The organism is Mesorhizobium oxytropidicola (genome assembly GCF_056174625.1).
Window position 1 is genome coordinate 4,588,240 of the sequence record NZ_CM149692.1, and the last position, 55,244, is coordinate 4,643,483.

Annotated in this window: 62 protein-coding genes, 1 tRNA gene and 1 pseudogene (1 of these 64 running past the window's edge); 37 read left to right on the forward strand and 27 right to left on the reverse strand. The window is 60.0% G+C overall.

The annotated features are described in order from the left end of the window. Positions 1-9: the final stretch of a BMP family ABC transporter substrate-binding protein gene (locus AC0V8S_RS22895; protein ID WP_475433521.1), read on the forward strand. 1,059 nt of this gene lie to the left of the window's left edge; the window shows 9 of its 1,068 coding nt (coding positions 1,060-1,068); its start codon lies beyond the left edge, outside the window; it ends in the stop codon at positions 7-9. Positions 10-88: 79 nt separating this feature from the next. Here AC0V8S_RS22895 and rimO read toward each other — a convergent pair. The 6 genes and pseudogenes from rimO to AC0V8S_RS22925 form a co-directional block, all read right to left on the reverse strand. Beyond that, positions 89-1,401, reverse strand: a pseudogene (rimO, locus tag AC0V8S_RS22900) (30S ribosomal protein S12 methylthiotransferase RimO). Between the two features lie 165 nt (positions 1,402-1,566). Continuing rightward, the gene (locus tag AC0V8S_RS22905) at positions 1,567-2,253 is read right to left on the reverse strand and encodes a TerC family protein (protein WP_183459171.1); all 687 of its coding nucleotides are present in this window, start codon (positions 2,251-2,253) and stop codon (positions 1,567-1,569) included. 185 nt (positions 2,254-2,438) lie between these two features. After that, the gene (locus AC0V8S_RS22910; RefSeq protein ID WP_475433523.1) at positions 2,439-2,846 is read right to left on the reverse strand and encodes a DUF930 domain-containing protein; all 408 of its coding nucleotides are present in this window, start codon (positions 2,844-2,846) and stop codon (positions 2,439-2,441) included. Positions 2,847-2,902: 56 nt separating this feature from the next. Continuing rightward, positions 2,903-3,601, reverse strand: coding sequence for a DUF2161 domain-containing phosphodiesterase (locus tag AC0V8S_RS22915; RefSeq protein WP_475433524.1), 699 nt, complete (start codon positions 3,599-3,601; stop codon positions 2,903-2,905). 67 nt (positions 3,602-3,668) lie between these two features. After that, positions 3,669-4,475: an alpha/beta fold hydrolase gene (locus AC0V8S_RS22920; protein WP_475438680.1), complete on the reverse strand. Its 807-nt coding sequence runs from the start codon at positions 4,473-4,475 to the stop codon at positions 3,669-3,671. A gap of 137 nt (positions 4,476-4,612) precedes the next feature. After that, positions 4,613-5,410, reverse strand: coding sequence for a sterol desaturase family protein (locus AC0V8S_RS22925; RefSeq protein ID WP_475433526.1), 798 nt, complete (start codon positions 5,408-5,410; stop codon positions 4,613-4,615). Positions 5,411-5,747: 337 nt separating this feature from the next. Between AC0V8S_RS22925 and AC0V8S_RS22930 the strand changes: the two genes are divergently transcribed. The 9 genes from AC0V8S_RS22930 to AC0V8S_RS22970 all read left to right on the forward strand — a co-directional run bounded on the left by AC0V8S_RS22930 (position 5,748) and on the right by AC0V8S_RS22970 (position 14,286). Then, the gene (locus AC0V8S_RS22930; protein ID WP_095200239.1) at positions 5,748-5,981 is read left to right on the forward strand and encodes a hypothetical protein; all 234 of its coding nucleotides are present in this window, start codon (positions 5,748-5,750) and stop codon (positions 5,979-5,981) included. A gap of 438 nt (positions 5,982-6,419) precedes the next feature. Continuing rightward, positions 6,420-7,550, forward strand: coding sequence for a DegT/DnrJ/EryC1/StrS family aminotransferase (locus AC0V8S_RS22935; RefSeq protein ID WP_475433528.1), 1,131 nt, complete (start codon positions 6,420-6,422; stop codon positions 7,548-7,550). A 213-nt stretch (positions 7,551-7,763) separates the two neighbouring features. Continuing rightward, positions 7,764-8,549, forward strand: a complete 786-nt coding sequence (locus tag AC0V8S_RS22940) for a sulfotransferase family 2 domain-containing protein (protein ID WP_183459158.1) — start codon at positions 7,764-7,766, stop codon at positions 8,547-8,549. Beyond that, on the forward strand, positions 8,546-10,579 hold the full coding sequence (locus AC0V8S_RS22945; RefSeq protein WP_475433530.1) for a glycosyltransferase family protein: 2,034 nt from the start codon (positions 8,546-8,548) through the stop codon (positions 10,577-10,579). The genes AC0V8S_RS22940 and AC0V8S_RS22945 overlap by 4 nt, the downstream gene beginning before the upstream one ends. A gap of 71 nt (positions 10,580-10,650) precedes the next feature. Then, positions 10,651-10,854 (forward strand): hypothetical protein, encoded by a 204-nt coding sequence (locus AC0V8S_RS22950; protein ID WP_475433532.1) that lies wholly within the window; start codon positions 10,651-10,653, stop codon positions 10,852-10,854. A 301-nt stretch (positions 10,855-11,155) separates the two neighbouring features. Further along, positions 11,156-12,469, forward strand: coding sequence for a glycosyltransferase (locus tag AC0V8S_RS22955; RefSeq protein WP_183459156.1), 1,314 nt, complete (start codon positions 11,156-11,158; stop codon positions 12,467-12,469). Positions 12,470-12,534: 65 nt separating this feature from the next. Next, entirely contained in the window at positions 12,535-12,732 is a 198-nt protein-coding gene (locus AC0V8S_RS22960; protein ID WP_244662013.1) for a hypothetical protein, read from the forward strand. Next, positions 12,669-13,082, forward strand: a complete 414-nt coding sequence (locus AC0V8S_RS22965) for a DapH/DapD/GlmU-related protein (protein ID WP_244661667.1) — start codon at positions 12,669-12,671, stop codon at positions 13,080-13,082. The genes AC0V8S_RS22960 and AC0V8S_RS22965 overlap by 64 nt, the downstream gene beginning before the upstream one ends. Before the next feature lie 46 nt (positions 13,083-13,128). Beyond that, the gene (locus AC0V8S_RS22970; RefSeq protein WP_475433535.1) at positions 13,129-14,286 is read left to right on the forward strand and encodes an acyltransferase family protein; all 1,158 of its coding nucleotides are present in this window, start codon (positions 13,129-13,131) and stop codon (positions 14,284-14,286) included. Between the two features lie 157 nt (positions 14,287-14,443). On the opposite strand, the gene AC0V8S_RS22975 is transcribed toward AC0V8S_RS22970, so the two are convergent. Continuing rightward, positions 14,444-14,959, reverse strand: a complete 516-nt coding sequence (locus AC0V8S_RS22975) for a glycosyltransferase family 25 protein (RefSeq protein WP_475433537.1) — start codon at positions 14,957-14,959, stop codon at positions 14,444-14,446. A 372-nt stretch (positions 14,960-15,331) separates the two neighbouring features. Here AC0V8S_RS22975 and AC0V8S_RS22980 point away from each other — a divergent pair, with 372 nt between their 5' ends. Together AC0V8S_RS22980 and AC0V8S_RS22985 are read left to right on the forward strand one after the other, a co-directional pair. After that, positions 15,332-15,520: a hypothetical protein gene (locus AC0V8S_RS22980; protein ID WP_475433539.1), complete on the forward strand. Its 189-nt coding sequence runs from the start codon at positions 15,332-15,334 to the stop codon at positions 15,518-15,520. A gap of 192 nt (positions 15,521-15,712) precedes the next feature. Beyond that, a complete protein-coding gene (locus tag AC0V8S_RS22985) occupies positions 15,713-16,945 on the forward strand; it encodes a tyrosine-type recombinase/integrase (protein WP_475433541.1) in 1,233 nt (410 codons plus the stop codon). 14 nt (positions 16,946-16,959) lie between these two features. On the opposite strand, the gene AC0V8S_RS22990 is transcribed toward AC0V8S_RS22985, so the two are convergent. Then, entirely contained in the window at positions 16,960-17,721 is a 762-nt protein-coding gene (locus tag AC0V8S_RS22990) for a zinc-finger domain-containing protein (protein WP_183459146.1), read from the reverse strand. 104 nt (positions 17,722-17,825) lie between these two features. Between AC0V8S_RS22990 and AC0V8S_RS22995 the strand changes: the two genes are divergently transcribed. The 14 genes from AC0V8S_RS22995 (at position 17,826) to AC0V8S_RS23060 (ending at position 29,081) form a co-directional block, all read left to right on the forward strand. After that, complete coding sequence (locus AC0V8S_RS22995) at positions 17,826-18,020, forward strand: helix-turn-helix transcriptional regulator (protein WP_183459145.1); 195 nt, start codon at positions 17,826-17,828, stop codon at positions 18,018-18,020. Between the two features lie 142 nt (positions 18,021-18,162). Continuing rightward, a complete protein-coding gene (locus AC0V8S_RS23000; RefSeq protein ID WP_183459143.1) occupies positions 18,163-18,681 on the forward strand; it encodes a hypothetical protein in 519 nt (172 codons plus the stop codon). Then, on the forward strand, positions 18,678-19,844 hold the full coding sequence (locus AC0V8S_RS23005) for a hypothetical protein (RefSeq protein ID WP_475433544.1): 1,167 nt from the start codon (positions 18,678-18,680) through the stop codon (positions 19,842-19,844). The genes AC0V8S_RS23000 and AC0V8S_RS23005 overlap by 4 nt, the downstream gene beginning before the upstream one ends. Then, on the forward strand, positions 19,844-21,145 hold the full coding sequence (locus AC0V8S_RS23010; protein WP_475438681.1) for an AAA family ATPase: 1,302 nt from the start codon (positions 19,844-19,846) through the stop codon (positions 21,143-21,145). Before AC0V8S_RS23005 ends, AC0V8S_RS23010 begins: the two co-directional genes overlap by 1 nt. A 363-nt stretch (positions 21,146-21,508) precedes the next feature. Next, positions 21,509-21,799: a hypothetical protein gene (locus tag AC0V8S_RS23015; protein WP_183459137.1), complete on the forward strand. Its 291-nt coding sequence runs from the start codon at positions 21,509-21,511 to the stop codon at positions 21,797-21,799. A 2-nt stretch (positions 21,800-21,801) separates the two neighbouring features. Continuing rightward, on the forward strand, positions 21,802-22,440 hold the full coding sequence (locus tag AC0V8S_RS23020; RefSeq protein ID WP_183459135.1) for a helix-turn-helix domain-containing protein: 639 nt from the start codon (positions 21,802-21,804) through the stop codon (positions 22,438-22,440). A 200-nt stretch (positions 22,441-22,640) separates the two neighbouring features. Beyond that, complete coding sequence (locus AC0V8S_RS23025; RefSeq protein WP_475433546.1) at positions 22,641-22,832, forward strand: hypothetical protein; 192 nt, start codon at positions 22,641-22,643, stop codon at positions 22,830-22,832. After that, complete coding sequence (locus tag AC0V8S_RS23030) at positions 22,833-24,149, forward strand: hypothetical protein (RefSeq protein ID WP_475433548.1); 1,317 nt, start codon at positions 22,833-22,835, stop codon at positions 24,147-24,149. Positions 24,150-24,786: 637 nt separating this feature from the next. Next, on the forward strand, positions 24,787-25,803 hold the full coding sequence (locus AC0V8S_RS23035) for a hypothetical protein (protein WP_183459125.1): 1,017 nt from the start codon (positions 24,787-24,789) through the stop codon (positions 25,801-25,803). A gap of 170 nt (positions 25,804-25,973) precedes the next feature. Further along, on the forward strand, positions 25,974-26,255 hold the full coding sequence (locus AC0V8S_RS23040) for a hypothetical protein (protein WP_183459124.1): 282 nt from the start codon (positions 25,974-25,976) through the stop codon (positions 26,253-26,255). Between the two features lie 308 nt (positions 26,256-26,563). Beyond that, a complete protein-coding gene (locus AC0V8S_RS23045; protein ID WP_475438682.1) occupies positions 26,564-26,737 on the forward strand; it encodes a hypothetical protein in 174 nt (57 codons plus the stop codon). Between the two features lie 77 nt (positions 26,738-26,814). Beyond that, positions 26,815-26,985 (forward strand): hypothetical protein, encoded by a 171-nt coding sequence (locus tag AC0V8S_RS23050; RefSeq protein WP_183459121.1) that lies wholly within the window; start codon positions 26,815-26,817, stop codon positions 26,983-26,985. 610 nt (positions 26,986-27,595) lie between these two features. Continuing rightward, complete coding sequence (locus AC0V8S_RS23055) at positions 27,596-28,453, forward strand: ATP-dependent DNA ligase (RefSeq protein WP_183459119.1); 858 nt, start codon at positions 27,596-27,598, stop codon at positions 28,451-28,453. Between the two features lie 406 nt (positions 28,454-28,859). Continuing rightward, positions 28,860-29,081: a hypothetical protein gene (locus tag AC0V8S_RS23060; protein WP_183459115.1), complete on the forward strand. Its 222-nt coding sequence runs from the start codon at positions 28,860-28,862 to the stop codon at positions 29,079-29,081. 153 nt (positions 29,082-29,234) lie between these two features. On the opposite strand, the gene AC0V8S_RS23065 is transcribed toward AC0V8S_RS23060, so the two are convergent. The 3 genes from AC0V8S_RS23065 to AC0V8S_RS23075 form a co-directional block, all read right to left on the reverse strand. Beyond that, positions 29,235-29,402: a hypothetical protein gene (locus AC0V8S_RS23065; RefSeq protein ID WP_183459113.1), complete on the reverse strand. Its 168-nt coding sequence runs from the start codon at positions 29,400-29,402 to the stop codon at positions 29,235-29,237. An 897-nt stretch (positions 29,403-30,299) separates the two neighbouring features. Continuing rightward, entirely contained in the window at positions 30,300-30,725 is a 426-nt protein-coding gene (locus AC0V8S_RS23070) for a Ros/MucR family transcriptional regulator (RefSeq protein WP_183459111.1), read from the reverse strand. A gap of 692 nt (positions 30,726-31,417) precedes the next feature. Then, on the reverse strand, positions 31,418-31,633 hold the full coding sequence (locus AC0V8S_RS23075; RefSeq protein WP_183459110.1) for a hypothetical protein: 216 nt from the start codon (positions 31,631-31,633) through the stop codon (positions 31,418-31,420). 635 nt (positions 31,634-32,268) lie between these two features. Between AC0V8S_RS23075 and AC0V8S_RS23080 the strand changes: the two genes are divergently transcribed. Then, complete coding sequence (locus AC0V8S_RS23080; protein ID WP_475433551.1) at positions 32,269-33,009, forward strand: hypothetical protein; 741 nt, start codon at positions 32,269-32,271, stop codon at positions 33,007-33,009. Positions 33,010-33,043: 34 nt separating this feature from the next. Here the strand turns inward: AC0V8S_RS23080 and AC0V8S_RS23085 are convergent. The 6 genes from AC0V8S_RS23085 to AC0V8S_RS23110 form a co-directional block, all read right to left on the reverse strand. Continuing rightward, positions 33,044-33,133: transfer RNA gene (locus tag AC0V8S_RS23085), tRNA-Ser, on the reverse strand. A 687-nt stretch (positions 33,134-33,820) separates the two neighbouring features. After that, positions 33,821-34,012, reverse strand: a complete 192-nt coding sequence (locus tag AC0V8S_RS23090; protein ID WP_183459104.1) for a hypothetical protein — start codon at positions 34,010-34,012, stop codon at positions 33,821-33,823. 1,282 nt (positions 34,013-35,294) lie between these two features. Next, positions 35,295-35,462 carry a hypothetical protein gene (locus AC0V8S_RS23095; RefSeq protein ID WP_475433553.1) on the reverse strand — a complete coding sequence of 56 codons (168 nt, stop codon included), beginning with the start codon at positions 35,460-35,462 and terminating at the stop codon, positions 35,295-35,297. Further along, positions 35,459-35,719, reverse strand: a complete 261-nt coding sequence (locus tag AC0V8S_RS23100; RefSeq protein ID WP_475433555.1) for a hypothetical protein — start codon at positions 35,717-35,719, stop codon at positions 35,459-35,461. Before AC0V8S_RS23100 ends, AC0V8S_RS23095 begins: the two co-directional genes overlap by 4 nt. Before the next feature lie 110 nt (positions 35,720-35,829). Next, complete coding sequence (locus AC0V8S_RS23105; RefSeq protein ID WP_475433557.1) at positions 35,830-36,051, reverse strand: hypothetical protein; 222 nt, start codon at positions 36,049-36,051, stop codon at positions 35,830-35,832. Then, the gene (locus AC0V8S_RS23110; protein ID WP_475433558.1) at positions 36,048-36,341 is read right to left on the reverse strand and encodes a helix-turn-helix domain-containing protein; all 294 of its coding nucleotides are present in this window, start codon (positions 36,339-36,341) and stop codon (positions 36,048-36,050) included. The genes AC0V8S_RS23105 and AC0V8S_RS23110 overlap by 4 nt, the downstream gene beginning before the upstream one ends. Positions 36,342-36,613: 272 nt before the next feature. On the opposite strand from AC0V8S_RS23110, the gene AC0V8S_RS23115 reads away from it, so the two are divergent. From AC0V8S_RS23115 to AC0V8S_RS23145, 7 genes are all read left to right on the forward strand, one after another. Next, positions 36,614-37,837: a septal ring lytic transglycosylase RlpA family protein gene (locus AC0V8S_RS23115; RefSeq protein ID WP_475433560.1), complete on the forward strand. Its 1,224-nt coding sequence runs from the start codon at positions 36,614-36,616 to the stop codon at positions 37,835-37,837. An 83-nt stretch (positions 37,838-37,920) separates the two neighbouring features. Beyond that, positions 37,921-39,087, forward strand: a complete 1,167-nt coding sequence (locus tag AC0V8S_RS23120) for a D-alanyl-D-alanine carboxypeptidase family protein (protein ID WP_475433562.1) — start codon at positions 37,921-37,923, stop codon at positions 39,085-39,087. Between the two features lie 76 nt (positions 39,088-39,163). Then, positions 39,164-39,838 carry a dTMP kinase gene (gene tmk / locus AC0V8S_RS23125; protein ID WP_475433563.1) on the forward strand — a complete coding sequence of 225 codons (675 nt, stop codon included), beginning with the start codon at positions 39,164-39,166 and terminating at the stop codon, positions 39,836-39,838. Next, positions 39,835-40,890 (forward strand): DNA polymerase III subunit delta', encoded by a 1,056-nt coding sequence (locus AC0V8S_RS23130; RefSeq protein WP_475433565.1) that lies wholly within the window; start codon positions 39,835-39,837, stop codon positions 40,888-40,890. Before tmk ends, AC0V8S_RS23130 begins: the two co-directional genes overlap by 4 nt. Positions 40,891-40,974: 84 nt before the next feature. Continuing rightward, entirely contained in the window at positions 40,975-42,528 is a 1,554-nt protein-coding gene (gene metG / locus AC0V8S_RS23135; RefSeq protein ID WP_183459096.1) for a methionine--tRNA ligase, read from the forward strand. Then, entirely contained in the window at positions 42,528-43,322 is a 795-nt protein-coding gene (locus tag AC0V8S_RS23140) for a TatD family hydrolase (RefSeq protein WP_183459094.1), read from the forward strand. Before metG ends, AC0V8S_RS23140 begins: the two co-directional genes overlap by 1 nt. 3 nt (positions 43,323-43,325) lie before the next feature. Then, a complete protein-coding gene (locus tag AC0V8S_RS23145) occupies positions 43,326-44,144 on the forward strand; it encodes an MBL fold metallo-hydrolase (protein ID WP_475433567.1) in 819 nt (272 codons plus the stop codon). Between the two features lie 13 nt (positions 44,145-44,157). On the opposite strand, the gene AC0V8S_RS23150 is transcribed toward AC0V8S_RS23145, so the two are convergent. From AC0V8S_RS23150 to AC0V8S_RS23160, 3 genes are all read right to left on the reverse strand, one after another. Further along, a complete protein-coding gene (locus AC0V8S_RS23150) occupies positions 44,158-44,919 on the reverse strand; it encodes a GNAT family N-acetyltransferase (RefSeq protein ID WP_475433569.1) in 762 nt (253 codons plus the stop codon). A gap of 97 nt (positions 44,920-45,016) precedes the next feature. Next, positions 45,017-45,529 (reverse strand): nucleoside triphosphatase NudI, encoded by a 513-nt coding sequence (gene nudI / locus AC0V8S_RS23155; RefSeq protein ID WP_475433571.1) that lies wholly within the window; start codon positions 45,527-45,529, stop codon positions 45,017-45,019. A gap of 46 nt (positions 45,530-45,575) precedes the next feature. Further along, positions 45,576-46,139 carry a lysozyme inhibitor LprI family protein gene (locus AC0V8S_RS23160; RefSeq protein ID WP_475433572.1) on the reverse strand — a complete coding sequence of 188 codons (564 nt, stop codon included), beginning with the start codon at positions 46,137-46,139 and terminating at the stop codon, positions 45,576-45,578. A 192-nt stretch (positions 46,140-46,331) separates the two neighbouring features. On the opposite strand from AC0V8S_RS23160, the gene AC0V8S_RS23165 reads away from it, so the two are divergent. Next, positions 46,332-47,243 (forward strand): agmatinase, encoded by a 912-nt coding sequence (locus tag AC0V8S_RS23165; protein WP_475433574.1) that lies wholly within the window; start codon positions 46,332-46,334, stop codon positions 47,241-47,243. A 96-nt stretch (positions 47,244-47,339) separates the two neighbouring features. Here the strand turns inward: AC0V8S_RS23165 and AC0V8S_RS23170 are convergent, their stop codons facing one another. The 5 genes from AC0V8S_RS23170 to AC0V8S_RS23190 form a co-directional block, all read right to left on the reverse strand. Further along, complete coding sequence (locus AC0V8S_RS23170) at positions 47,340-48,224, reverse strand: aldose 1-epimerase family protein (RefSeq protein ID WP_475438683.1); 885 nt, start codon at positions 48,222-48,224, stop codon at positions 47,340-47,342. Positions 48,225-48,394: 170 nt separating this feature from the next. Then, entirely contained in the window at positions 48,395-49,111 is a 717-nt protein-coding gene (locus AC0V8S_RS23175; protein WP_183459084.1) for a Bax inhibitor-1/YccA family protein, read from the reverse strand. A gap of 23 nt (positions 49,112-49,134) precedes the next feature. Continuing rightward, positions 49,135-49,908, reverse strand: a complete 774-nt coding sequence (locus AC0V8S_RS23180; RefSeq protein ID WP_183459082.1) for an anti-sigma factor family protein — start codon at positions 49,906-49,908, stop codon at positions 49,135-49,137. Then, positions 49,905-50,456: a sigma-70 family RNA polymerase sigma factor gene (locus tag AC0V8S_RS23185; protein ID WP_183459080.1), complete on the reverse strand. Its 552-nt coding sequence runs from the start codon at positions 50,454-50,456 to the stop codon at positions 49,905-49,907. The genes AC0V8S_RS23180 and AC0V8S_RS23185 overlap by 4 nt, the downstream gene beginning before the upstream one ends. 87 nt (positions 50,457-50,543) lie before the next feature. Beyond that, complete coding sequence (locus AC0V8S_RS23190; protein WP_475433576.1) at positions 50,544-51,137, reverse strand: histidine phosphatase family protein; 594 nt, start codon at positions 51,135-51,137, stop codon at positions 50,544-50,546. 181 nt (positions 51,138-51,318) lie between these two features. On the opposite strand from AC0V8S_RS23190, the gene AC0V8S_RS23195 reads away from it, so the two are divergent. Both AC0V8S_RS23195 and mazG read left to right on the forward strand, forming a co-directional pair. Next, a complete protein-coding gene (locus AC0V8S_RS23195) occupies positions 51,319-52,503 on the forward strand; it encodes an amino acid aminotransferase (RefSeq protein WP_475433578.1) in 1,185 nt (394 codons plus the stop codon). A gap of 80 nt (positions 52,504-52,583) precedes the next feature. Beyond that, on the forward strand, positions 52,584-53,408 hold the full coding sequence (mazG, locus tag AC0V8S_RS23200) for a nucleoside triphosphate pyrophosphohydrolase (RefSeq protein WP_475433580.1): 825 nt from the start codon (positions 52,584-52,586) through the stop codon (positions 53,406-53,408). 62 nt (positions 53,409-53,470) lie between these two features. Here mazG and hflX read toward each other — a convergent pair whose 3' ends face one another. Together hflX and hfq are read right to left on the reverse strand one after the other, a co-directional pair. Next, complete coding sequence (hflX, locus tag AC0V8S_RS23205) at positions 53,471-54,862, reverse strand: GTPase HflX (protein WP_183459072.1); 1,392 nt, start codon at positions 54,860-54,862, stop codon at positions 53,471-53,473. Then, on the reverse strand, positions 54,863-55,108 hold the full coding sequence (gene hfq, locus AC0V8S_RS23210; protein WP_006202172.1) for an RNA chaperone Hfq: 246 nt from the start codon (positions 55,106-55,108) through the stop codon (positions 54,863-54,865). Positions 55,109-55,244: the final 136 nt, after the last annotated feature.

Genomic DNA, 55,244 nt, shown 5'->3' on the forward strand with positions numbered 1-55,244 from the left:
CCGCAGTAAGCGGCGCACCACATCTCGAATAGGAAAGGGCGCCTCGCGGCGCCCTTTTCATTTGTCTGGAGAAAAGCTGACTGAAGGCTCAGACAGCCGAACCGTAGAGGTCATAGGCGTCGGCACGGTCGATCTTGACGGTGACGATGTCGCCTTGGCGCAGCGGACGGCGCGACTGGATGTGGACCGAGCCGTCGATCTCCGGCGCGTCGTATTTGGTGCGGCCCTTCGCCGATGTGCCATGCGCTTCATCGATCAGCACCGGCAGGCGCTTGCCGACCTTCTTGGCCAGCTGCGTCGCCGAAATCTTCTGCTGGCGCTGCATGAAGCGGTGCCAGCGTGCTTCCTTGACCTCCTGCGGAACCTGCTCGAGGCCGAGGTCGTTGGAACGGGCGCCCTTGACCGGTTCGTATTTGAAGCAGCCGGCGCGATCGATCTTGGCCTCGTCCAGCCAGTCGAGCAGTATCTCGAAATCCTCATCCGTCTCGCCGGGGAAGCCGACGATGAAGGTCGAGCGGATGGCGAGATCGGGGCACACATCACGCCAGCCGCGGATGCGCTCCAGTGTCTTTCGCCATGCGCCGGCCGGCGCATGTTTTTCAGCACTTGCGGGGAGGCGTGCTGGAACGGGATGTCGAGATAGGGAAGGATCTTGCCGTCGGCCATCAGCGGGATGACGTCGGCAACATGCGGGTAGGGGTAGACATAATGCATGCGCACCCAGATGCCGAGCTTGCCCAGTTCCTCGGACAGATCGAGGAACTTCGCGCGCACTTCACGGTCACCGAACATGGACGTCTGGTATTTGATGTCTATGCCGTAGGCGCTGGTGTCCTGCGAGATGACGAGCAGTTCCTTGACGCCGGCCTTGGCCAGTTTTTCGGCTTCGCGCAGCACATCGGCTGCCGGGCGCGAAACGAGATCGCCACGCAGCGCGGGAATGATGCAGAAGGTGCAGCGGTTGTTGCAGCCTTCCGAAATCTTGAGATAGGCATAGTGGCGCGGCGTCAGCTTGACGCCTTGCGGCGGCAGCAGGTCGATATAGGGATCGTGCGAAGGCGGCGCTGCCTCATGCACGGCCGCCATCACGCTCTCATAGGCCTGCGGCCCGGTGATCGCCAGCACATTGGGGTGCTTCTCGCGGATCACATCCGGCTCGGCGCCGAGGCAGCCGGTGACGATGACCCTGCCGTTTTCCGAAAGCGCGGAACCGATTGCGTTGAGCGACTCGTCGCGGGCAGAATCCAGGAAACCGCAGGTGTTGACGACGACGAGATCGGCGCCGTCATGCTTGCGGGCGATCTCATAGCCTTCGGCGCGCAGGCGCGTGATGATGCGCTCGGAATCCACGAGCGCCTTCGGACATCCAAGGCTGACGAAACTGACGCGAGGGGCGGACATGGGCAAGTTTCCAATGGGGGTACGGGCCGAAACGCTGGTCCGGCCTCAAATCGCTGTAAATGTCGGTCTGTGGCGCGTGGCAGGAGCCAATACGCGCGGCGCAATAGCATGGGTTGCGCAATCAGGCAAACCGGCCGACAGGCTGGTCCGCGCCATTGGGGTGGCTCAGTGGCCTCCCGATCCGAACCAGGGCGCCAGGAAAGCGAAGTGGTCGGGGAATTGCTGCACGGCCCCGTCAAGCAGCATCTTGACCGCGACATAGAGAATGATCGCCAGGCCGATATAGGCAATCCAGCGGTATTTGTGCAGCAGGCGCGCGACGAACGACGCGGCAAAGCCCATCAGGGCGATCGACAGGGCCAATCCGATGATCAGCACTGTCGGATGGTTCATGGCCGCGCCGGCTACGGCAAGGACATTGTCGAGCGACATCGACACGTCGGCGATGACGATCTGCCAGGCGGCCTGCGAGAAGGTCTTGCCCGATCCCTTGCCGCCAATGGCGCCGTCCTTGTCGAAATCGCCATTCGACAACGCTTCGGTGGCGTCGCGCTCCTGCTCATGGGTGACACGCAATTCGCGCCACATCTTCCAGCACACCCACAGCAAAAGCAGGCCGCCGGCGATCAGCAGCATCGGGCCAATGGTCAGCAGCCATTGCGTGATCAGGGCGAAGAAAATGCGCAGCACGGTGGCCGCCGCGATGCCGACGAGAATGGCGCGCTTGCGCTGGGCGGCCGGCAGGCCGGCCGCGGCAAGGCCGATGACGATGGCATTGTCGCCCGCGAGCGCGAGGTCGATGGCGATGACCTGAAAAAGAGCCGATATGCCCGCGGCGGTAAATATTTCCATCGACCTGGAAGCCCTTCGCCGAGTGTTCGTTGTCGATTGTCCAGACGGGCCTAAAGGCATGGTCCGCTGGCGTCAAGACGCTGCGACAGACAACACTGGAAAACCACTTTCGTGGCAGGGGTTTTACAGGGGATTTTCAGCCGCCGCCGGAACGTGAGCCGAAGCGGACGAGCGCCTGCGAAAAACTAATCGTAGAGATTGTACTTCGCCCAGTCGGCTTCCGGAATTTCGTCGCCGATCCGGTAGCGCAGCTGCAGGACCTCCATATGGTCCGGCCCGGTCTGGCATTTGAACTTCAGCCGATACCACTGTCCCTTGCTGCGGAACGCCGCACCCGGGCTCCTGATCGCATCGGCGCTCATCTCGGGCGTCGCGAAGGCGTAGGCGACGACACGGTCGGCCTTGAACTTGCGGTCATCGTGAGTGATCCGGTCCAGAACCTCGGCATCGCACCGCTGCTCGAGGCGTGTTTGCGGATCGAGTTTCATCAGCCCGGCACGCAATGCGTTGTCCATTGCGCTGGCCGGGAAAGCCAGCGTCAGAGACGCAATGGCCATCATGCAGAGTGTCTTCATGGGCGGGACTAGCAGCATGTTTTGTCTGAAAAATCAACCAAGAGGGGCGCTTCATGCTCGGCAAGCCCCTGTATTCAGGGGGTCGACGCAATCAAAATCTCGTGTCGAGCCTCATCGCGCGCGGCTTGCGGCCAACGGACCAGCGAGGCGCGGCCGGCATCGGTGAGATCGTAAAGGCCGCGGTCGACGCGCGCGAACCAGCCATAGACATTGTGCTGCAGGATTTTCGGCGCGATCGGCGTCAAGGCCTTCAGGTCGCGCGGCCGTTTGGGTCCGTCGACAAGCGCGGCGGCGCAAATGAGGGCGCTCTGGCGGTAGGCGGTCATGATCGGATTGCGCGATCCTCCGCCGGCAACAGGATCGCCGCGGCGGCGCTGGTGCTCGTCGACAAGGCGGGAGCGCTTCCGCGCGTTCCTGCGCGGTTCCGGCGCGGCAGGACTGACAAGCACTTCGACCTTGTCACTGGCTGTCACGCCAAGCACGCCGAAGCCAAGCCGGCGGCAGAGATTGCGGAACCGGGCGTCGCTTTCGCGCCCCTTGCCCCGCGCCGACATGCGTGCCGCCAGCCAGACTTCGTCGCAAGCGGCCGCACGGTCGACGCCTTGCAGCACCAGTTCCAGATTGAACTGCAGCTTCAACTCGCAGATGACGACGACCGGCGGCTCGCCCTCGCGCAGCGCGACGATGTCGCAGCCGCCAATTTCCCCCTTCACGACGAAGTCGAGACTTTCGAGGAACCGCTTCACCGGCGCATAGAGTGAGGTCTCGTTCATGCCTCAAGGCTTAGCCGATTCGGCGCGAAAAGCCCTCCGGCTTGAGGAAGCGCGGCGCAGCGGATCCTTAAGAATGAATTTTTCCGAGGAAGGCCAGCAGCACGCTGTTGAACTGCCCAGGTCGCTGCAGCGGCGCGAAATGGCTGACGCCGGGCAGGGTGATCAATTCCGATCCCGGGACGCTGCGGGCGAGATAGTTCGCGTGTTCGTCTTTGATGAACTCGTCATGCTCGCTTTGAACGATTGCCACGGGCACGCGCGTCAGTGCCAGCTCGGCGGCGGAATAATTGGGTTCGGTCTTCATCATCAGGCTGACGGCTTTGACGAATGCGTCGAACTGGTCCGGCGTCGCCGACAGTTCGGCATAGTCCTTGGCGTGCCGGCCGAAACACCGCTCGATAACCGGACTGGGCTCGAAGTCCTTCGTACCGCTCGGATCCATGTTGCAGCCGAAGAAGAAGACGCCCGTGACGCGGTCGGCGGCTTTCATGCCAAGGATCAGGGCAACGCAGGCGCCATCGCTCCAACCCACCACGGCCGCCTTTTTCAAGTTCAGCGTGTCCATCACGGCCAGGACGTCGGAAGCCATCAGTTCGTATTTGTAAGGCCGTTCGTCGTGGGTGCTGCGCCCGTGGCCGCGGCTGTCGATCAGCACGACCCGGTAGCCACCCTCCACCAGTGCGGGAACCTGAAATCCCCAATTGCCGCTATGGCCGAGGCCGCCATGCAACAAGATCACGGGAAAGCCGGCGCCAAACGTGGCGTACCAGATTTTTGCGCCCTCATGTTCCACATGGCCTTCGTCCCCCGCGGTCGGCAGGGGCGTGGCGCTATGTGCTTCGAATTTCCTGAGATCGTCGTCGCGATGGTCCATGCTGAGAAAGTCCTGAGGCGAAGCGCAGGACCTAGAATTATTGCTGATATCTGCCGAAACCAACCCGCGACGAAAAGTCTGCTGCCATCAGGCGACACCATCAATTTGGAGCGGCAAAAGGCCGTGCACCGTCGATGTCAGGCTTCGGTGCTCGGCACTGGACGATTCGATCGTTTCCCACGAGGCAGGAGCGGATAGCTGACCTGCCCGACGTAGCTGGATGGGATCGGATCATCGACGCCGTATTTTTCCGGCACCTTGTTGCCAGTGGCATTGTAGGTGCCGAACACCATGTCGAGGACAGGCAATTGCCCGGCGAAGTTCTTGTCATAGGCCTCGCGCTGGTTGGCATGGTGCCAGCGATGGAATTGCGGGCTGGCGATCAGCCACTTCAAGGGGCCGAACGGAATCCGCAGGTTCGAATGAACAAGCAGCGTGTGTCCAAAATAGATGGATGAAAAGACGGCGATCGAGGTTTCCGAGAATCCAAGGAAAAAGATCGGCGTCAGCGATATTGCCTTAGTGAGGATGGCGTCGACCGGGTGGGAGTGGAAAGCGCCGAGCCAATCCAAATCCTCGATGCCGTGGTGAACGGAATGGAATTTCCAAAGCGCGGGGATTTCGTGGAAGGCCCGGTGTGTCCAGTAGACGCCGATATCGGTGATCAAGATGATTTCCGCGACCTGCAGCCAGACGGGCTGGCCACCGACGGCGTGCGTCATGGATTGCGGGACCAGGATTGCGGCGGCGTCGAGTGTGTTGGCCGCGATCAGAACGATGACTGCTTTTATGATGAGGCCGTTGAATAGCACATAGATCAGATCGACACCCAGGCCCTTGCGGAGGGTCTTCTGGGGGCGTTCGTGGAACAGATGTTCGAACGGAATGAAGATCAATGCGGAGATCAACAGTGCCTTGATGCCAAATATGTCCATTCACCCGCCTCTATGGCCTTGCCTGTGGCCAGCACCCGCTCGCGCGTCAGCTTCCGGACAGAACCACAGTTCTCCTTTCCAAAGGCTTGATGCCGGTCTCCCGGTCTTGCTGAGGGCAGGGCCCGCGATCGAAGCGCTCGCCGGTCTGTCATAACGGTGTCGCAACCAGGCGGTATCTCAGCATTGCGCGGTTGATGATCGCAGCGTGTGCCGCGCGTCCTCCCAAGACCAACCCCTCCGGTTCCCTGCCGGTGGGGTTTTCTATTTCATATAGCATCTTGGCAGTCGCGAACTGTCCTTGCTATCGTGGCCTACGGTCAGCACAGGACACCCCGTCATGGACGCAAGTGAATTGAGCGCGATCGGCGACACCCTCATGAGGATCGTCACGCCAGACATGTCACCCAAGCAGCTTGTCAAGGCAGCCCAGAAAGCCCACCCCAAGGCCTCGAAGAAGGACATCGCCAGAGCGGCCTTCTTTTCGATCATCGCCAATGCGGATCAGGACATCGGCAAGGCCAAGAACCTACAGGCATTCGCCATCGCGGAGCGTACCCAGCCGTCCGAGTGAGCAATCGCCTGGTGTTGCGCGGGCGACCTCATTGGGTGGCCGAGGAAGCCGGTCCTATCCGATTGATTTGCCGTATAGGCAGCCCATCGATTCCAGCTGTGCCGGCGGTTCGCCGACCAAGTCCGGGCGACGCCGCCTCACTCCTACAAGATTGCAGTTCGCCACCACGATGACGGAGCCTGGGATCGGGGCGCCCGCGCATTTGGCCAGGCAGCCATAAGCGGGGAACCGAGGCTCGTAATCGGAGCACCTTGCGATTTCAAGGCCTAGAGGTGGCGCGATCTTGCGGCGCGTTAGAAGGCATCTTAAGGGTGCCGTCTGCTACAAAAGTCATCGATTAGTCCATTCGTTGTGCAAAGACAGGCATTTCAACTTGTGTGTCTGCGATTGTGGCGTTACCCCTGAAATAACGGGCGGGCGCGGTAGTGAGTATAACCGATGGACATCACGCTTGCGCCAGAAGTATTAAAGGGTGCCGACATAAGCCGTATTCCCGTCTATGAGCCTTTTTTGGCCGGGAATGTACCTCACTATGTGAACGAATGCCTCTCCACGGGTTGGATTTCGTCCCGCGGCGGATTCATATCGAGGTTCGAGACCGCATTTGCGGAGTTTGTCGGCGCGGATGACGCAGTAAGTGTCGCCAACGGCACTGTAGCCATCCACCTGGCGCTAGTGGCACTGGGGATAGGGCCCGGCGACGAGATCGTTGTGCCAAGTTTCACGTATATCGCGTCAGTGAACACCATCCTGCAAACCGGCGCGACGCCAGTCTTTGTCGATTCACTCGAATCGACGCTTCAGATCGATCCTTCTGCGATTCGAAAAGCTATTACACAGCGAACCAAAGCGGTCATGGCTGTTCATCTCTACGGCCACCCGTGCGAGATGGACTCGATCGTCGCCCTTTGCCAAGAGTTCGGAATTCTTCTGATAGAAGACTGCGCGGAAGCCTTCGGGTCCCGGTGGAGTGGGCAGCACGTCGGAACCTTCGGGGACGCAGCGACATTCAGTTTTTTCGGCAACAAAACGATCACTACGGGGGAGGGCGGCATGGTGCTAGCGCGTGATCCAGAAATTCTGGAGCGATGCCGTAGGCTTAAGAACCAGGGAGTTTCGACCAGTCGCGAATATTGGCACGATATGTTGGCATATAACTATCGCATGACAAATATTGAGGCGGCCATCGGTGTGGCGCAGATGGAGATCGCTTCGAGCATTCTGGAGATGAAGCGCCGACTGGCGGAAGCCTATCGTTCTGACTTGTCAGGCCTGCCTCTACGCACGCATGATCCTATCGGGGACGTTGTCCATTCTCATTGGATGTGTTCAGTAATTGTCGATGATCCGAAAGACAGGGACCCGCTTCGGGTACATCTGTCAGAACGAGGAATAGAAACCCGTCCATTTTTCCGCCAGGCCCATCGAATGCCTCATTGTTCCGCCCAAGGGGACTTCCCGGTTGGTGAGAGCCTTAGTGCTCGCGGGATCAATCTCCCAAGCTACCCTGGCTTGACCTCCGGGCAGGTCGGTAGGATTTGCGCCGACGTGCGTTCCTTTTTTGGGTAATCTGAGGAGTTTCGTAACGACGCGGCCCGGCCTCGGGCTATTGGAACCAGCTGTGGACTACCTAGAGGTGCACCCGGAATCGTGACCCTGGCGAAACATGAACGAAGGACTCTGCGGCGAACTCCTCAGCGGAAGCTGGTGTTCGGCGACGGACGGCCAATGTCGGAGCCGCTAGTCACGCAGGCGATCCTGTGCTGTGAAGATAACTAATCCATGATGCAGGGCATTTTGCAACGTCTGTACAAACCAGCGCGGATAGACATCCGCGATCCCAAGGACCCGTTAGCGTTCGTTCATATCCCGAAGACGGCAGGGACTGCATTCGTGGAATACCTAATGACGAATATCGGCGATCCCTCGAAGATCGCTCCACCCTTTATGGGGGATATGGCGGCTACGCAGGATTCTAGCAGCCCATTCAGACTCTACTGGGGGCACTACGACTATTTTCTGCTCAAAGGGACCGGGAGAAAATTCACTTACCTGACCTTCCTTCGGCACCCATTGGCCCGAGCAGTTTCACAATGGAAATCGTGGTCAACTCCTAGCAATCTGACCGACGAGTGGCTGAAAGCGATGCAACCCTACCAAATAGAAGCTGTACGCTTTTCGCAAACGGCAACCCTTGAAGAGTTCATTATGTCGGAGAACCTCTATATCGAGGGGCATATCAGGGACGTGCAAACTCGGTATTTGGCAGATCAACCCGACAGACCGGGCATGCTCAATAGTGCGAAGCGCAATCTCGAAGATGCTTTTAGCTATTTTGGCATAGTTGAACGTTTTGAAGAATCGATCCAATTGTTCAGATCGAGCTTTGCGAGCACATTGCCCTACACGGTTTCTACCGGAAGCGAAAATAGGTCGAACAAGGCAACTTCCGAATTGTCGCCCAGCGCGATGGCACGTCTGCGCAGCCTGAATTCGAATGATTTTGAACTGTACGAGTTTGGCTGCAGGCTGTTCGACAAGCGAATTCGAGGAGCCTCCCGACGGTGACGATTGCTGGAACGATGCGGACTCATCCGATGGCGGGAAAAATGCCCCGCGTCATGTGGCTGTTGAATCACGGAGCGGCCCGTCGATTTGAAATACCAATGCTCAAGGCCTGTGGCTTCAATGAGATATTTCTCCCGAAGAACTATCCTGCTGATCCGAGCTTTCGAAGCGCTTCCGTTGATTTTTCTGAAGACCAACACCTGACAATTCCGTCCCGGGATTTGGCCATCCTCAATGAGGCCGACTGGTATGGTGATCCAGGGAGAGAAGTGTGGTCCATCGCTAATCGCCACTTTTCCCTTATTTTCTTTATCGTTCAGTCACGAGAGACTCTTGAAGGCGTATCTCGCCACTTTAAGGGAACAGCTGTCTGGCGTGCCTACGGCCTCGATCGCACACTGACCTACTCGAAAGTCCGCAAACATTTCACTGGGGGGCTAAGAAATCTCGAAAATATGGGAGATCGTTTTTGGTTCGGCGAGGCTTACAAAGACCTAAGTGAAGTTGAGGAAGAATTTATTCGCAAGCGGGCCGTTTACCTTCCTTTGGGACTTCCATCTCTGAAGATCGACGATCAATGGAATGGAGGCGACAAGCGCGTATTCTTTGTGTGTCCGGACCTTGGCTTCAATCCGTACTACAGAAAAATCTATGAAGATTTCAAACGTGACTTCTCCGGCTTGCCCTATGTAATTGGTGGGAGCCAGCCGATTGCGGTGAAAGATCCAAACGTGCTCGGGTTTGTCTCGAACGAGGTGCATGAACGCAACATGCGGGACCTGCGAGCGATGTTCTACCATTCGCGCGAGCCGCGTCATGTCCACTTTCACCCCTTCGAAGCTGTGCGCGCGGGGATGCCGCTCATTTTCATGGCTGACGGAATGCTCGACAAGCTCGGCGGCGAGGATCTTCCAGGTCGAGCTCGATCAGTAGCCGAGGCCAGGGCAAAATTGCTGAAGCTGTTGCAAGGAGACACGCGCTTGGCCGACGAGATCAGGCAAAGTCAAACCAAACTGCTTGACGCAATGAAAACCGATCGTCTGGAGCAAGTCTGGCGTGACAACCTTTCACAGCTCGTCGGCCAGTTGCAGGTGGGCAAAACGCGTCCGAATAATGCTTCCCCACGCAAACGGCGCATAGCGGTCATCATCCCTGTGGGCTACCGCGGCGGGACTTTACGTGCCGCAAAACTGTTGGCGATGGCGATTTCCTTAGGAGGCGTACAAGCCGGGGAACCGGCGGAGGTGGTGCTAGTTCACCTCGACGATCCATCCGTCTACTCTTCGCACGACTGGGCGGATTTGCCCACCTCAATTGACATCCGTTCATTTAGGTGGCGCGCCATTGAAGCGGCCGAAGCGCTACGAACAATGCGATATGCGGGGCACTCTGAGTGGGAGCCGGAGTTTGCAAAATACCTCGTAATGGAGGACGGAATCCAGGAACTTGGAGATTGCGATTTGTGGGTGGTCGTCTCGGATCGGCTTTCCCTGCCGCTTTTGCCTCTGCGTCCTAAGATATTGATGATATTCGATTATTTGCAGCGCCATTATCGAATAACAGATTTGGAAGAGCAAATCCTCGTTACCAACCGCGGCGCGGACCACATTCTAGTGACCACAGAGTTTGCTCGTCAGGACGCTCTTCAGTACGCTGGGGTCGAAGCGAGCCGAATAACCAAAGTGCCGATGTTGGCGCCAGAACGGGGAAATGCTGCTCGTATCCAGGGTATCGAGAAGAGCCATTTTTTGTGGACCACCAACTTGGGAGAGCACAAAAACCATATGCGTGCTCTCGCCGCCTTGCAGCTCTACTATGAGATTTATGGGGGGCGGCTTGAATGCCACGTGACGGGGGTCGGCACCGATAGAATCCTCAAGAGTCAATTGCCGCATCTCCAGGGCCTTGCTCGCACCATCGCCGGCAGCCGAGTTCTAAAGCAGATGGTCAAATTTGTTGGCGAACTCTCGGAGGCCTCTTACCGACAAAAACTTTCTACCGCAGCGTTTCTTGGCATCCGGCTGAATTAGACAATGGAACATTCAGTGTCATTGAGGCTGCCCACTATGGTGTACCTTCACTTTCGAGCGATTACCCTGCCATGCGCGAGATTGAAGAGCAGTTCAAGCTCGGTTTGAATTTTATGGATCAGGGAGACCCCGACCATATGGCTGCTCAACTGCACGCGATGGAGATCAATTTGGTCGAAAGGGAGCGAGCAGTTGTCGCCGCCGAACAACTCGCCAGCCAATCCATCGACTGCCTCGCTCCCGAGTACTGGAAAGTTGTGCGTGAGTTCATATGAAGAAATACGGAATTTTCATTGCCTACCCCCCGAATATGGATCTTCGGACCGAAGGCCTCGGCCGTTATTTGGCGGCGTTTCTAAAGGCAGCAACGGCGAAAGGCGATTGCCATTTTTCGGTGTTGTGCCCTAGCTGGTCGCGACCCGCTCTAATCGACTTGTGCATGGACGCCGGCATCCAGGATCATTCGTACAGCCTTTTGGGCCCTCTCGGACCCGGCACTTTACCGATTGCATAAATTCCTGCGGCGACCGAGACCGCCTGAGAAAGCAGAGACGATCCGGGTGGTTCGTTAGTCGCATGTACCCTGCGGCGATCGCGCATGCCGAATGGCTCAAGGAACGCATTGCAAGCGCTCGGAGTTTTCCCGCGCTTTTCGGTTGGCTTGCTTATAGCGCGTTGCTGGCGTTGCCCGCAGCGGTGGGACTTCTCGCACTCCGCCTTATTCGCAAAACCGCGCGTATTACATTTCGAGGGATCAAGCAGGCTCCCAGGCGGATCTGGCGGGTTTTGAAAAGGCTCCCAATTGCGCTGCCCTCTAATATTCCTTTCCGGTTGTACGAGGGTATGCTGGCCCGGGAAACGGCTTTGATGATCGAGGCTGGAAATGCCGAAGGGGATATAGCTGCTTGGTACACGCCAGCAGCCTTTTGGCCAAATGTGAACAAACTGAAAGTACCTGTTCTTACGTGCGTACCTGACGTTGTTATGACCGAGTTTCCGGCGGGGTTTTCTGAAATAGGGGGCGAGCCCATGTTTCATTCGTACCAAACGGTCGCCAGCACCATTCGTGCGAGCAAAAATTTCGTCACCTATAGCGAGCACATCAAGCGCGATACTCTCGTTCAGAGGTTTGGGATCGATCCGATGGCCGTCCGAATTGTCCATCATGCGCCAAACGATTTGAGCGGACCAATAAAGATCACGGGTTTCCCCGACAATGAGGCAACCAGCCGAACGTATGCAAAGTCCTTATTGCTCGGAGCAATTCGAAAGGCGAGTAACGTTAGTTATGGCAGCACCTTTGGAAATCCTGAGGTTAAGTTCCTGTTTTACGCGAGCCAATTCCGTCCTTCAAAGAATGTGATGACATTGCTGCGTGCGTACGAATGGCTGTTGCGCAAACGACGTATTGGCCACAAGCTACTCCTTACTGGCCGTGGAGACTACGGAAGCGTCAAGGCATTCCTGGACGAGCGAAAATTGGGTGCAGACGTGCTCTGCCTTCATGCTCTTACCGAACCTGAACTCGCCGCTTGCTACAGCTTGGCGGACCTGGCGGTGAACCCCAGTCTTTCCGAGGGCGGAATGCCTTTTACGTTCACAGAGGCGCTATCGGTCGGAACGCCGGTGATTATGGGTGATATCGAAGTAACCCGTGAGATATTGACAGATCCGGCGCTGTGCGAATCGTCGCTGTTTGACCCTTATGACTGGCGAGCCCTCGCCGATAAAATCGAATGGGCGCTGAAACATACGGACGACCTCTATACACAGCAGCGTAGGTACTACGACGATGTTCTGTCCAAGCGGTCTTGGCACGACGTGGTTGATGAGCACATTGCTATTCTTGACGAAATCTCGATGCGCGCTCGGCCACCGGTGCCCGCGTGAGGGACCCCGCTGACAGCAGCATTTGCATTCTGGGCTTTGGAGGTCATTCCCGCTGTGTGGCTGACGTGGCGCTCAGCGTTGGGGTCAAGGAACTGCTATTTGTCGATAGCAACGCCCGTCCGAATGAGGCTTTCGCCGGTTTTCCAGTAATCAGCGCCTTGCCCCCGATCTGGTCAACGGCTGGTTGTTGTTCCCAGCCATGGGCGACAATCTGCGCCGCAAGGGGATATGGAATGATCCGATCTTGCCGATCGCCACCCTGATCTCGCAGGCGGCTACGATTGGCACATTGGCCGAAATAGGCGAAGGGACGCTTGTCGCCCACCACGCGCATGTAGGCCCCGCAGCGCGCGTGGGTCGCGGTGTCATTGTAAACACTGGTGCAATCATCGAGCATGAATGCGAGGTGAGGGACTTTTCCCACGTATCGGTCAATGCAACCGTCGCCGGTCGTGCTCGGATAGGCTCGAACGTATTTGTCGGCGCAGGTGCAACAGTGATCGATGGAGTAACCATCTGTGATAATGTCATCATCGGGGCGGGCGCAACGGTGACCGACAATATCGATGTGGCTGGTACCTATGTCGGGACACCCGCTCGGCTCATGAGATGAGCTGATATTCTGGACTTATTTCGGCTTGTGCTGATACGGGTAGGAAATGTCCGAATCAACTGATAAATATAGGAACAATTCTCTTGACGGTCTTCGGGGCATAGCATCGGCGTCGGTTATTTTCTATCACGCAATACTCTATCACCAGGCTCTGATAAACAAGGTGCTGATGCCGCCAATACAGCAACTGAATACGTTTGGGGACATCGCGACTAAGGTCGTGCTCGCACTTTTCAACGGGAGCAATGCAGTCCTGCTCTTTTTTGTTCTCAGCGGCTTTGTGCTCCGGCTGTCGCTCGAGCGGCATGACGGCAGTCCAGGCGTCGTCATTGTGAATTTTATCCTGCGGCGACTTTGTAGGCTGTATCCTGCGATGTTCTTCTGCATGGCGTGTTTTCTGGCTCTGGCGATTCTCTATCAGAAGATGGGTTGGTCAGGATTTCCAGCCCCCAACCTAACAGACCCGCTGCTCAACGCTTTGCTTTTCAAGATCAGCTGGCACGGTCCGTCAGGCACTATCCAGGCAGAGTTTCTGGCAGTGCCGTTCATCCTTGCCGCGTTCTTTGTAGGTCGCATACTTGGTTCATTTGCATTGCTCACTTGCGTGGTTTATTCGATCTTTGCTTTTGGCGATCCGGAAATGGTCCTCTGGGCTCCAAACATGCACAGTTGGCTATCCGCGTTCATGGTCGGGATGCTGGTCGCCGATAAGCGTTTGAAACCGTTCTTCTCAGACGCGACGGGGGCGGCGCTTACTCTGCTCTGCGTCGCGTACTTTGTCCTGAGGGCTGCCACCAATATGGGCAGCGTCCAGAGCGCGATAGGGCAGACCGTGATCTGCGGAGGCCTTGTCGGTGCTGTCTATTACGCGTCGCCGAAGCTGGCAGTGATTCGCTTTCTAAACTGGCACCCGGTCCTGTTTTTGGGGCGTATCAGCTATAGCCTTTATCTGCTCAACGTCCTTGGTTTGTTTGTTGCGTGGTCGATCGCAGCCCCTCTAGACGTATACCCAACGCATCCGCTTTTGACCGGATTGATCGTCGGGAGTGTTGTGCTGCTAATTACCATTCCGTTCGCGGCATTCTCCGAGCGCATCTTCGAGCAAGGAGGCATTTGGCTCGGTCGGAAGCTAACTCGGAGATCACCCACGCGCCCGCAAGATTCCGCCGTTCACATTCCGGCCAGCGCCAGCCCTAGTCCTTAGAGGGAGAGGCAGGCGGGAGAGAATTAATTGGTCAGCGCCATCCGTTAGACGTTGCTGCCGCCTAGGCGCACAGCGTCAACTTTCTCTGCTGCTTGAAAAAATGGCCTGTTGTGGAAGTACCAGAAAACGCGCGCAACCTCTGCTCTGCACCTATCGATCATCCGCTTGTTGACGTGGACTCTCGGGGCAACTTGGACCAGGCTTTGGGGCATTTTGCCACCCAAAAATGAGCCTGCATGCACAGAGCCGGGGTTAGCTGGTAAATTGTGTTTCGAGCAGCTGTCATCTGATTTGGGCTAAAGAGGGCAACGTCGACCGCGACCTTGGGGCGTTCAGTGCTGTTGAATAGCTTCTGCGCCGCTTTTTTGGAAACGACGTAACCGCATGCCCCTAAGTGCTGCCCCAGAAGCAGCCGGGCTGAGTATGCTCCCGCAACGGCAAAGTGCTGGCTGCCCAGCCTCACTCGATTGAAGAATGTTTCGAGTTTAATGATGTCGGCATTCGGCGGGATCCAACTACTGTCAGCAAGCATCGACCCGGCGTCCTGGCTAAAAACAACATCGTCCTCGAATACGGCGCCGAATTCATCAGGGCCGTCTGCTATTATTTTCCAGCAGAGCCGATGACTGAGAAAACAACAAACCTCAGTCGCGGTGAGCGGGGGGCGCTTCAAACGGGAGCCCTTCGTTCACGTCAACCCCAGCTACGCGCTCGAAGGCTACCCCAATACGAGAAAATTCAGATTTGACGGCAGCAAGCCGATCAACTGACCGGTCAAGATTAATCACCAAACATTTCATCGTCGCCCCCCGCAACCTACAACTGAATTATAAGCAATATTGGCGCCGCTTCAGCGGCATATATGCTCCCAGTGGGGATCTATAACCGCAGCCAAGATGTTCCCGCAACCTTTGTTCGGTTCCAAAAATCAAACGGCTACTGTTTTCGCTTTTCGTGGTCCCATCCTGCTCCGGTTCGTAAACCCCGCAAGGATCAGCCATGGACCGCAGCGCCTTTATGCCGCTCTTCGCTCTCGCACTCGGGCGTGTTCGGCACCAGCCTTTCACCGGCCCAAGTCGCCGGCATCAAGGGCATTCTTGACGGTTTCCTGACCCATGGGGATGGACGAGCCAAGACCCTGGCCTATGCCCTTGCCACCACTGTCCACGAGACGGGATCGCACATGATGCCGGTTCGGGAGGGCTTCTCGATGAACGTCACGCAAATTGATTAGCGTATTCAAGTCATAGCCAAATATCTGGCGGAGGGAGTGTCCGTCTCCGCCTAATCCAAGGCGTTCCGAGAGCTTCCCATACCCCGGCCAAAACCCTTGCAAAGTATGCATTTGAGCGCTCATAGCGTCTAAGGGTGTCTTGCAAAGTCCCGGATCAAGTTGTACGTAGACTTGTTCGCAGGGAGAGTTCGAATGCAAATCAACCGCCTGTCCGTCGCCGCCGTAAACGCAAAGACCAAGCCCGGCCTTTATGCCGACGGCATGGGCCTTTACCTCCAGGTTTCCTCCGGCGGCGCCAAGAGCTGGATCTTCCGCTATATGCTCGCCGGCCGGCCGCGCAAGATGGGCCTGGGCTCTGTCAACACCGTGACGTTGAAGCTGGCGCGGGAACGGGCAGGGGAGGCGCGGCTAAAGCTCCTCGATGCCGACGACCCGATCGAGCAGCGCAAGGCTGAGCGACTGGAGAAGCTGGCGGCGTCGGCAACCGTGCTGACCTTTGAGGAATCGGCCGAGGCCTATATCAAGGCGCATCGCTCGGGGTGGAAAAACATCAAGCATGCTGCTCAGTGGAAGGCCACGCTGGAGGCCTACGCTTATCCTCAGTTCGGGAGTTTCGCAGTCTCGCGCGTCGACACGGCGCTGGTGTTGAAGGCGCTGGAGGCCATCTGGACCACAAAGCCTGAGACCGCAACGCGGGTGAGGGGACGCATCGAGAGCATTCTCGATTGGGCGACGGCGCGCGGCTACCGCCAGGGCGAGAACCCGGCCCGGTGGCGGGGCCATCTCGACAAGTTGCTGCCGGCCCGCAGCAAGGTTGCCAAGGTGAAGCATCACGCCGCGCTGCCCTATCCAGAGATCGGCGAGTTCGTGAACACATTGCGGCCGATGGAAGGCGTCAGCCCCAAGGCGCTTGAGTTCGCCATCTTGACGGCCACTCGAACCGGCGAAGTCGTCGGCGCTCGCTGGAGTGAGATCGACACCGAGAACGCGCTGTGGACCATCCCCGGCGACCGCATGAAGGCCGGCAAGGAACACCGCGTTCCGCTGTCCGATCGCGCTCTCGAAATCCTCGAGAGCCTGCCTCGCGAGAAGGGGAACGATTCCGTGTTCATCGGCGAGAAGGGCGGCAAGCCGCTTTCGAACATGGCGTTGCTGATGACGCTCCGCCGGATGGAACGCGCTGACCTGACCGCGCACGGCTTCCGCAGCACGTTCCGCGACTGGGCCGCCGAGCAGACGGCATACCCGAACGAACTGCTTGAAATGGCGCTGGCGCACACTGTCAGCGACAAGACCGAAGCTGCCTATCGCCGCGGCGACATGATGGAGAAGCGCCGCCGGCTTATGGCCGACTGGGCCGCTTTCTGCAGCACGGTGAAGTCGGCGGCGTCGGGCAACGTTACGCCTATCAAGGCGCGGGCTTGAGAGACGGCAGAAGGTCAGAATCCGGCGAGACGGCGCGCCTCGATGCGCTTCTGGCGTAGGTGGGATCCGACGCGACACTTGTTGCTGCAGAAGCGGGCGGTAACGGGCTTCCCGCCGCGCTTTCGCGCGTCACCGACATGCATTGTTGTCCCACAATTAGCGCATAAGCGCCGTGCAGAAGGTACAGACCGGCCTTCGCCGAAACTGCACCACATGTCATACTTTAGAAGAGCGAGGATGGACGGCAGTTCGGTGACCCAAAGCGCTCCCGACATTGGCCGCAAGACAGCGCGAGTTGCCAGCGTGCCGCTTATCGCCGACAAAAACCCCTCGCTGTCGTCGCTCGCGCTGTAGTCCACGAGCGCAGCGATGTCACGAATGTAGCCATCTGCAAAGACCTGGGGGAGTGATTGCGCGTGGGGTAGCTCGACGTGGCCTGCGTGGTCGCTGCCACAGGAGGGATTGAAGAAAGCGCCAATTGGCAACATACCTGCCGCTTGGTCGATCGGCCCGAACTCCGTCATGAAGCGGCATAGATCATCAAGGGATTTAACGCGGCGAAGCTTGCGCGACGCCCTTCTCCACGCTTCTCCGGTCTTACCAGGCGCGATGCCATAGACGACTGGAACCACCTTCGCTGACCTGCCTTCGATGCACCTGCCGGAAGGGCCTAGAGAGGCCATGTCGGATGGCGGATGGCCGTAATCCTTGATCTCGTACCCGGCCGTGTCACGCCAGAGCTGGACGGTGCGGACTGTTGCCTGTTTCGCTGTCATATCGAAGCTTCGTTTTAACGGCAATTTTAACGATAACAGCCGTGCAATTACCCTGCGTTACGTGTCTAGTCAAGGCCAAGGCAAACCACGAAAGAGATGAGGCCATGCAGACAATTCTCAGGCGACATGAAGTTGAACGGGTTACGGGGCTGCCACGCTCTACGATCTACGCGCGCATCAAAGAAGGAACGTTCCCGAAACAGGTCAAACTGTCGGCCAAATCAGTCGGGTGGCTGGAGCGGGATATAGCGGCTTGGCAGCAAGCGCGCATCGAAGCGCGCGACGCTTTCGCGGCATGACAAAGAAAAACGCCGATCGCTGAGAGGACGACCGGCGGGGACTTAGGGAGCACCGAGGGCACTGAAGAACGTCCTAGGAATAAAAGCCTAGACCCGCTTTGTCAATCTCCGCGTCCGGCCTGCATCAGAGGCAGTCCGACCAATGTTGAACGTCCGATCAAATCCCGCAAAAAATAACAAGGCGCCGCGCGGCGTATTCATCTTCGCTCATGACGGCACTGCCGCCTTTCACCAAGGGCTGACCGCAGGCATCGCCACGCAAGGCGCCGACACCCGCTTCGGTGCGATCCTGACCGCCGTGCGCGACCACGGTGTCGTGTTGGCAATGCTGCCGCCATGGGGACAGCCGTTCAGGCTGCCCACAGGCAGGCCTGTCATCGCGCTGGCTGAAGACCTCGCCTCTGGAGCATCTGGCCCCGGTGCCTTCCACCGAGCATCGCTGCGGCGGGCCTTGAAAATGGCCGCTAATATTGTCGTTCAATCTTCCCAAGCTCCCGAACTTTATGTTGTCGCTGCAATCGCCGCGGCCAGAGGCGAACATGTGTTTCTGGTCGACACCGGACCGAAGCAGGAAGCCCAGTGGGTCGAAACAATCAAAGCGCTAGCGCCGGGGCGTCAGGTCCTCCTGATCTGCGAGAAGCCGCAAGGGGGCATCCAATGACCGACGAAGAACTCCTTGAGACAGCGGGCCAGTGTCTGCGCAACGACTTCACGCCGTTTTTCGGGGTCGACAAAGTGTGTTCGACGCCCGGCTGGCCGGCCAAGACCCCAACCGACAGAACGCTGCGGGGTATGCTTCGCAAGCCGCAATTCATCGTCGACAAGGGTGGGCCGGCGAAGCGCTGGAACAGAAAGACCGAGCGCTATGAGCAAGGTTGGTGGATGCCGCCCCGGTCGGTCGCGCTGCGGCTGGACGGCATTGGTGTGCTCGACTTTGATACCGACCATCCCGACATCGAGAACGTAGCGCGGCCGGTGCTGGAAGCGGTACCGGCTTTATACGATGCTCCGGTGCGCCTTGGATCCGGGCTTAAGGAAGCGTGGTTCTTCCGCGTCGGCGAAGACGCAGATGATATCTACCGACTGCCGAACAGGCGGTGGATAGCCCCTGGCGATGATCCGGATGACCCTGGCGTCGACACGCACCAGGTTGAAATATTTGGCGGCGGCGGCGAGTACAGATGGCGCGAAGACGGCACGTACAGGCAGCCGAAAAGGTACTTCGGCGCTTTCGGTGCACACACGGTCGAGACGGCGACGGGTAAAGTCCTGAAGTCCTACCGCTGGGTTGAGGACTACTCGCCGCTGACGGCGCCCCGCGCCGAACTGCCGCTACTGTCGAAAGCCGACCTGTTCAAGGCGCAAGACGTGTCGGAAGCCGCATTCAAGGATCTCGGCTGGCGCGAGGCACCTGGTGGTGCTGGTGGTGGCAGCCTGTCCGGACAGATGGTCCGGGTCTACGACCTGACGCACGACATGGACATCGATGGCCACACGCTGGCGCGTCTATACGAGATGGCCGAGAGCGGCGAGATAGGCGGCGGCATCCGCACGCCGATCAGCCCGGTGCCGTGGTTACGCAAAAGCAGCCGCAGCGGGGCATCCTGCTGCCTTACCGTGGCGTCCAACGGTGCGCCGGCCATTGTCGACTGGCAGGAAAACACGCTGCATCTACCGGCGAGCCTGCAGCCGGGCGATGCCAGCGCCCTCGCGGAGAAACTGCAGAAGCTGATCGGAGCCCGGCAAATCGATGTTGTCGATCTCTTGGCTGGCACTTTTGGTGGAGCTGGTCACGGAAGTAGCCAGAAAGAGAGTTGGGCGTGATGATAATCGCTAAGGGAGCGGTGCAGCCAGACCAAGAGGTCAAGGGCGCCGCGATGGAACTGCTTAGGCAGTTGATGTCAAACAAGCTTGACGGCGGTCAGAAGCAGCAGGCGGCGCCGCCCGAGCCGCCGAAGGCTCTGGATATCGAGGTGTGGAGCGCTGCTGGCATCGACGCGACCAAGATACCGCCGCGCGAGTTTCTCCTCGGCAACGTCTTCGCGCGCACTTTCGTCAGCTCTTTGTTCGCCGACGGCGCCACCGGCAAGACAACGCTCCGGATCGCGCAGGCGCTTGCACTGGCGAGCGGGCGGCGATTGACCGAAGAGTGTGTCCACAAGCGCTGCAACGTGCTGCTGATGTGTTTCGAAGATGACGCGGACGAGCTGAAGCGACGCGTCGCGGCAGCCAGGATGCACCACAAGATAACGGACGAAGAGATTGGGGACCGCCTGCATCTGGCGACGCCTGGTCTGTCCGCAGGCAAGCTTATGGTCATCGACCCCGGTACGAGGCAGCCGGCGCTTTCGAACCTGGCCCCGACGGTGGAGCAGTTGGTCACCAAATACAGAATCGATCTGGTCATCCTCGACCCGCTGAAGAAAATCCACGGCGTCGAAGAGAACAGCAACGACCACATGGACGCCGTCGTTCAGACTCTGACCGACATGGCCTCGCGTCTCAATATCGCGATCGACTTGCCTCATCATATGGCCAAGGGGACGCCAGACCCCGGCAACGCCAACCGGGGGCGGGGCGCTTCAGCGCTTAAGGATGCGATCCGACTTGGCTACACGATGACGCATATGTCAGCAGAGGAAGCGAAAGCGTTCCACATCCCCGAAGATGATCGCAAGCAGTATGTCCGTGTCGACCCGGCGAAGGTCAACATCGCCAGGCAAGGGCGGAGTGCGCAGTGGTTCAAGCTGATCAGCCAGAACATCGGCAACGGAACGCACGAATACCCCAACGGCGACGATGTGCAGGCTATAGTGCCGTGGACGCCGCCGGACCTAATGGCCGGCATGGATGGCGTCACCTGCCACCGCATTTTGATGGAAATACGCGACGGCCTCGAGAACGGCGAGCGCTACACCGACGCATCGCGGGCTACCGATCGCTGCGTATCGGTCGCGTTCGGAATGCATGTGCAGAACAAATCGGCTTCCGACGCGCGCCAGATCGTCGGCAAGTGGATAAAGGATGGCGTCGTGCGCGTCGAGGATTACAAGAGCCCCGTGACGCGAAAGACCTTGAAAGGGCTGTTTGTCAGCCGTGTTTTGGCGGAGCCTGAAAATGCGTGATTGCAACCCAAGGTGTTGCGCTATTGAATTTTTTCAATCGCGCATCAATAGCGCAAAGTCGTCTGCTCTATTGACCGATTGGCGCTAGTAAAAAGCAATGGCGCAGCAGGCGCGCATTGCCATTTTTTCCATAGCGCACCAATCGCACGCCGTCGATGGCTACACCACGGCAATACAACCTGACGGTTGCGAAAAACAAGGCAGTCCCCCGGCGAAACCGAACGGCCGATGACAGCTCGAAAACAGGACTGAACGATATGGATTGCGTCACCTACCTGAAACATATGCTAGCCCTCCTAAACGCCAAGGTTCGCAAGCCAGAGCCCGCGCCAAAGGTGCCGAAGCGGCTCCGAGCGCTGGGTCATGCTGAGCCACGTCGCCCTGAGCCGTATCGCGCCGACACGGTCGGTCCACAGCCGCGGGCAGAGTGAAAGGATGGCTACGTCCCCTCCTGGCGACGACGATGCCAGCCCGCTGGAGTTGCTGCTTCGCGATTTAGAGCAGCAGCTTCGGAACGCAACGGCGGCCCCGGCCAAGCCCGACGAAAGTGCGCACATGGCGGAGATGGATCTGAAGCTTCGGCTGTTACTCAAGGACGTGGAACGGCGGCTCCAGGGCGCGCCGGCTACCCCGGCCAAGCCCACCGGCCGGTGAAAATGGCCACGCGCGACAAGCCACCGACAGCGGCACCGCGAGGCCAGCCAGCGGACCGTAAAGTCTATAGGATTAAAGCACACCCAAAAGGCGGGCGCGCTCGCGCGCCCACGCGCGCGAAGCCCATCAACAACACTGGTAAAGGTTATTTCGCCCCCGGTAACCAAGGCCGGCAGCCGACCTACCGCCCAGAGGCCGCGAACCTCGCCGAGCGCGGCGCTACATTGGCCGAGATCGCTGCCGAGCTGGGATGCACTATCCGCACGGTCTCTCGGTGGCGGTTGGCCTATGCAGACTTCCGTGAGGCGCTCGATCGGGGCCGCGAGCGACGCGCGGCCGAGCTGGCCGCCGCCGACCGGGCCAAGGTTGCGGAAGCACAGCGCCAGCAGGTCGAGGCCAAAGCCGCCGGCGAAGCAACCGTTCGCGAGGCCGCACTGGCGCTGAATGAGATGCTGAAGGACTTCGCCAAGCCCGATGCCGCGGCGCAAGGCCCGGCGCCTGCCGACCCTGCTGTACGCCTCTCCGATCGCATAGCAGCCAGGCGCCAGCTGCCAGAGCCCGCTGCCGAAGAGCCGCAAGGTTGGCAAGATGAAAGTGCCGGCGACCCTCTACCGTTGGATGATCCCCGGGATAACTGGTGACCTTTCTGCCCGCCTCTTGGCCTCAAGGAATCGTTATACGGAGGGTATGTCCGCCAAGACCGTATGGTACTTGGGCTACAAGCAACGATCCTTGCCATTTACGTACAAATTAGCGTACAATGCGAAGGCAATTTGGAGCTTAAATCATGCCCGCAACCAGCGCCCTGGCAGCCCCACAAAACGACCACGGCAGAACCTGAATGGCTGTCATCGTAAAAAGCGTCGCACAGGTCGCCCCGCAGCCGGGCGTTGCTGACAAGGCGCTCGACGACGCACGTTCCCCCGGCGGCAAGCCCGCCGACGCCTTGGCCGAACATGCCGCGCGGTGGTTTACTCAGGACCTTGCCCGCATTGCCGCTTACCTCGCAACCAGACGAAGAGTGACCCCATGAATGCCAGGACCACCGAAGCCGGGGCCGACGCAGAAGAGCGAGCCGTTTTCGCTCGTCTTCAGGAAAGCAAAAGCGGGCGCGTTGCCGACAATTCAGCCACCGCCGGACGGCGCGGGAGCGCCTGCGCAGCCGGCCGATGGCGATCAGCGCGGCATATCGGGGCCTATCGAGCAGCCCGCGACCGAATTCAAGACCTATGGCCCGGGCGAGGTGACCCCGCTGGACGAGCTGCTGCGGCCGGCCGAGACCACGCCGGCCGTGGACGCCACGGCGTTGGGTGATGAGGTGGCGCGGCGGCAGGCCGTGGTCGACCGGCTCGAAACCGACGTCGCGAAAACAAGACAGCGCCTCGCAGAGCTGGACGGCAGCCGGGCAGATGTCGTTCTGAACGGCGGCGATCTCGACGCGCTGCACAGCGGTCTGCGAGACGCCGAGCAGCTGGTCAAGACCCTTGAAGCGGGGCTAGCGCCGGCGCGGGCCGTGCTTGCGAAAGCCCAGGCAGCCGCCGGCAAGGCGGCGCTGGAGAGGCAAGCCGCGGCGGCCAGGGCTGAGCACTACGGCCCCGCGGCAGAGGCTTTGCAGACCATGTACAAGCTGCTGGCCGGCGTCTGTCACAGCGCACTGGTGCTTGAGCAGCACGCGCTTGCCATCGAGGGGATGAACCAGCAGGCGCTTGGAAACGACCGCCGTGACCTGGTGATCGACATGGACATCCTGCGCAGGGCCGTACTCGACACGATCGGCACCCGGCATGCCAGCATCGTGGTTCCTGTCCGCACGGGCGAAACCGACGAGGCGTTCGAAGCCAGGCTATGGTCCGTGGTTGCCTCGAATGCCGGGGTCGCACCGAACGGCAAGAAAGAGCGTGGCACGACCGTGAGCGCAGCTGTGCTCGCCGAATGCCGCGCCATGCATGTCGAGCGGCGCGCGAACGAGGGTGACGATGCCTACAGTGCTCGTCGTTGGGCCGCAGTGGCCGGCGCCCTGCGTTTGCAACTAACCAACGGCGAAACCGAGGCCGACCACCGCGAACGGTTGCGCTACGCGCTGGCGAGGCGGCTTAACGTCGATCGCAAAGGCGAGAGTGACGAGGCCTACCAGCTCCGGCTTGCCAACGCCCATAGCGCTCTCGTGACGGCGCGCGAGCAATCGGATCCACTCCGGGCGGTCGGCGAAAAAGCCCTTGCCGCCATCAAGCGGCATGCCCTTGGTCTCGAAAAGATCGCGCTTCATCGCCAACACGCGGAAGTACGGGAACTCCGTCCGATGTCCGGCGACACCGACCTCATGCGGCGCTACGGCCGCCGGAGCGACTGAATGATTGGCCGCCGGAGCTAGTCACCGGCATGGCGGCAGCGGCCCTGGCGTCCCTGATAACGGCCTACTGGTCCGATATCTGGCGCGTGCTGCGGGGCGGGTGATCAAATGATGATGTGGATCCGATTGCGCACGCATGAGGGCTTTTTATGCACTTAGACACAGAAAAGGCAGAGTCTAGGCCGCTCAATACGCAGCCAATGATTGATTTCCGTCCGACGTTGGACTACGCCGCTCAAGTTGAGAGCAGGTGGGGGACTATGGGGTACTGGGAGATGTTGCCGCAGCAATGCCCTCCGGCGGACGCTGCCGATATAGAAATAGCCGAAGCATACCGCCTAGTGGGAGCAAATCCCCCAGCGAAGGAGCACTTCGCCTCACACGCGAAAAAGGGCAAGACGAGACCACCGACAGTTGATGCATGCTCGTGGGCTTCATGTTCACTTTTTACGTCACTTTCGCATGTCAAAAATATGCATAGCCTTCCGAAAATTCGAGACGCAGGATCGCCCTTCGTGGCGAAGCTAGCGGTACCGACCGGCGCCGGCATGTCCAGAACCAAAGGCAAGCATATCGATTTTTGGATGTATGATAGCTTTGATCCGTGCTCGGCTACCATTCAAGTCGAGCCGGTCTGATGCCGATCCATCGTAGATCTGCCATATACGACGCCACCTTGGTTTACGTGGATGAACCTCAGGTGATTACCCTAGTTTCCCAGAAGACGCGCGTGGTCGCTATCGCGATACCGTATGGCAATCCGGATAGCTCGATGTTCCTCGCTACGACTGCGAATGATCGAGACTGGACCAAGTATCTGGATGGGACGGTCGATCTGCGTTACCTGTTCACATTCCCGACAGTGCGGGTGCAGTATCATTTCGACTTGAACCATCTGAAAGATGGCAAGGTCATGATGACCCCCTGGGAAGGCGAGATAGACGAGCGGTATCTGCCGCTGCCACGGTTCTTCTCGACAAATCATACGGAAGAATACAAGGCTGACGACCGCGCGAGCGACACTGAAAAACTCGTCATCGATGGCGAATGGGAATTGCAGGATTTCGGCCAGTTTCAACAGAAGTATGCCGATGTTTATGCCTTCATCATTGCCACGAATACCTGGAGTTCGGCGAGTGCGACGCTCGCGTCAAAACGCAGGGTGAAAGAGGCATTCTTGGACCGACCCTTCCGAGGTGGCTTTAGCTATGTGCACCTTTTTCGGGACCTGAGCGAGAACGTTCCTCGAAGCGAGCAGCTAAATCTCAGCAAAATAAAATATGAATCGCCGGGACATGTCGAAATTTTCGGTAACGAGGATGTTTTCGACCACCTCCACAACATTATACCAAATTTTCTCCATAAACGGGCGCTTCTAGGCGCAAAGTATCGATCTTTCCACCAGTACCTCTCAGAGAACCATTACTTTAAAATTGAAGGGCAGCTTTACCCAAAAGGCGACCCCACTGAGAAGTTTATGAAGAGCAGGGCGGGCGAACTCGCAAATGAGATGCTGGCACCAAACTTCGAAGCAGTGTGGGATCTAACTGACCAGAATGCGCTAGTGGCTGCAAAGGTCGTCTTGTCTTTCTACCGTCGCCTGAATGATGCGGCTACCTACTTCGCGCAGGGGCGGATTGCTTACAGCGATTGATATCGAACTGCCGCCGCAACCAACCCCTCCGCCGCTCGTTGACCTGCGCTGGTTGATCCCAGCACCCGGACCCTGGCCCGCCCGTGATCCCATTCCGGGCGGGCTTTTTCATATTAAGCGGCTGGTTTCAACGCTGGCAGCCTCCTCGCTGCTAACAGGAGGAATTTTCCATGAACTTCAAGATGCTCACGATGGGCGCGATGGCGCTTGCAATGATGACCGGCTCGGCGCTCGCCGCTGGCAACACATCCGCACTCGACGATCCGGCAAAGATGTCGCCGTTCTTCACCGATGCCGGTATGAAAACGTTGAGGTCGGAAAAGGATTTCAAGACCGCATGGACGGCCATGAAACCCGACGAGCAGAAGGCGGTGTTGAAAGACTGCGGCGATACCACGATTAACAAGTCGCACGCGGATTTCTGTGCGATGGCAAAGATGATGGGTGGCTGAATTTAGCCTGAAAGTCGAAGGCGGGCAGCGTGCCCGCCTTCTGACACCCGGGGTTGGCAGCGTCAAGCGGCTGCGGCGCCTTCGTGGCGATGAGCGCCATACCGATGTCCTGGCGATAGGTTGCTGGATGACGGTGCGCTAGTTCGCCAAGCTCCCTACAAGCAGCATGACGTGCACAAGGACTATCTCGCGCTGATGTCGCCTTCCAATGTCGTGCCGCTGGCGGATCCGGCGCCGCCCGACACTCGAGCGATTCCCCGCGCGGGCACCTGTCCGACGGACAGAAGCTCGCCATCGGCCGCTGGCTGCTGCACAACAAGGCGTCGCTTCCGCACGGTCATTTCGGGCCTTGGCTCGACAAGCAGGAAGGGCTTTCCCGGAGCATGGCCTCACAATGCATGCGGCTGGCCACAGGCTGGCGCCACGACGCTTCGCAGGCCGGCAGCTCGACAGGACCGGTACCGCACCTAGGTAGGGCTTAGATCCTCTGTACGAGCCTTACAATTCTCGCGGAACAAGCGCCTGATGAGTGCGTTTGGCCGTTCAGGAGATTGTGCTGATGGCCGATGAACAGGACGAAGCACGCACCAAACAGATCGATTTTATCGTTAGGCGGCTGGTGGCTGAGGCAGGCATTACCGAAGCGCAAGCTCGTGATCTTGTCGCCATTCTTGGCGCGTACAGTTGGTCATCGCTGTTGCGAGAGGCGCGGATGATTAAGGGCCGGTAACTGACCTAGCGCCCGATGATATGGTTGACCATGGCCTCGTCGGGCTCAGTGCCGGTGAAGTCCTGAAAGAGCGATTTGGCATGCGCCGCCCAATGCTCTTCAGCCATGTTCAACTCTCTTACCGATTTCCTGAAAGCCTCACGCACAATGTCGAAGTCGAAGGCCGAAATGTGTCTGTCCGTCCCGTTCGCGTCCATAATGGCAGCCCTCACGCAACCAAAATACACGATGGAATCATAATTGCTTCCATCGTGGCTTCAAGGGGATTCGATTGTACGTTTTTAACAAAGCAGTTGTCTGCTATGCTGCTGGCCACAGGCAGGCGCCAGGACGTGCAGGGCGCGTCGGCAGTGTAGGACGGCGGGCAGCCGAAACGCGCGCTGGCGACGAGGCTCCTGCGGAGCATCGACCTATTAACGTTCCGTTAACCATTCGGGATCACCCTCATTGAGCGGCTCAAGCACCGCAGTTACAGGCAACCGACAAGGCCCGTCGCTCCCCGTACCCCTCCGAGCGGCGGGCTTTGCCTTTAGACCACCAGCCTAGATAAGTTTCAGGAACTATTTCAGCGCATGCTAATTGAGTCGCGGCATTTTGCGAGTTCCAGTGCATGCGTTTGAAGTTCATCGACCCTTTGATTCCTACCCTGGTCGAGAAGCCTCCCGAGGGCGACGGATGGATTCACGAGGTCAAGTTCGACGGCTACCGCACTCAAGTCATCGTCGACGCCGAAGGCGTGCGGATCTTTACCCGCCGCGGCCTCGACTGGACGTCGAAGTACCGGGATCTCGCCAAAGCGGCCGGCGATCTCGACGTCAAAAGCGCCATCCTCGACGGCGAGGTGATCGTCACGAATGAGGCTGGCCTGTCCGACTTCCGTGCACTCCGCAAAGCAATCACCAGCCGGCAGCACGACCTCTATTTCGTGGCCTTCGATCTGTTGCACCTGAACGGATACGATCTTCGCGATATGCCACTCAAAGACCGCCGGGCTGGGCTATACGCGATAGTTCCGCCCGGGCTCCGCATCCAATTCAGCGAGGCGCTGCCCGGCGATGCCAAGGCGATCTTCGAACTGGTCGACAAGGCCGGGCTGGAGGGCATGGTCTCGAAGCGCAAAGACAGTAAGTACCGGAGCGGCAAATCGACGGCCTGGCTGAAGATCAAGGCATATACCATCGACGAATACGAACTTCTCGGCGTCGAGCGCGAGCCAGGCAAACCGGCCTTCGCGCTGATGGCGGAGCGTGGCACCGGGCGCTATGTCGGCAGCGCCTTCATCACCTTGAACCGGGAAATGCGCGAACGGCTCTGGAAACGCGTCAAGGACCACGCAGGAGCGGCGCCAAAGGGCATGAGGCGGCCGGCGACGCAGTGGGTCAAGCCAGGGCTGATCGGCCGTGTAAAGCATCTGCGGGGCGAGGAGGATTTGAGGCACGCCTCACTGCAGGATTTCCGGGAAGAATGAGCAAGCGCGGGAGTGATTTCTCTACCACTGGATATCGGACCATCTAGCGGACAGTCCGATTATCGACCCCGTCCTCATGGTGATCGATATGGCTACGGACGCAAAACGAGCGGCGGAAACCGAAGGCATTCCCGGCCGAGAGATCGACGAGGAAATTGGCACGATCTATGAATTTATCATGCGGGATCTGCGCTGATCTCTTGCTGGGCCGAACGTTAGACGGCTCTAAGAGTTCCGGTAGGATCTATGGTCTGGGCGGCCGCATAGCGTCACCATCGTTATGGCTGAATCCCAGCCTGCAATCGTCATTGTGGAATTGAGGCGCAGGCTTCCTCCTTATTGATGATGCTGCCTTTGGCTGGCAGTTGTATATTCGCAGGGTTCGGGTGACGCGCGGGAGGGTGCCATGCGAGAATTACCATTCGACATCGATGCTGATGCCGTGATTGAAATCGGCCGATATCTGGATAATCACGCGAAGACCACCGCGGTTTCGATATCTGAAGCACTCCGTGTAATCAGGCGTCGCGTCAACAAATCGCGCGTCGGCGACAGCGGTTTGGAGGAACTGATTGTAGAAAGCGCCGCAACCAGAAAGCTTGCCCTTTTGTTGGACAACCACAATTAAAGGGAAGCTTCGGCGGTGTAGGAGAGCGGCCGGCGAGAGCGCGCGCTGGCGGGCTCTATAGGAGGCGCGACGAAATTCATTGGCCAATTGGCCCAATAGGCGTACTGTCCGCTGGTCGTCCGCCTTCTTCGGCATACGGATGCGTAGCTAGCTTCACCCCACGTTTCGCAACGCCCGAACCGCTTCGACTAACGTCTCTCGATCATTACCAAGTGTCCTGATCAGAAACCTCAACTGGTCGAGAGTGATGCCGTTTTCCACGGCAAAAACCCCGTCCTCATGAACCTCAACGACTTCGCGCTTCGGCTGCTTTTTGGACATGAACCCCACCCCTGGTTGCGACCGATTTAGCGCAAAGGCGATATTTCGTCGACTACGGATTTGACGAAGGCGGCCCGACAGCCCGTTGGGGTGTGACTTTTACCGACCGCCGGGCCTAACCGGCGAGGGCACGCCGGCTGATTCGACCCTAATATTAGCAACTCCGCAACAGAACCCTGTACGGACGTTTTCCCCCGGTATTGTCCCATTTCGGGACGTCGGTGCTGGCATTGCTCTTGCTTCGGACTTCGTACCGGGTAATCCCGGCCCTGATCGCGTAGCTGATCAGGTAGTAGGCCCGCCGGGCTTGAGGTGGTTGGGGTCTTCGCCCGGCGGGTTTCCCCCTTAGGCCTTTTGTTTGTGGCCCTGTGGCCGATATAGCTGCATTTGCCGCTCTCCAGCATGCAGGCAAAGGGCGGACTTCCCGGGCATCGGTAAAGGCCAACTGCTCTGTCCATGCGAGAAGGTGTCCCACGGAGGCTCACGCGTGTCGCCGTTCATTGTGATGAAGAGACAGGGCGTGCAGCAATCCGCGAAACAAGACGCCTGATTTGCTCGATGAGGTGAAGGACGATCTGTTCGACTTCTAGCCCTCGGCCGATGCGCGTTGGCCGGCACCTCGTTGGACGGGGGGCGTTGGGGTAAAAGGCGCCGGCCAGGCGGAAACGGGTCCGCCGCCGGCGCAAATTATCAAAGGTCAGGGCAGGGGATATGGTGTGATCGCGGAAGGCGCGCTAAAGCGCTGGGCTTGAAAAGGCCGGCGCCAGAGGGGAGGTTGCCCGAATGGCGCCAGCCAGATGGTCCTCTTCAGGCCCGCCGCACTCCAGACATAGCTGAGTCTTTCCGTGACGTCATGTCGATCGGCCACTAAGCCTTTGCTTTCAGCTTCGCAGGCACCTACTTTGCTCCCATCTCAGGCACTGACTTGCGGCCCAGGCCCATGGACTTTGCCATAGCAGACCTGCGGTCGGAGTAGTTCGGCGCGACCATTGGATAATCCCTCGGCAGGTTCCATTTGGCGCGGTAGGCTTCCGGCGTTAAGCCGAAGTCGACGCGTAGATGGCGCTTCAGAGATTTGAACCGTTTGCCGTCTTCGAGGCAGATGATAAAATCGGGCATTACCGACTTCTTCGGGTTGATCGCGGGCACAAGCTCTTCGGCTAGCGGCGCTGACGGCTGGCTAAGCCCTGATAGTGAGAGATGCACCGACGCGATTAGCTCCGGCAGAGCGGCGGCTGGCAATGGGTTATTGCTCACATATGCGGATACGACATCTGCGGTTAACCCGGCTAGTTGGGCTGCGCGGGTATCGGCTTCGGTCATTTGTTGATTCCCTTGTTGTCTGGTCAGCCTCTTTATTAGAGTGATCTTAAGTACGCAACCGCACTCCTGGCCGGCCTGCGAAACCGTCTGTTCGTCTGAATTGCAAGGCCGCCGGCCGTGATCGGCGCCCGGTGTTCTTCACCTGCATTCCTGACTACGAGGGCCTGCAGCGAGAGCGCAATCGCGACTGGAAACCGACGTTCGATAGCGTTGTCTGCAATCATCACAATGAATGGCGGCAAGCGTAAAATGCCCATGTAGCATCGGGCTTGTTTGCCGCATCGGAAGGTCAGTCCTTAAGTGCTCTCAACTGTTTTAAGGGAGAAGCTGGTTTGCGAATGCGGTCGCACCGGATTTTTGAAACTACGAGAAGACGATCAGCCCCTCAGTGGCACCTGGGAATCCTACAGCTTGGAGGGTTTCAATGGCGGTAGCCTGACGATCACCAGTTCCGGAAATATTCCAGGCGACAAGTTGGCCTATCTGCACCCTTTGTGTCCTCAATGCAGCCAGTGGGGCAAGGTGAAGTATGCCAGCCGGACCTAAGTCCGCAAGAACCACCTACATCGTGAGCGTGTTCGAGAAACCGCATTGGCGCACTGTCCTGACCGCCAAGGACGCTGGCGATGGCCAAGGAGATCGGCGACAAGGTGCGGGTCGAGGCGGTCACGCCGAAGCCGAAAAGGCGCTGATCAGAAGATGGCGCGCAGTGTCCAGACGATCGCCGACAGCATGCCATATATCCCGCCCACCAACATTATGGCGCCGAAACCGTAAAGGGCAACGCCGGCGGCACGGTCTAACTTGGGGCTGCGCTCTATGAAAGCGCATGCGGCGCCGGCAAGCCAAACGATCGCCGCCAGAGCGAGGATCGCAAAATTCAAAGCTGGTGCGGAGGTCGTAGCCATTCCTAGGTGCCGCCTTTCTGAGCCTCACCCCGGCGCCATTCTGGGGCGAATGAACTCGACGCCTGGCAAAACTATTCCCACGACTTGCAGTTGAGTACGGCAGCGAAGGCGATGTTTTTGAGGGTGTTGCGAGAACGTAACCCCGCGGCGATGGCTCCAGACTGCCTTCACAGCGGCGGGCTTTTGCTTTGTCTCACTGGCCTCCAATTTCCTCAAGCCTCGCGTCGAGTGCGGCCTTTGCCTGCACATAATCGAATTGCTCGCAGTTTTGCTCTGCCACCTTGTAAAGGGCTTGAGCTACGTATCTGAGGCGAGTTGTGTAGGGCATTGTCTCAAATCGCTTATCGGGCTTGCCAAGAACTCTCCCTCGACAGGCGAAATACCATCGGATGCATTTGGATGAGGCGTTTGCCTCATCTTGCGATATTGAACACAGGTCGGCCCCAGAAGCTTGGCCTGAGATCGTCAATGCCCCCAGAGCGGCGATAATTCCAAGGAAGCCGAAAGCATCAGACACCCTGGCGCGACCCAATTTGCGCAATAGACGATTTGGCATCGTTGTTCTTAGGCCCCCACATGTCGCGTCCATGTCGCGTGGACTTGCAGATAGTCGCAGGAAAAAATTGGGGTCGCAATTGGCAGTAGGAAGAACCGCAGGTATTGCTTGCCAGCAAAATGTCGCGGGGGACGCTGATGGCCGATCTATTAGTAAGCTTCAGACCATAGCGACGATCGTCGCGACCGGAGGAGGGACCTACATAGCATTTGCTGGCCTGCACGCCTGGAAACGTGAAATGAAAGGGCGTCGCGATATCGAACTCTGCCAACATGTCATTGCGCAGTTTTATGAGGCCGAAGAGAAAGTAAGAGAACTCCGCAGCCCTATGTCATATCCGGCGGTAGAATCCGCGGATCGACCCAGGCGTGATCATGAATCTGAGGGCGAAGTCCGCGTGCGCGACACGCACTATGTCCCCATTGCCAGGTGGAAATCGCAGAGTAATTTTTGGAAAGACTTCTTCTCCTACAAATTTCGAATGAGAGCGCTGTTCGGTCCGAACGCTAGCCGGCCCTTTGAGAAGGTTGACGAAGCGCTCCGGTCGTTCACCGCCTTGGCTTACACACGCTACGAAAGCATTAGGGGCGAGCGGGTTGAACTGGGTGATGACCCAGCCTTTCGCAAAGAGATTGACGCCGCCGTTTGGGGTCTTCCGTCAGCGCAGGACAAAATTGGACCGCTGTTACACGCCGCGATACGGGAGATGGAAGATATTTGCATCCCGATCGTCCAGAACGACTCACCATTCAGCGCCTTGCTCCGCCGGTGGAATCAGCGCCAAGAAAAGATTATGCGTAGATTTGTGCGTAAGAGTTAGAAAAGTGAATAAAATCAAGTAAATCAGACACCTATGGCGGAGGGAGTGGGATTCGAACCCACGGTGAACTTGCGCCCACGCCGGTTTTCAAGACCGGTGCCTTAAACCGCTCGGCCATCCCTCCGTTGTGATTATTCAATCACTTAGGACTTTCGCTATCGGCCGTTTTTGAGCGGTTGGCACCGGATTGGCACCGAAGGCGTTCCCGACCGGTTCGCTGTTCATTCCTGTAATGCGGCATTGAGGGCCGCGTCAACCACTGCGGCGGCAACTGAGGTCCGGACGATGCGGCCGCGTAAACATGCGGCGACCGGTCCTTCTGTCCCATAATGGATCAATTGCCGCTGGCCCAACAATTGCACTGTCAGCAATGCCGGCTGTTGGGGCCGTGGGGCGGACCTCGCCGCTTCGCAAATGGAGCGGCGAGGTTTCTGCGTTCAGGCAGATTGCAGGGCAACCAGACACTGCGACTGGCCACAGGCGGGCGCCAGGACGCGCGGGAAGCGTCGGCCGCGGTGTAGGTCGCGGCCCGCGGGAAACACGCGCTGGCGAGGCCGAGGAACGGGCCTAATGCCTCACTTAAGGATGAAGTACAGCGGGACGAGAATCGAGAATGCTGCGACAGCGGTCAGAAATAGGTCTGTGGTCATGAGCCCCCGCTCGGAATTTCATGACCACCTCACATTCAATTAGGCTAAAATGCAAGGCATTAGCGCGCGCTGACCGTCGACCAAGCTCGATATTCAGGCGTCGATCGACCGGCTCGGGCATAATCACGGGTTCGATGCATCAGGATGGCCGGGCTGTTCGGCTAACGTTTTCTCAGGTGATGTTCGAAAATCGTGAGCTTCTCTTCGTAGCCAATCCGCACCTTCGTCTCGCAGCCATCGCATTTGAAGCTGCCGATCGTCTTCAGCCAGGAGCCCTTTCTCACCGTCGGATAGGAACAGACAGGACAATGAAACTCGACCGGTACATCGCGCAACTCGTCGGACAAGGGCATGGCACTGCTTCTCTTCCACTCGCAAACCGGTGCTCAAAACGAACGGAGGAGCCGATGGTTTCATAGGATGGGACTTTTTGTGCAAAAGCTGGTTCGCCACAGGGAAAGCTGCCTGGCGACCGCCGATGCCACCGGGAAAGAAGTGGAGTTCATCCGCTGGTTTGGGGGTGGGTCGAGATAGGGTGGTGATCCTCTCTCCCCGTAACAGCCGTCACTATCTGCATCTCAAGAAAAGCCGTCGCCAGCGTCACCAACAAAAATATGCGGACGAGACGCCCCCGCGAGATCGCGTACCACTTTTGCAAGAATATGCACACGACAGTAGCAACGCCCATCGCTACTGTCGGGAATAGTGAGATTACAGTATCTCGCGACATAAGCCCCAATCCCAATCAGGTTACTCATAACGCGAACGGCCCGCCTTGTGGAGGGGCGGGGCGATACAAGTCCCCTAGCCATTCCCCTACCGCCGGATAGCGCCAAGGTGTGAACGGTACCAAATGACCAATATCACGTTTAGCTAAAGTAATGGAACGTCCAACGGACATTCGCGGAACTAAAGCGGTAACGTCAGACCTTCGCTGGCAGGGCGCAAGACCTTAGTCTTGCCTGTCTTATGGTTAAGATCGGAAGCTGTTCGGCAGAGATAAGGCCGCGTCATTTCGCTTAAGATTCGGGTCACGCCATCGAGCCATAGCCGGACCCTGACCTTCAGCGAAGCAGGCGCCCGAGGTTCCACCGCAATGGCCGTGCGGTTTTAGCTAATGCTTTCACAAGCAATGCGGCCCGGCACCTATAGATTGGGATGTGAATAGGACGCCGGGCCTAGCCGACAGGCAGTTTTGTGAGCAACAGCGCGCCGGCTAGCGAATATATGTACTAATGCTAATATGATCGCAGCGTGTGAATGAAGGAAAAAGCAAAGGCCCTGGCGATGAACGACGAGCCGGCCACAACCTACATCGTCAGCGTCTTCGACAGACGCACTGGCGGACCGTGCCGACTACCAAGGACAAGCAGAAGGCGCGGCCAAGGGGATCGGCGACAAGGTGCGGGTCGAGGAGATCACGCGTTTCGGCTGTTGCAGTGCGGATAGATATTGCCGCGACAACTACGAGATAGACCGCTGCCCTCATGATGCAGCTTTGCGCGCAAGCTTCGCCCCTCGCAATGGCGTGTTTGACGATTTCCGGCAACTTTGTGGGTAACGGACTCGTAGAGGAGTTGGTCGCTCTATCGTCCCTTGTACCGGGGCGGCTGGCTCGCCGAGATTTCGTTGGGGTTATCTCGGCGAGTCTAAAAGGGACGCTAGGGCGAAAATTTGCAAATCGGCTGTGCTGCTGACCGGGCCGGCAAGCAGGAAGTCTACGCCCTTCAGCTGCGGGCCGTTCCCAATAGCCATCTTGCCGACCGTGCCTTGGACGGCGAGATCGCAGCGGTCATCGGTCATGATTTCGTGCAGTGTTCAAAAAGCGGGCGCAGATCGTCACGGTCGAGCCACGGCGGCATCAGCGTAACGTTGCCGCTTGGCAGTTGCATGGCTATGAAGGCATCACTGGCGACGGCGATACGGCCCCTGGCAATGACTATTTCTCGCCCAATCAGATCGGGCCAGGAGACCATGAACTCGACGGGATCGATCGCCGCCACGTCCTTTGCGGCGGCCGCGCTGGCGACGAGCGCCCGCAATAGAACTGCATAGCGCATGCTGAAGCCCTCCTCTTGTTCCCCGAGGGTAACGTCGCGCCAGTCGAGAGCGAACGCAAGCCGGCTCCCTTTCGGGAGCGCTCGACGATTTCAGCGAACGGGAGCGTCGCTTACTTCTTGGCCATTAGCCGCTGCACCATCACGGTTGAGACACGGCCGATGAGGATCGAAATGCCGAATACGATGGGCAGATATAGCCGAGCATTCCATCCTTCGGCTTTGCAAAACTTCACAAGCAAGAGAGCAAAGGGAAGCCCCACCAGAAGAACGCCAAGAGCCTGCGGACGTCTCTTTTTGAGGTGCTCGATATGTGCCTCTTGTTCTGGGGTCATTTTTTTAGCCTCACCCCAGCGCCGCCGCCATTCTCGGGGATGAACTCGACGCCGGCCGATTCAAGGGCGGCGCGCATCTTGTCGAGGCTGCTGATCCGAGCATCCTGGCCGGCTTCAAAACGGTTGACGGTATTCCCTCCAACACCTGCTGCCTTGGCGAGGTGACGAGGTCGCCATAGACGACGTGATGCTCGACGAACTCCGGTCTTGTTGATCAGGTACGGATCGTCCTTGGGATAGTAGTGGGCTCGCTCGGGTTGTTCACTCGCACAGGCCTCTGCCGCTTCCATATCGGTCCACCAACTCAAAGCGCATATCTCCGTAACGCCGTCGCCAAGATCGCGCAGCCTCCGCCATCTATCCCGTCACCTCGATCCCGCATGCACATTCGCGCCACAATGTTGCCGGGTTCCGAACATAGTCGATTAATACCGTGATAAACAATTCCTGCGCACAAAGGATCGGGGTTCAGGGCGTCGTTGATATCGTCGAGTGAGTGCTTTGGCTCCTCTGCTGTTCAAACGACGGCGTCTTGATTGAGACTGTAGGGGATTTCAGGATAATGCAGGCTACGACGCGCCCGCGTCTTCGTCGCGCTTCCACGCTTACGCTGCTGGCTGCGTCGGCTGCATTGCTGGCGGCTTGCGCGTCGCAGCCTGAGCCGAAGGCGATGGTGAATCCCAAGCATCGCTCCAAGGAATATTTCGCCGAGACCGAATATGGCGTGAAGGCGAGCCCGCGCGTCAACTTCATGCGGCGCGGAGGCGGTCGCGACCAGCTTGGCAAACCCTACCAGGTTCGCGGCAAGTGGTACTATCCCAAGGAAGATCGGCACTACGCCAAGGTTGGCCTGGCCTCCTGGTATGGCGACGCCTTCCATGGCCGGCTGACCGCCAATGGCGAAGTGTATGACACGGCGCAACTGACCGCCGCGCATCCGACCATGCCGCTGCCGAGTTACGCCCGTGTCACCAACCTCGAAACCGGCAGTTCGGTCATCGTGCGCGTCAACGACCGGGGTCCGTATCATGAGGGCCGCATTATCGACGTCTCGGAGCGCGCGGCGCAGATGCTCGACTACGACAAGGTCGGCACCGCGAAGGTCAAGGTCGAATATGTCGGTCGCGCACCGCTCGACGGCAACGACGACCAGTATCTCATGGCATCCTACCATCCGGGCAACCGGATTCCGGATCCGTCGGATGGCTTGCCGACCGGTGTCATGGTGGCGATGAACGGGCCGTCGCCCAGCCTGCCGGTAGGCGCAGCCGCTGTGCCGTTCCCCAGACAGTTGACGGATTCCGGCCAGGCCTCGCAACCGTCCTTGTCGTCGCAGGCACCGGCTTTCGGCGACCTGGTGCTGCCCGATTTCGGACCGATCGTGCCGGAGCGCCCGGAGCTCGGCCTGCCGCCGCAGTCGCCGTTCGCGGTGGCCTCGCTGTCCTATGCGGATGAACGCGTGCAGCGCGCCGATGTCTTTGCCGCGCTGGACGACAGCGGCATGTCGCCCGCCGACATCCTGCGGTCCTGGAAAAAGTCCAATCCGCAAGCGTCGCCGTCCAACGCCGACTATGTCGCGGCCGGCACGTTCGATGACGCCGCCGAAGCCAGGCGCGTGGCCACGGCACTTCAGCCCTTCGGCAGAACGGAGATCCAGCGTTCCGATCTCGACGGCAATGACTGGTATGCGGTCAATCTCTATCCGAATGGCCATGGCGGCCTGGACGAGCTGCTGCAGGCGGCATGGTCGCACGGCGCGCCGGACGCTCTGGCTGTGCGCAACTGATCTATTTTGCCCGCGCGGTTGATCCGGCGGAAAAAACCCTGATAGCTTGGCTGTGCCAAAACCGGCAAACGGGTCAAGATTTCATGCAGTTGCGCGCCTTTCCGCCATTTGCCGGCTTTCTGGGACTGGCTTTACTGCTGCTTTGCCTCGCTCCAGCCCACGCGCAGCTTTTTGAGACCAAAGCCACCCAGGCCTTCATGATCGATGCCGACACCGGCACGGTGCTGTTTGCGAAAGATGCCGACAAGCCGATCCCGCCGGCCTCGATGGCCAAGCTGATGACCATGGAAGTGGTTTTCAACGCCATAAAATCCGGGCGCCTCAAACTCGACGACACGTTCGTGGTCAGCGAAAACGCCTGGCGCAAGGGCGGCGCGCCGTCGGGAACATCAACGATGTTTGCCAAGCTGAAATCGGCGATCCGGCTCGAGGACCTGATCCAGGGTGTGACCGTGCAGGCGGCCAATGACGGCTGCATCGTCATCGCCGAAGGCATGGCCGGATCCGAGGACAATTTTGCCGCGCAAATGACCGAGCGCGCCCGCCAGATCGGCCTGAAAACATCGACCTTCGTCAATTCGACCGGCCTGCCGGCCGACGGTCAGCAGACGACGGTGCGCGAACTGGCGCTATTGGCCCTGCATCTATGGCGCGATTACCCGGATTTCTATCGCTACTACGGCCTGAAGGATTTCACCTGGAACAAGATCTCGCAGAAAAACCGCAACCCGTTGCTGGCCATGGACATCGGCGCCGATGGCCTGGCTGTCGGTGCGAGCGAGGTGTCGGGCTTCGGCATCGTCGCTTCGGTCACCCACAACGGCACGCGGGTGATCATGGCGATGAGCGGGTTGGCCAACGACAAGGAGCGTGCCGAGGAAGCGCGCAAGCTGCTCGACTGGGGCGCGCGCTCGTTCGAGAAGACCGAGATCTTCGCCAAGGACGAGGTGGTCGGCGAGGCCCAGGTTTTTGGCGGGGCGAAATCCGGCGTGACGCTGAAGGCAAGAGGGCCGATCGACATCTTCCTGCCGATCACCAACCGCGACAAGCTGACGGCCAGGATCGTCTATACCGGCCCGGTTGCGGCGCCCGTTGAGGAAGGCCAGCCGGTGGGTGCGCTGCGCGTCTGGATCGGCGACACGCTGAGCCAGGAGACGCCGCTTTTCGCCGCAGAATCGATCGGCGTCGGCACGTTGCCGCAACGCGCGCTCGATGCCGTCAAGGAACTGGCCATCGGCTGGCTGCGATAGCACCGACGGCATGGACGTTTTCCCGAACGCGGACTATCTAGAGCGCAACAATCCACCTGGACAAAGGCCCTTTCGATTGGCGCGCGGATTTTTCATCACCTTCGAAGGCGGCGAGGGCGCAGGCAAGTCGACGCAGATCGAACGGCTGGCGAGGAAGATGCGCGCCAAGAAGTATGATGTCCTGCTGACGCGCGAACCGGGTGGCTCGCCGGGCGCCGAAGCGGTCAGGCATGTGCTGCTTTCGGGTGCCGCGGAGCCGTTCGGACCGAAGATGGAAGCGCTGCTCTTCGCCGCCGCGCGTTCCGACCATGTCGAGCAGGTCATCCGGCCGGCGGTCGAGCGCGGTTCGATCGTGCTTTGCGACCGTTTCCTGGATTCCTCGCGCGTCTACCAGGGCGTTACCGGCGGGATCGACCCGGCGTTCATGGCTGCGCTCGAACAGGTCGCCATCAACGGCATGATGCCCGACATGACGCTGATCTTCGATATCGATCCGGCCGAAGGCCTCAAGCGCGCGACGCTGCGGCGCGGCAGCGATGCCGGCGCCGACCGCTTCGAAAAGGAGACGCTTGATATCCATCAAGCCCGGCGCGATGCCTTTCTGGCGATCGCCGCGGCTGAGCCGGAACGCTGCATCGTCGTCGACGCGTCCGCCGATCCCGATACGGTGGAGCACGTCGTCACCGCGGCCGTATTCGCGGCTCTGGAGGCGAGGGCGCCCGCACGCAACAGGCAGGCCGCACCGGTATGATCTTCGAACGCATCGCACCGGAACAGCATGATACGCTGGACGGCGTGCCCGAACCGTCCGAAACGCCCCGTCTGGTCGGGCACAGGCAGGCCGCCGAGATGCTCGCCGCCGCCTATCGATCGGGAAAGCTGCCCCATGCGCTGATCTTTGCCGGACCGGTCGGCATCGGCAAGGCGACGCTGGCCTTCCATCTGGCCCATCACCTCTTGAAGCACCCAGCCTTCGCGCAGGCGCCGGAAAGCCTGGCCAGTCCCGATCCTGCCTCGCCGCTGTTTCGCCAGATCGCCACCGGGGCGCATCCGGGCGTGCTGCATCTGACCCGGCCGATGAACGACAAGACCAAGAGCTTCAAGACAGTCGTCACCGTCGACGAGATCCGCAGGGTCAGCCGCTTCCTGTCGATGACCTCGCATGATGGCAGCTACCGGGTCGTCATCGTCGACCCGGCCGACGACATGAATGCCAATGCCGCCAATGCCTTGCTGAAGAATCTCGAGGAGCCGCCGGCGCGAACGCTGTTCATTCTTATCGTCCATGCGCCGGGCAGCCTGCTGCCGACGATCCGCTCGCGCTGCCAGGTGATACGCCTGACGCCGCTCGACGCCGACGATTTGCTGGCGGTGCTGCAGACCGCCGAACCGCCGCCACCGGACGATCCGGCTGCGCGGGCGGCACTGGTCGAACGGGCAGGGGGCAGCGCCCGCAACGCGATCCTGTTGACGCAATATGGCGGGCTTGAGATCGCCGAGACGCTCGATGCGCTGGTGGCGAAGGGAAAGAACGACATCGGCGGTGCCTATCGGCTGGCGGAAGCCGTCGCCGGCAAAGACCAGGCGATCCAGTTCGATATCTTCAACCGCCGGGCGCTGGACTTGTTGTCGGACGCCGCGAGCCAGGCAGCGCTGTCGGGCGATCTCGCGCGGGCCAAAATCCTGTCGGACACTTGGCATGAGGCGCTGGACGCGATATCTGAGACCGACACCTATAATCTCGACAAGAAGCAGCACGCCTTGACCATGATCGACCGCCTGAATTCTGCGATGCGAATGTGACGGCCCCCACCGGGATGGCAATCGCCATTCCGATGCGATATCCACCGCCACGGCTTCCATTCAGACATTCATGATGGTTCATTCATGTCACGCGACACATTCTACATCACGACCGCGATTTCCTATCCGAACGGCAAGCCGCATATCGGCCATGCCTACGAGTTGATCGCCACCGACGCGCTTGCGCGCTTCCAGCGGCTCGACGGCAAGGACGTGTTCTTCCTTACCGGTACGGATGAGCACGGCATCAAGATGCTGCAGACGGCGAAGCGCGACGGCATTTCGGCGCGCGAACTGGCCGACCGCAATTCGGCCGATTTCAAGCGCATGGCGACCGCGCTCAACGCCTCCAATGACGATTTCATCCGCACCACCGAAGAGCGGCACTACGCGTCCTCGCAGGCGATCTGGAAGGCGATGGACGCCAATGGCGACATCTACAAGGGCGGCTATGCCGGCTGGTACTCGGTGCGCGACGAAGCCTATTACGGCGAGGAGGAGACGGAGGTCCGCCCGGACAATGTCCGCTACGGGCCACAGGGAACGCCGGTCGAATGGGTCGAGGAAGAGAGCTATTTCTTCCGGCTCTCGGCCTACCAGGACAAGCTCATTGCGCTCTACGAAAACCAGCCCGACTTCATCGGCCCGGCCGAGCGCCGCAACGAAGTGATGAGCTTCGTCAAATCCGGGCTCAGGGATTTGTCGATCTCGCGCACCACCTTTGACTGGGGCGTGCCGGTGCCGGGCGACGAGAAGCACGTCATGTATGTCTGGGTCGACGCGTTGACCAATTACATTACTGGCGTCGGCTATCCCGATGAAAATGATGAGAAATGGCGCTTCTGGCCGGCCGATGCGCATATTATCGGCAAGGACATTGTGCGCTTCCACGCAGTCTATTGGCCGGCCTTCCTGATGTCGGCAGGCATCCCGCTGCCGAAGCGCGTCTTCGGTCACGGCTTCCTGTTCAACCGCGGCGAGAAGATGTCGAAATCGGTCGGCAACGTCATCGACCCGTTCACCATGGTCGACCACTACGGCGTCGACCAGGTGCGCTATTTCTTCCTGCGCGAGGTGCCGTTCGGCCAGGACGGGAGCTACAGCCATGAAGCGATCGTCAACCGCACCAATGCCGACCTCGCCAACGGCCTCGGCAATCTGACGCAACGCTCGCTGAAGATGATCGCCGCGAATTGTGGCGGCGTGGTGCCGCAGCGTGGCGAGCTGACCGAAGCCGACAGTGCGATCCTCGACCAGGCAGTGGAAGCGCTTGGCACAGCGCGCAAGGCGATGACGGAGCAGGGTATCCATCTGGCGCTGGCGGCAATCTTCGGCGTCGCCGCCGAGGCCGATCGCTATTTCACGTCTCAGGAGCCCTGGGCGCTGAAGAAGACCGACCCGGCGCGAATGGAAACGGTGCTGTGGACGACCGCCGAAATCGTCCGTCGCGTCGCACTTCTGAGCCAGCCTTACATTCCGGGGTCGGCCGCCAAGCTGCTCGACCTGCTGGCGGTGCCGGCGGACAAGCGTAACTTCGAGTATGTCCACGCCGACTATGCACTGGTTTCCGGCACGGCATTGCCGGTGCCGGAAGGCGTGTTTCCGCGTTATGTCGAACAGCAGGGTGCGAACGCCTGATGCTCGTCGACAGCCACTGCCATCTGGACTTTCCGGATTTCACCGAGGAGCGGGCGGCCATTGTCGCCCGCGCCAAAGCGGCCGGCATCGGCCGCATGGTGACGATCTCGACCCGTGTGAAGCGGTTTCAGCAAATACTTGAAATCGCGGAGAGTTTCGACGAGGTCTTTTGTTCCGTTGGCACCCACCCGCACAATGCCGCCGAGGAACTCGACGTCACGACTGCCGAGCTCGTCCGTCTGTCGGCTCATCCGAAGGTGGTGGCGATCGGCGAGGCGGGGCTCGATTATTTCTACGACAAGGCGCCGCGCGATGCGCAGGCGCAGGGCTTTCGCAATCACATCGCCGCCGCTCGCGAGACCGGCCTGCCTCTCGTCATCCATTCGCGCGACGCCGATGACGACATGGCAGCCATTCTCGAGGATGAAACAGGGAAGGGCGCCTTCCCCTTCATCCTGCACTGTTTCTCCTCAGGGCGCCGGCTGGCCGAGGTGGGCGTCGCGCTCGGCGGCTATGTGTCGTTCTCGGGCATCCTGACCTTCAAGAACTCAGTTGAATTGCGCGCCATCGCAGCCGACGTGCCGCGTGACCGGCTGCTGGTCGAAACAGACGCACCCTATCTGGCGCCGATACCGTTTCGCGGCAAGCGCAACGAGCCGGCCTATGTCGCGCACACTGCCAAAGTGCTGGCGGAAACGATTGGCGTCAGCGAGGCTGAAGTCGCTGATCTGACGACGAACAATTTCTTCCGGCTTTTCGGCAAGATGCCGCGACCTGCCGAGCAGAGTGCCTGAACGATGACTGACCGGCTGCGCCTCACCATTCTCGGCTGCGGCTCGTCGCCAGGTACGCCGCGCATCACCGGCGACTGGGGCAATTGCGACCCGACCAATCCGAGGAACCGGCGCATGCGCACGGCGGCACTGGTCGAGCGGATTGCGGCCAATGGCGGCCGCACCACCGTGGTCATCGACACCGGGCCGGATTTCCGCGAGCAGATGCTGCTCGCTTCGGTCAAACGCATCGATGCGGTCGTCTACACGCACCCGCACGCCGACCATATCCACGGCATCGACGATCTGCGCGGCTATGTGCAGGAGCAGCGCCACCTGATTGACATCCATGCCGACCAGCCGACGATGCTGCGTCTGCGACAGGCGTTCGGCTATTGCTTCGAGACACCGGCGGGCAGCTCCTATCCGCCGATCGTGCGGGCCCATATCATCGGCCACGCAAAGCCCGTGGTGATCGAAGGCGAGGGGGGTGCCCTCACCCTCGAGCCGCTGCCGCAATTCCATGGCGACATCATCTCGCTCGGCTTCCGCATTGGCGGCCTGGCCTATTGCCCTGATATTAGCGGCTTTCCCGACGCCACCGCCGAGCGGCTGCGAGGCCTGGAAATGCTGGTCATCGATGCGCTGCAGTACAACACCCATCCAAGCCATCTCTCGCTCGGCCAGGCGCTGGAATGGATCGAGAGGCTGGTGCCGAGGAATGCCGTGCTGACCCACATGCACGTGCCGCTCGACTATGCCACAGTGATGGCCGAGACGCCTGATCACGTGGTGCCGGCCTATGACGGCATGGTGATTGAAATTCCTTATGAATCAGCGTGATATAAACGACCTCTCATGAGGGTGTTCGGCCCTTTGGGCCGAATATCAGCAGCGTTCCAATTCGCTCATAGCCCATGCGGGGATAAAGCAGCGCTCCGGCGTGTGTCGCCATCAGCACCGAGCATCGCGACCCACGGGCCCGGTCATCGTGCAGCATTTTAGCCATCAGCGCCTGGCCGATGCCGCGGCGCCTATGAGAAGGCTCGACAAACATGGCCTCGCACCAGGTGGCGCCGGCGGCATCCACGCTGCGCACGCGCCCGACAATAGCGTCGCCATCCACCGCCACATACTGCCGGAATGGCGCGTCGTTGCCGAGCAGATCGGCGGCAATGGGCCGCCTGCGGATGACCTTTGCCAATTGTGTGGCACGTTCGACGGTCTGCACGCGTTCGATCAAAACGGCAGCCGGCGGGCTCGGTATCCGGCGCAGTGGCTGGACGAAAAAGCCTTCCGTCCGCAGCAGCCGGTAACCGAGAGCTTTGTAGGCGGTTCGCGTCGGTCCATCCGGTTCGTCGTTCGCGATCACGACGGAAACAGCAAAACCCGGCCGTGCATGCTGCCGCACGACCGCATCAGCTTCCTCGGCGGCGACGTCATGGACGACCCATTCTTCGCTACGGTAGTCGCGAGGATTCTTGCGCTCGGCATCGCGCATCAGCCACAATGGCCCGACGCGGCTGGCCTCGTAAGGAAAGGTGCGGCTTCTGCCCGTGCTGTAGCCATGCACGAACACTTCAATCGCCACTTCGATCTCACGCTTTGCCGTCGTCATTCACGCAGCGTAGCGTTGGCCATCAGCTCAGGGCAATACGCATCGATCGTGCCAAGCCTATGAAAATCAGCAGCAATTTCCAGTTGCTGGTCAATGCTTAAGTTCCATAATCTATCTTATGCGACTTTAGGATGTCGTGGATGCCGGACGTTGCAGTCCTTTCACAGCCCCCAGAGGTCAGCCCTGAATCAGGCCCTTCGCAGCCAAAGTTATCCGTGTGGCTGCATTCAAGGTCATAGGAATCGAACGCGCCCGCACGAACCCATGCGTGATCCTCAAACTCATCGTTGAGTTCCACCGTCCGGTTGGCGGCGCGGCAATCGAAGATGAGGTAAATCATGTAGATTTCCTCGGTCGACCCGTCCGCATACGTCTTGACCCGAACATCATCGCGAAATGTCCAAGGGGTCGCTTGCAAGATCTCCAACTTGTCACCAAGCTCTTCCCGGATCTCCCGGTGAAGTGCCTCTTCGATGTTCTCTCCGGCTTCCATCCCGCCACCGGACAAAGCCCATTGGCCTGGAAACACGCCTCGGTCGCTTGGCATTTTGCAAAGCAGATATGCGCCATCGTTCTCGATCAGCGGACAGACGATAATCCTCTGCTTCATTGCCAGGTCTTTCTGTGATTTGCCTTCGCCATCTCTCGTCGCTGGATCACTTCAGATCCGACAGCTCATCATCAAGGATCAGTGCCTGCCGGGCCGTCGCATCAAGCATGCAGCTGACAATGATATTGCTCTGGCGATCGGTGTTGACGGTTTCGGCGGACCCTTCTGCCGCACAGCGCGCATCGCGGTAAGCGATCCATGCGCGCTGCATCTTGCGATAGCCTTCCCGCAATTTGGGTGTGCCGGCCTTGGCCATGAGCGCGTCGTAGGTCGTGTTGAGACGATCCTCCCACACACTGACCTCGCGGTCGGCGCAATCGATCAAGCCCAACTGTGACTGGCCATCGTCGCTCTCGAAAGAGCACAGCTCGGTTACATAGTTTATGCACGAGGCAGGTTCGTGGCCGGCGAGCTTGATTGCGTTGTCGATATGGGATGCCGGCTTCGGCGCTTCATTCACACCGGGAACGTCGCCGGGAAAATCGCTGACATATTTTAGGCATTCGGCAAGTGCCGCCTTGTCCGAGTCACGTGCTTGATCCTTGGCCATGGCGGGCGCCAAGGCGGCAAGCAGCAAGCCACAACCCGCCAGCAGCAGAAGGCTCTTCATCGCGCAGATTCCCACTTTGCTTTCAGATTTGCAGAATGCGGCCTTTGCAACAAGTTCCGCGATGAGATCGCTCCCTGCCCCATTCGAACTCGGCAACGCGCACCGGCCCGCTGGCGATTTCGGTGATGGCATCGAACCGACGAAACAACTAGCCTGCCGTCGCGGTGAAACTCATATTCAGAACCGTCAAAAATGACCGCCTCATCTTCCTTTCTCGGCCTTCCCGATCGCCTCGCCGATGGCCGCCCGCCCCGCGCGGTGATCTTCGGAGCCGGTCACGGCAGCACCTATCCCGGCAAGGACAGCAGCGGCTATGCGTTGGCCGCAGACGCCATCCGTGCCGCCAGCCAGGATGATGCCCCACTCGTCCAGCACTGGGACTTCGATCTCGGCGGCCCGTTGTTCGACGGCAAGCCGGCCTGCTGCGTCGACGCCGGTGACATCTCGACCATCCTGCACGACAATGCCGAAAACCGGGTCCGGATCGAGGCGAAGACGCGTGAGGTCCTGGCCCTGCCGGCCGTGCCGATCCTGCTTGGCGGTGACGATTCCGTCGTCATTCCGTTCCTTGTCGGCTTTGCGGATCACGGACCGATCTGGATCCTGCAGATCGATGCCCATATCGACTGGCGCGACGAGGTGCATGGCGAACGCTATGGCTATTCGAGCCCGATGCGGCGGGCGAGCGAGATGCCGCATGTCGCCGGCATGGTGCAGGTTGGCCTGCGCAGCGTCGGCAGCGCCCGCCTCGCTGAAATCGAGGCAGCGCAGCACTATGGCAGCCGTTTCGTGACCGCGCGCGAAGTTCATGCCCAAGGCGTGGAAGCGGCGCTCAGGCATATTCCGGAAGGCGCACGCGTCGTCGTCACCTTCGACTGCGACAGCCTCGACCCCGGCATCATGCCGGGCGTGGCGGCGCGTACGCCGGGCGGCCTCACCTATACGCAGGCGATCGACCTGGTCGCGGGCCTCGGCAAGCGGGCCAGGATCGTGGGATTCGACCTTGTCGAACTCTACCCGCCCGCCGATATTGACGGCCTGTCGGCGCTGACCGCCGCGCGCCTTCTCGTCAATGTGATCGGCACCATCTCCCGACAGGTTTGAAATCCGGCTTCTCTTTCGAACAGTCAGGTCTCCGAGCATCCGTTATGAAGGATGCATGGTCCCCATGGCGTCGGATTCCGGCTGGCCGTCCGCCGATCACTGCCGCCCCTCCTCCAGGCTGATCCGGTAGCTCAGCGAACGCTTCGCCCCCGGTTCGATCAGCATCACGCCAGGCTTGTCGCTGACCTCACCGTCAAAATCGACCGGACTTGCAACACCATGCCAAGGTTCGATGCACAGAAACGGCGCGCCGCCCGGTTTGGACCAGATGCCGAGTTCCTTTGCTCCCTGCCATGACATTTCGATCGCCGGACCGTGGTCGGCGGCGTAACGCACGCTGGTGCTGGCGGGCCGGTCCAGGATGACGGCGTCGTCGTCGAACAATCGTTCGGACAGTGCAAGCGTCCTGCCGTCGATCGGCGTTGGCCGCAGGTCGGGGAGTAAAAGCCCGTCCTTCAGGCGGCGGATCGGTGCCCGCTCGGCCTCGGCAAAGGTCAACCGATAGGCTTCCTTGGGCAATTCCGGCAGCAACGGCCAGTTGAATGCCGGATGCGCACCGATCGAGGCCGGCAACAGCTCATCGCCTGTATTGGTGACCTCCAAGGTCACGCCAAGCCGCTGGCGGTCGAGCGTGTAGGTGACGGCAAGGCGAAAGGCGAATGGGTAGTACGCACGCGTGTCAGCATCGTCGGTGAGGACAAGCGTGCAGGACCGAGGCCCCCTCTCCACCCAGGTGAACGGCTTGTCGCGGGCGAAGCCGTGCTGTGTCATCGGATAGGTCTGGCCGCGATGGCGCAGTTGGTCGCCCTTCAGCCGGCCGACGATCGGAAACAGCACCGGAGAATGGCGCCGCCACTGTGGTCCGGCCTGCCACAGGAACTCAAATCCGTTCGCATCCTGCAGCGAAACCAGTTCGGCGCCCTGCCCGACTATAACAGCCGAAATGCCGTCGCCCTGAAGCGTTTGGCTGTCCTGTGCCACATGTCCTCGCGCGGTATTAAAGGCTGCCGCGCGGCAGACTAGCAAAAGCTCTTGGGGACTCAAGACGTAGTCGGATCTTGCCGGAACGAATTGTGGCCGGAGGATCTCTCCTCCGGCCACCTCTCCGCATCAAGGGCGAGAACCCCGCCCTTGCCCACAGCGGACAGTCGTTACTCCCGCTCGCCGGTGAAGTTCAGCAGCAGCTGGAAGATGTTGATGAAGTTCAGATAGAGCGAGAAGGCGCCGAAGACGGCCAGCTTCTGGCGCGATTCCGCGTCGAAATTCTCGGCGTACTGTTCCTTGATCGTCTGCGTGTCCCAGGCGGTCAGGCCGATGAAGACGGCGATGCCGATCACCGAGATGGCGAACTGCAGCGCGGTCGAGCCGAGGAAGATGTTGACGATGCTGGCGATCACCACGCCGATCAGGCCCATGATCAGGAAGGACGAGAACTGCGTCAGGTCGCGCCTGGTCGTGTAGCCGTAGAGGCTGGTGGCGCCGAACATGGTGGCGGCGATGAAGAAGGTGCGCGCGATGCTGGTTCCGGTAAAGACCAGGAACACGGAGGCGAGCGACAGGCCCATCACCGCGCAGAAGGCCCAGAACATCGCCTGGGCGCCGGCCGCCGACATGGTCTGCATCTTGAACGAAAACAGCAGGACGAAGGCGAGCGGCGCCAGCATCACCACATACTTCAGCGGGCTGGAGAAGATCGGGACATAGAGCGCAGGCGTCGACGACACCAGGAAGGCAACCAGGCCGGTGACCACGAGGCCAAGGCCCATATAGTTGTAGACGCGCAGCATGTGCTGGCGCAGGCCCTCGTCGAAGACGGCTCCGGCGTGGGCGCCGGTGCCGACGCGATATCCCAGATTGGGCGTATTCATTTGCAGTCTCCTTTGTGGATCGGTCAGTAAAGCGTTTTGGCGAGCGCCTCGGCGGCGCGGTCGAGGTCATGAACCCCGCTCTTGGCGACCACCGCATAGGCGACCTCGCCGATCTGGAAATAGGCCGAGGAAATGTCGCCCGAGGGCGCGACGGTCGGCTTGACCACGTCGAAGGTTCCCGGCCGGATCGCAAACAGCGACACCAGGCCCATATCCTTGGTGTCGACCGCCATCTCGACGCTTGGGCCGAAGCGCGACGGATAGATCTGCACGTCGCGCACCTTCCAGTCCTTGGGCAGCGTCGGCATGATGATCGCGGTCGCGGCGCGGATCTCGCCGGCGTTGTAATTGGGCGCCTCCGGCTGCGAGGGCATGGTTTCGCGCACCAGCGTCGTCCGGTGCGCGCGCACGGCCTCGTCGACATAGGCGGGCGGCTGCGGCGACGCGACGACCTTGGTCACGGACATCGGCCCGATGATGCCGTTCGCCAGCCAGCCGGCGGCGATGAAGGCGGCAACGGCCGCGGCGCGCTGCAAAACACCGAAGACACGGCCACGGACAAGCCCCCTCTCCAGCCGCCGCGCCGCGTCAGCAGTCGCCGGCCGTGCCATGCCCTTGGAACCGGCAAGCGCCACGCGCAGTTCGTCGCGGGTCCGCAGATCCGACATCACGCGTGCCGCGGCCTCCGGCCGGATCGACAGGAACGCCTCGACCTCGATGCGGCGAGTGACATCCAGCTGGTCGTCGACATAGGCGTCGAGGTCGGTGTCCGTAACGGGGTCGACAAGAGCGGTCATTGCTCACCTCCCACGATCCTGAGATGGTTTTTGCCGCGCGCCGGGGCGGCTTCTTCCATCTGGCGCAAGGCGGCGCGCGCCCTGCCGATGCGCGACATCAGCGTACCCAGCGGCACGCCTGTCGCATTGGCCGCCTGCTGATAGGAAAGCCCTTCGATGGCGACCAGATGCAGTGCCGAACGCTGCTCTTCCGGCAGGTTGAAAAAGGCCTCCCGCACCTGCGCCAGGCGCACCGAATGTTCCTGCGGCGCCGGCGTGGCGGCATCGGCGAGGTATCCGGCCTGTTCGATGCGCGCCGCTTCCGAGCGGCGCGAGCGGACGCGGTCGACAAACGCGTTATGGACGATCGACAGCAGCCAGGCCCGCAGGTTTCCACCCGAGCGGAAGGTGCCGCGCCGCTCATAGGCGCGCACCAGCGCGTCATGCACGAGATCCTCGGCATCCGCACTGTCGCGCGTCAGCGACTGTGCGTAGCGCCGCAGAGACCCGAGCTGTCCTATGATGTCAAAGCGTGGCATCGACCGTTTCATGCCCTGTTTACGGAGCATGTGGAGATTTTAATCCCGACTGTGCCATTTTTCTTGCCGGGCTCCGCCGGACGATCGCGTTCGCAGTCCCCTCGCCCTGCCTCACTCTCAGGTGCGAAGTGGCTTTACCGGTTTCGGAGCGGGTACACCGCAGGCGCGCAGCACCCACCTGTGGCCGTCGCTGCGAAAATCGGTGATGCTCAGCGGCTCGATGTCGATCTTCCCACTAGCAGCAAGCGGGGCACCCAGAACATGCAAGATCGCGGTGCGAATGACGCTGGCATGGGTTATCGCGATCGTGTGGCCACGCTCGGCCATCAACCGATCCATCAATTCGGAAGCCCGGTGGGCAACATCGGCCAACGACTCGCCGCCATGCGGCGCTGCATTGGGGTCTGTCAGCCAGACAGCGATGTCCTCGGGCTGTTTCGTCTGCACGTCCTCAAAACGCATGCCAGCCCAGCTTCCATGATCCTGGTCCGCCAGAAGCGGCTCCACCGATGCGTCCAGCGCCAGCGCCTCGGCGGTCTGGCGGGCTCGAAGCGCCGGGGCCGCCCACGCGCGGTCGGCGCGGCGCAGCGTCCCGCGCATCGCCTTTGCCAGCGTCAGCGATCGCGGCTCCAACGGCTCGTCCGACGGGAACGCCCCCTTCCGGGTCGCGGCCGTGGCGCCATTGCAGATCATCGTCAGCCGTACGAGCATGAAGCTGTCATTCCTTGAACTGCTTTCCTAGCGACGCATACGCCGGGATTAGAATAACGGCTATCGTTTCGATCGAAAGGCGGCGCCCGTGGGTGCCGCCTTTTGCCTTCTGGCGACCAAAACCGCTGGCGAAGCGCGTTCGATTTGCGTATCACTCCGCCGCGCCAACGGAACCATAACGATGTTCGAAGACCTGCAGCCAGCCCCCGCCGACAAGATCCTGGCCTTGATCGGCCTCTATCGCGCCGATCCGCGCCCCAACAAGGTCGACCTCGGCGTCGGCGTCTACAAGGATCGCGACGGCAAGACGCCGGTCATGCGCGCCGTGCGCGAGGCGGAAAAGCGGCTGCTGAACAGCCAGGACACCAAGACCTATCTTGGGCTCGCCGGCGATACCGGCTTCAACGCGGTGATGGCCAAGCTCGCCTTCGGCCCGGGCGCGGACATGACGCGCATCCGCGCAGCACAAGCGCCTGGCGGCTCCGGTGCGCTGCGCCTGGTGGCGGAGTTGCTCAAGCGGACACGTTCGGACGCAACCGTCTGGCTGTCGGATCCGACCTGGCCAAACCACATGCCGGTGATGCGTTCCGCCGGCTTGCAGATCCGCGAATACCCCTATTTCGATGCGGCCTCCGGTGCCGTTCGCTTCGACGACATGCTGGCGGCACTGCGCACGGCCAAGAGCGGCGATGTGGTGCTGCTGCATGGCTGCTGCCACAACCCGACCGGCGCCAACCTCGATGCGGCCCAATGGCAGGCGGTAACCGATCTCATCGTCGAGCGTGGCCTGCTGCCATTCGTCGACATCGCCTATCAGGGCTTTGGCGACGGCCTCGAAGCCGACGCCCTCGGCCTGCGCCTGCTTGCGGCGAAGGTTCCGGAAATGGTTGTGGCGTCGAGCTGCTCGAAGAATTTCGCCGTCTACCGCGATCGTGTCGGTGCGGCGATGATCCTGGCCAAGGACAGCGCGCAAGCCGATGTGGCTATGAGCCAGATGCTGTCGGCGGCACGCGCCATGTATTCGATGCCGCCGGACCATGGTGCCGCGGCGGTACGCATCGTGCTGGAAGACGCCGCCTTGCGTGCAGACTGGGAAGCCGAACTCGAGGAGATGCGCCTGCGCATGCTGAGGCTTCGCGTGGCTTTCGCCGAGGCGTTGCGCCGGCAGTCCAACTCCGACCGTTTCGACTTCGTCGCCAGCCATCGCGGCATGTTCTCGCGGCTCGGCCTGACGGAGGCGCAGGTCGAGCGACTGCGTGACGAGCATGGCGTCTACATGGTCGGCGACAGCCGTATCAATGTCGCCGGACTGCCCGAGGATGGGATGGACGATCTCGCCAAGGCGATCGTCTCCGTACTCGACTAAAGCGGCTCACCTGTGGACAAGGCGCCCTCGCCGGCTGACAGCATTGGCCGCGCGTCGGGCAGCGGGATAGCATCCGCCACATGACGCCATCCAAAGACATTTCGCGCCTGATCGAGATCATGGCGGCATTGCGTGCGCCGAAGACCGGCTGTCCGTGGGACATCGAGCAGGATTTCTCGACCATCGCGCCCTATACGATCGAGGAAGCCTATGAGGTGGCGGACGCCATCGCGCGTGGCGACCTCGACGATCTGCGCGACGAGCTCGGCGATCTCCTGCTGCAGGTGGTCTATCACTCACAAATGGCAGAAGAAGCCGGTGAATTTGCCTTCCCGGATGTGGTCCAGGCCATCACCACCAAAATGATCCGCCGTCATCCGCATGTCTTCGGCGACGAAGAAGCCCGCAGTGCCGGCATGGCCAAGGGCATGTGGGAAAAGATCAAGGCTGAGGAGAAGACGGAGAAGCGGCAAGCCCGCCTCGCCCGCGGCCTCGACCCCGAGGACAATGGCAAGGGGTTTCTGGACAGTGTTCCAGTCGCCCTGCCCGCGCTGACACGGGCGCTCAAACTTCAGGAGAAGGCTGCCCGTGTCGGCTTCGACTGGAGCGAGGCTGCCCCGATTCTCGACAAGATCGAGGAAGAGATCGGCGAGTTGCGCGAGGCGCTGGCCAAGGGCGATACGGCGTCGATCAAGGACGAGTTCGGCGACATGCTGTTCGCCGTCGTCAACCTTGGCCGTCACCTCAAGCTCGATTCGGAAGCCGCCCTGAACGGCACCAACGAAAAATTCCGCTCACGCTTCCACTATGTCGAGCGGGCCCTGGAAAAGTCCGGCAACACGCTGGAGAAGGCCACCCTGCCCGAGATGGAAGCACTCTGGCAGGAAGCGAAGAGCGCGAAATAGGCCTATAGACCGGCAATTCCGGATGGAAAACCGCTATACACTTTTGCTGGAATTGCCTCGAGTTAGCCGTTGTTTTTACGGCGCAATCGGCTTTCGATCTCTTCACGGGCGCTTTGCGTGGCCTTGAGCGAGATGGTGGCGCTGCCGTTTTCATTGTCGGTGCGCGAAACAATATCGCCATTGCGATAAAGCCAGTCGACAAGACCGAACTGCGCCGGCTCGATCGTCACCGTCAGGTCTTCCAGCTCGCCTGCCATGCGTGTCTCGATGATTGCCTTCAGCGCATCGATGCCCTCGCCGGTCACCGCCGATATGGCGATCGGCGGCCCCTTGTTGCCGTCGGCGGCGTCGGCAAGCAGGCGGTTCCTGTTGCCTTCGTCGAGCAGATCGATCTTGTTCCAGACTTCGATCACCCGCTTGGTATCGCCGGCGTCGACACCCAGATCCGCCAGGATACGCTCGACATCCTCGGCTTGGGCCGCCGTGTCGGGATCGGAAATGTCGCGCAGATGGATGACGAGATCGGCTTCCACCACCTCTTCCAGCGTCGCGCGAAAAGCTGCGATCAGATGCGTCGGCAGGTCGGAGATGAAGCCGACCGTGTCCGACAGGATGATCGGCGTGCCATGCGGCAGGCGCACGCGGCGCAGCGTCGGGTCGAGCGTGGCAAACAGCATGTCCTGCGCCAGCACGTCCGCTCCGGTCAGCCGGTTGAACAGCGTCGACTTGCCGGCATTGGTGTAGCCGACGATTGCCACCACCGGGAACGGCACCTTCTTGCGCTTGGCGCGATGCAGGTCGCGGGTGCGGCGAACCGTTTCCAGCTCGTGCTTCAGCTTGATGATCTTTTCCTGCAACTGCCGCCGGTCGGATTCGATCTGGGTTTCGCCGGGACCGCCGAGGAAGCCGGCACCGCCGCGCTGACGTTCAAGGTGGGTCCAGCTGCGGACCAGGCGGCCCTTCTGGTAGTTGAGATGGGCAAGCTCGACCTGCAGCGTGCCTTCCTTGGTGCGGGCGCGTTCGCCGAAGATCTCGAGGATCAGCCCGGTGCGGTCCAGAACCTTGGCATGCAATTCCTTCTCGAGATTGCGCTGCTGCACCGGGGTCAGCGGATGGTCGACAATGACCAGTTCCGCGTCCTTCTCCTTGACGATCTCGGCGAACTCTTCGACCTTGCCGCTGCCGAGCAAGGTCGCCGGGCGCGGATCGTTGACGGTCACGACGGCCGTATGGACCGGGTCAAGATCGATGGCGCGGGCAAGGCCGACCGCCTCGTCATGGCGAGCCTCGGCCGAACGCGTCAGTCTTGGGCGGTTCGTCTCGTCGTCGCCACGCGGCTGGCGGGTAAGCACAGGCACGATGACGACAGCCCGGGTCGGCCCCTTGGCTTGCGTCCCGGGATGATGCGCTGGTTTTCCGCGAACGGTCGCGTCCGCGTCCTTCTCACGTGCCAATCAGGCGCCCTGGCTTTCCTCGCCATCGAACATCTGAACCGGCTGGCTCGGCATGATCGTGGAAATGGCGTGCTTGTAGACGAGCTGGGAGTGACCGTCGCGGCGCAGCAGCACACAGAAATTGTCGAACGAAGTGACCACGCCGGTCAACTTCACGCCGTTGATGAGGAAGATGGTGAGCGGGTTCTTGCTCTTGCGAACTGAATTCAGGAACAGGTCCTGAAGGTTTTGCGATCGTTCCGCCATTGTTCTTGTCTTTCGCCGATCCCCTTCGGTTTGCAAGCCAATGCGCCAAATTGTCGGGCACATGTCAAGCGCGCAAACACCGTCTTGTCGTCAGTAACGACAAGCAGAACGAGATATATTGATGTTCATTCCACCT

Coding starts and splice junctions, on each gene's coding strand:
- AC0V8S_RS23180 (WP_183459082.1), bottom strand. CDS start 49,908: ATGACCGCTCTTGTCGACCCCGTTACGGACACCGACCTCGACGCCTAT.
- AC0V8S_RS23105 (WP_475433557.1), bottom strand. CDS start 36,051: ATGACCCCAGAACAAGAGGCACATATCGAGCACCTCAAAAAGAGACGT.
- AC0V8S_RS23030 (WP_475433548.1), top strand. CDS start 22,833: ATGCCAGGACCACCGAAGCCGGGGCCGACGCAGAAGAGCGAGCCGTTT.
- AC0V8S_RS23195 (WP_475433578.1), top strand. CDS start 51,319: ATGTTCGAAGACCTGCAGCCAGCCCCCGCCGACAAGATCCTGGCCTTG.
- AC0V8S_RS23005 (WP_475433544.1), top strand. CDS start 18,678: ATGACCGACGAAGAACTCCTTGAGACAGCGGGCCAGTGTCTGCGCAAC.
- AC0V8S_RS23000 (WP_183459143.1), top strand. CDS start 18,163: ATGTTGAACGTCCGATCAAATCCCGCAAAAAATAACAAGGCGCCGCGC.
- AC0V8S_RS23040 (WP_183459124.1), top strand. CDS start 25,974: ATGAACTTCAAGATGCTCACGATGGGCGCGATGGCGCTTGCAATGATG.
- AC0V8S_RS23050 (WP_183459121.1), top strand. CDS start 26,815: ATGGCCGATGAACAGGACGAAGCACGCACCAAACAGATCGATTTTATC.
- AC0V8S_RS23075 (WP_183459110.1), bottom strand. CDS start 31,633: ATGGCTACGACCTCCGCACCAGCTTTGAATTTTGCGATCCTCGCTCTG.
- AC0V8S_RS22915 (WP_475433524.1), bottom strand. CDS start 3,601: ATGAACGAGACCTCACTCTATGCGCCGGTGAAGCGGTTCCTCGAAAGT.
- AC0V8S_RS23100 (WP_475433555.1), bottom strand. CDS start 35,719: ATGCGCTATGCAGTTCTATTGCGGGCGCTCGTCGCCAGCGCGGCCGCC.
- AC0V8S_RS23055 (WP_183459119.1), top strand. CDS start 27,596: ATGCGTTTGAAGTTCATCGACCCTTTGATTCCTACCCTGGTCGAGAAG.
- AC0V8S_RS22970 (WP_475433535.1), top strand. CDS start 13,129: ATGTCCGAATCAACTGATAAATATAGGAACAATTCTCTTGACGGTCTT.
- nudI (WP_475433571.1), bottom strand. CDS start 45,529: ATGAAGCAGAGGATTATCGTCTGTCCGCTGATCGAGAACGATGGCGCA.
- AC0V8S_RS23130 (WP_475433565.1), top strand. CDS start 39,835: ATGATCTTCGAACGCATCGCACCGGAACAGCATGATACGCTGGACGGC.
- AC0V8S_RS22940 (WP_183459158.1), top strand. CDS start 7,764: ATGATGCAGGGCATTTTGCAACGTCTGTACAAACCAGCGCGGATAGAC.
- metG (WP_183459096.1), top strand. CDS start 40,975: ATGTCACGCGACACATTCTACATCACGACCGCGATTTCCTATCCGAAC.
- AC0V8S_RS23010 (WP_475438681.1), top strand. CDS start 19,844: ATGATAATCGCTAAGGGAGCGGTGCAGCCAGACCAAGAGGTCAAGGGC.
- AC0V8S_RS23070 (WP_183459111.1), bottom strand. CDS start 30,725: ATGACCGAAGCCGATACCCGCGCAGCCCAACTAGCCGGGTTAACCGCA.
- AC0V8S_RS23120 (WP_475433562.1), top strand. CDS start 37,921: ATGCAGTTGCGCGCCTTTCCGCCATTTGCCGGCTTTCTGGGACTGGCT.
- AC0V8S_RS22990 (WP_183459146.1), bottom strand. CDS start 17,721: ATGACAGCGAAACAGGCAACAGTCCGCACCGTCCAGCTCTGGCGTGAC.
- AC0V8S_RS23095 (WP_475433553.1), bottom strand. CDS start 35,462: ATGACCGATGACCGCTGCGATCTCGCCGTCCAAGGCACGGTCGGCAAG.
- AC0V8S_RS23190 (WP_475433576.1), bottom strand. CDS start 51,137: ATGCTCGTACGGCTGACGATGATCTGCAATGGCGCCACGGCCGCGACC.
- AC0V8S_RS22950 (WP_475433532.1), top strand. CDS start 10,651: ATGCGCGAGATTGAAGAGCAGTTCAAGCTCGGTTTGAATTTTATGGAT.
- AC0V8S_RS22910 (WP_475433523.1), bottom strand. CDS start 2,846: ATGCTGCTAGTCCCGCCCATGAAGACACTCTGCATGATGGCCATTGCG.
- AC0V8S_RS23115 (WP_475433560.1), top strand. CDS start 36,614: ATGCAGGCTACGACGCGCCCGCGTCTTCGTCGCGCTTCCACGCTTACG.
- AC0V8S_RS23035 (WP_183459125.1), top strand. CDS start 24,787: ATGCCGATCCATCGTAGATCTGCCATATACGACGCCACCTTGGTTTAC.
- AC0V8S_RS23160 (WP_475433572.1), bottom strand. CDS start 46,139: ATGAAGAGCCTTCTGCTGCTGGCGGGTTGTGGCTTGCTGCTTGCCGCC.
- mazG (WP_475433580.1), top strand. CDS start 52,584: ATGACGCCATCCAAAGACATTTCGCGCCTGATCGAGATCATGGCGGCA.
- AC0V8S_RS22955 (WP_183459156.1), top strand. CDS start 11,156: ATGTACCCTGCGGCGATCGCGCATGCCGAATGGCTCAAGGAACGCATT.
- hfq (WP_006202172.1), bottom strand. CDS start 55,108: ATGGCGGAACGATCGCAAAACCTTCAGGACCTGTTCCTGAATTCAGTT.
- AC0V8S_RS23025 (WP_475433546.1), top strand. CDS start 22,641: ATGGCTGTCATCGTAAAAAGCGTCGCACAGGTCGCCCCGCAGCCGGGC.
- AC0V8S_RS22985 (WP_475433541.1), top strand. CDS start 15,713: ATGCAAATCAACCGCCTGTCCGTCGCCGCCGTAAACGCAAAGACCAAG.
- AC0V8S_RS23175 (WP_183459084.1), bottom strand. CDS start 49,111: ATGAATACGCCCAATCTGGGATATCGCGTCGGCACCGGCGCCCACGCC.
- AC0V8S_RS23185 (WP_183459080.1), bottom strand. CDS start 50,456: ATGCTCCGTAAACAGGGCATGAAACGGTCGATGCCACGCTTTGACATC.
- AC0V8S_RS23015 (WP_183459137.1), top strand. CDS start 21,509: ATGCTGAGCCACGTCGCCCTGAGCCGTATCGCGCCGACACGGTCGGTC.
- AC0V8S_RS22965 (WP_244661667.1), top strand. CDS start 12,669: ATGGGCGACAATCTGCGCCGCAAGGGGATATGGAATGATCCGATCTTG.
- AC0V8S_RS23145 (WP_475433567.1), top strand. CDS start 43,326: ATGACTGACCGGCTGCGCCTCACCATTCTCGGCTGCGGCTCGTCGCCA.
- AC0V8S_RS23150 (WP_475433569.1), bottom strand. CDS start 44,919: ATGACGACGGCAAAGCGTGAGATCGAAGTGGCGATTGAAGTGTTCGTG.
- AC0V8S_RS22935 (WP_475433528.1), top strand. CDS start 6,420: ATGGACATCACGCTTGCGCCAGAAGTATTAAAGGGTGCCGACATAAGC.
- AC0V8S_RS22995 (WP_183459145.1), top strand. CDS start 17,826: ATGCAGACAATTCTCAGGCGACATGAAGTTGAACGGGTTACGGGGCTG.
- AC0V8S_RS22905 (WP_183459171.1), bottom strand. CDS start 2,253: ATGGAAATATTTACCGCCGCGGGCATATCGGCTCTTTTTCAGGTCATC.
- AC0V8S_RS23090 (WP_183459104.1), bottom strand. CDS start 34,012: ATGCCCTTGTCCGACGAGTTGCGCGATGTACCGGTCGAGTTTCATTGT.
- AC0V8S_RS23020 (WP_183459135.1), top strand. CDS start 21,802: ATGGCCACGCGCGACAAGCCACCGACAGCGGCACCGCGAGGCCAGCCA.
- AC0V8S_RS23110 (WP_475433558.1), bottom strand. CDS start 36,341: ATGGAAGCGGCAGAGGCCTGTGCGAGTGAACAACCCGAGCGAGCCCAC.
- AC0V8S_RS22925 (WP_475433526.1), bottom strand. CDS start 5,410: ATGGACATATTTGGCATCAAGGCACTGTTGATCTCCGCATTGATCTTC.
- AC0V8S_RS22920 (WP_475438680.1), bottom strand. CDS start 4,475: ATGGACCATCGCGACGACGATCTCAGGAAATTCGAAGCACATAGCGCC.
- AC0V8S_RS23065 (WP_183459113.1), bottom strand. CDS start 29,402: ATGTCCAAAAAGCAGCCGAAGCGCGAAGTCGTTGAGGTTCATGAGGAC.
- AC0V8S_RS23140 (WP_183459094.1), top strand. CDS start 42,528: ATGCTCGTCGACAGCCACTGCCATCTGGACTTTCCGGATTTCACCGAG.
- AC0V8S_RS22930 (WP_095200239.1), top strand. CDS start 5,748: ATGGACGCAAGTGAATTGAGCGCGATCGGCGACACCCTCATGAGGATC.
- AC0V8S_RS23165 (WP_475433574.1), top strand. CDS start 46,332: ATGACCGCCTCATCTTCCTTTCTCGGCCTTCCCGATCGCCTCGCCGAT.
- AC0V8S_RS23060 (WP_183459115.1), top strand. CDS start 28,860: ATGCGAGAATTACCATTCGACATCGATGCTGATGCCGTGATTGAAATC.